This window comes from Streptomyces sp. NPDC004111 (assembly GCF_042874215.1).
In the GTDB taxonomy this organism is placed as follows: Bacteria; Actinomycetota; Actinomycetes; order Streptomycetales; family Streptomycetaceae; genus Streptomyces.
Genome location: NZ_JBIAMU010000002.1, coordinates 332583 through 390253, shown reverse-complemented (window position 1 = coordinate 390253; position 57671 = coordinate 332583). Strand labels below are relative to the sequence as shown.

43 protein-coding genes and 1 pseudogene (2 of these 44 cut by a window edge) are annotated in these 57671 nt (G+C 73.7%); 19 read left to right on the top strand and 25 right to left on the bottom strand.

What is annotated here, in order from left to right; all coding sequences use genetic code 11:
* The 3 genes in view from ACFYVL_RS06105 to ACFYVL_RS06095 are tightly spaced (at most 4 nt apart) and all read left to right on the top strand, a layout consistent with a single transcriptional unit that may run on beyond the window.
* On the top strand, positions 1-858 hold the 3' portion of the coding sequence (locus ACFYVL_RS06105) for a FecCD family ABC transporter permease (RefSeq protein WP_389241608.1). The gene continues 231 nt to the left of window position 1, outside the view; the window shows 858 of its 1089 coding nt (coding positions 232-1089); its start codon lies beyond the left edge, outside the window; the stop codon is at positions 856-858.
* Positions 855-2075 (top strand): FecCD family ABC transporter permease, encoded by a 1221-nt coding sequence (locus ACFYVL_RS06100; RefSeq protein WP_389241607.1) that lies wholly within the window; start codon positions 855-857, stop codon positions 2073-2075. Before ACFYVL_RS06105 ends, ACFYVL_RS06100 begins: the two co-directional genes overlap by 4 nt.
* Positions 2076-2079: 4 nt before the next feature.
* Positions 2080-2886, top strand: coding sequence for an ABC transporter ATP-binding protein (locus ACFYVL_RS06095; RefSeq protein WP_389241606.1), 807 nt, complete (start codon positions 2080-2082; stop codon positions 2884-2886).
* A gap of 75 nt (positions 2887-2961) precedes the next feature.
* Here ACFYVL_RS06095 and ACFYVL_RS06090 read toward each other — a convergent pair whose 3' ends face one another.
* The gene (locus ACFYVL_RS06090; protein ID WP_389241605.1) at positions 2962-4125 is read right to left on the bottom strand and encodes a M20 family metallopeptidase; all 1164 of its coding nucleotides are present in this window, start codon (positions 4123-4125) and stop codon (positions 2962-2964) included.
* A gap of 170 nt (positions 4126-4295) precedes the next feature.
* Between ACFYVL_RS06090 and ACFYVL_RS06085 the strand changes: the two genes are divergently transcribed.
* From ACFYVL_RS06085 to ACFYVL_RS06055, 7 genes and pseudogenes are all read left to right on the top strand, one after another.
* Positions 4296-5948 carry a cytochrome bc complex cytochrome b subunit gene (locus ACFYVL_RS06085; protein ID WP_389241604.1) on the top strand — a complete coding sequence of 551 codons (1653 nt, stop codon included), beginning with the start codon at positions 4296-4298 and terminating at the stop codon, positions 5946-5948.
* 122 nt (positions 5949-6070) lie between these two features.
* Complete coding sequence (locus tag ACFYVL_RS06080; protein WP_389241603.1) at positions 6071-9325, top strand: M36 family metallopeptidase; 3255 nt, start codon at positions 6071-6073, stop codon at positions 9323-9325.
* Entirely contained in the window at positions 9325-9861 is a 537-nt protein-coding gene (locus ACFYVL_RS06075; RefSeq protein ID WP_389241602.1) for a hypothetical protein, read from the top strand. Before ACFYVL_RS06080 ends, ACFYVL_RS06075 begins: the two co-directional genes overlap by 1 nt.
* A gap of 48 nt (positions 9862-9909) precedes the next feature.
* Positions 9910-10815, top strand: coding sequence for a LysR substrate-binding domain-containing protein (locus tag ACFYVL_RS06070; protein WP_389241601.1), 906 nt, complete (start codon positions 9910-9912; stop codon positions 10813-10815).
* A gap of 173 nt (positions 10816-10988) precedes the next feature.
* Positions 10989-11558, top strand: coding sequence for a cysteine dioxygenase (locus ACFYVL_RS06065; protein WP_389241600.1), 570 nt, complete (start codon positions 10989-10991; stop codon positions 11556-11558).
* The gene (locus tag ACFYVL_RS06060; protein WP_389241599.1) at positions 11558-12619 is read left to right on the top strand and encodes a YeiH family protein; all 1062 of its coding nucleotides are present in this window, start codon (positions 11558-11560) and stop codon (positions 12617-12619) included. The genes ACFYVL_RS06065 and ACFYVL_RS06060 overlap by 1 nt, the downstream gene beginning before the upstream one ends.
* Before the next feature lie 181 nt (positions 12620-12800).
* A pseudogene (locus ACFYVL_RS06055) lies at positions 12801-15446 on the top strand (AAA family ATPase).
* A gap of 57 nt (positions 15447-15503) precedes the next feature.
* Here the strand turns inward: ACFYVL_RS06055 and ACFYVL_RS06050 are convergent.
* From ACFYVL_RS06050 to ACFYVL_RS06005, 10 genes are read right to left on the bottom strand one after another with little or no spacing between them, the layout of a single operon-like run.
* Positions 15504-16811 (bottom strand): MFS transporter, encoded by a 1308-nt coding sequence (locus ACFYVL_RS06050; protein WP_389241598.1) that lies wholly within the window; start codon positions 16809-16811, stop codon positions 15504-15506.
* Positions 16812-16837: 26 nt separating this feature from the next.
* Complete coding sequence (locus ACFYVL_RS06045) at positions 16838-18427, bottom strand: dipeptide ABC transporter ATP-binding protein (protein WP_389241597.1); 1590 nt, start codon at positions 18425-18427, stop codon at positions 16838-16840.
* Positions 18424-19326: an ABC transporter permease gene (locus ACFYVL_RS06040; protein WP_389241596.1), complete on the bottom strand. Its 903-nt coding sequence runs from the start codon at positions 19324-19326 to the stop codon at positions 18424-18426. Before ACFYVL_RS06040 ends, ACFYVL_RS06045 begins: the two co-directional genes overlap by 4 nt.
* Positions 19323-20285: an ABC transporter permease gene (locus ACFYVL_RS06035; RefSeq protein WP_389241595.1), complete on the bottom strand. Its 963-nt coding sequence runs from the start codon at positions 20283-20285 to the stop codon at positions 19323-19325. The genes ACFYVL_RS06040 and ACFYVL_RS06035 overlap by 4 nt, the downstream gene beginning before the upstream one ends.
* Positions 20285-21928 carry an ABC transporter substrate-binding protein gene (locus tag ACFYVL_RS06030; RefSeq protein WP_389241594.1) on the bottom strand — a complete coding sequence of 548 codons (1644 nt, stop codon included), beginning with the start codon at positions 21926-21928 and terminating at the stop codon, positions 20285-20287. Before ACFYVL_RS06030 ends, ACFYVL_RS06035 begins: the two co-directional genes overlap by 1 nt.
* A 38-nt stretch (positions 21929-21966) precedes the next feature.
* Positions 21967-22872 (bottom strand): class I SAM-dependent methyltransferase, encoded by a 906-nt coding sequence (locus ACFYVL_RS06025; protein ID WP_389241593.1) that lies wholly within the window; start codon positions 22870-22872, stop codon positions 21967-21969.
* Positions 22869-24350, bottom strand: a complete 1482-nt coding sequence (locus tag ACFYVL_RS06020) for a 4-hydroxyphenylacetate 3-hydroxylase family protein (protein ID WP_389241592.1) — start codon at positions 24348-24350, stop codon at positions 22869-22871. Before ACFYVL_RS06020 ends, ACFYVL_RS06025 begins: the two co-directional genes overlap by 4 nt.
* Entirely contained in the window at positions 24347-24913 is a 567-nt protein-coding gene (locus tag ACFYVL_RS06015; RefSeq protein ID WP_389241591.1) for a flavin reductase family protein, read from the bottom strand. The genes ACFYVL_RS06020 and ACFYVL_RS06015 overlap by 4 nt, the downstream gene beginning before the upstream one ends.
* A complete protein-coding gene (asnB, locus tag ACFYVL_RS06010) occupies positions 24910-26739 on the bottom strand; it encodes an asparagine synthase (glutamine-hydrolyzing) (RefSeq protein WP_389241590.1) in 1830 nt (609 codons plus the stop codon). Before asnB ends, ACFYVL_RS06015 begins: the two co-directional genes overlap by 4 nt.
* Positions 26727-27365 carry a hypothetical protein gene (locus ACFYVL_RS06005; RefSeq protein ID WP_389241589.1) on the bottom strand — a complete coding sequence of 213 codons (639 nt, stop codon included), beginning with the start codon at positions 27363-27365 and terminating at the stop codon, positions 26727-26729. The genes asnB and ACFYVL_RS06005 overlap by 13 nt, the downstream gene beginning before the upstream one ends.
* A 246-nt stretch (positions 27366-27611) precedes the next feature.
* On the opposite strand from ACFYVL_RS06005, the gene ACFYVL_RS06000 reads away from it, so the two are divergent.
* The gene (locus ACFYVL_RS06000; protein WP_389241588.1) at positions 27612-28484 is read left to right on the top strand and encodes an alpha/beta fold hydrolase; all 873 of its coding nucleotides are present in this window, start codon (positions 27612-27614) and stop codon (positions 28482-28484) included.
* Here ACFYVL_RS06000 and ACFYVL_RS05995 read toward each other — a convergent pair.
* The 6 genes from ACFYVL_RS05995 to ACFYVL_RS05970 all read right to left on the bottom strand — a co-directional run bounded on the left by ACFYVL_RS05995 (position 28454) and on the right by ACFYVL_RS05970 (position 35487).
* Positions 28454-29494: a helix-turn-helix domain-containing protein gene (locus ACFYVL_RS05995; protein WP_389241587.1), complete on the bottom strand. Its 1041-nt coding sequence runs from the start codon at positions 29492-29494 to the stop codon at positions 28454-28456. The two genes, ACFYVL_RS06000 and ACFYVL_RS05995, sit on opposite strands and share 31 nt — an antisense overlap.
* A 92-nt stretch (positions 29495-29586) precedes the next feature.
* Positions 29587-30348, bottom strand: a complete 762-nt coding sequence (locus tag ACFYVL_RS05990) for an alpha/beta hydrolase (RefSeq protein ID WP_389241586.1) — start codon at positions 30346-30348, stop codon at positions 29587-29589.
* Complete coding sequence (locus tag ACFYVL_RS05985) at positions 30345-31382, bottom strand: LLM class F420-dependent oxidoreductase (RefSeq protein WP_389241585.1); 1038 nt, start codon at positions 31380-31382, stop codon at positions 30345-30347. Before ACFYVL_RS05985 ends, ACFYVL_RS05990 begins: the two co-directional genes overlap by 4 nt.
* A gap of 78 nt (positions 31383-31460) precedes the next feature.
* Positions 31461-32753, bottom strand: coding sequence for an acyltransferase family protein (locus ACFYVL_RS05980; protein WP_389241584.1), 1293 nt, complete (start codon positions 32751-32753; stop codon positions 31461-31463).
* Positions 32740-34179, bottom strand: a complete 1440-nt coding sequence (locus tag ACFYVL_RS05975; protein WP_389241583.1) for an MFS transporter — start codon at positions 34177-34179, stop codon at positions 32740-32742. Before ACFYVL_RS05975 ends, ACFYVL_RS05980 begins: the two co-directional genes overlap by 14 nt.
* 120 nt (positions 34180-34299) lie before the next feature.
* Positions 34300-35487 (bottom strand): GDSL-type esterase/lipase family protein, encoded by a 1188-nt coding sequence (locus ACFYVL_RS05970; protein WP_389241582.1) that lies wholly within the window; start codon positions 35485-35487, stop codon positions 34300-34302.
* A gap of 242 nt (positions 35488-35729) precedes the next feature.
* Here ACFYVL_RS05970 and ACFYVL_RS05965 point away from each other — a divergent pair, with 242 nt between their 5' ends.
* From ACFYVL_RS05965 to ACFYVL_RS05950, 4 genes are all read left to right on the top strand, one after another.
* Entirely contained in the window at positions 35730-36707 is a 978-nt protein-coding gene (locus ACFYVL_RS05965; RefSeq protein WP_389241581.1) for a TetR family transcriptional regulator C-terminal domain-containing protein, read from the top strand.
* Positions 36708-36803: 96 nt separating this feature from the next.
* Entirely contained in the window at positions 36804-37697 is an 894-nt protein-coding gene (locus tag ACFYVL_RS05960; RefSeq protein WP_389241580.1) for a 3-keto-5-aminohexanoate cleavage protein, read from the top strand.
* Between the two features lie 188 nt (positions 37698-37885).
* A complete protein-coding gene (locus tag ACFYVL_RS05955; protein ID WP_389241579.1) occupies positions 37886-38878 on the top strand; it encodes a 3-hydroxyacyl-CoA dehydrogenase NAD-binding domain-containing protein in 993 nt (330 codons plus the stop codon).
* Positions 38879-39009: 131 nt separating this feature from the next.
* Entirely contained in the window at positions 39010-39588 is a 579-nt protein-coding gene (locus tag ACFYVL_RS05950) for a thioesterase family protein (RefSeq protein WP_389241802.1), read from the top strand.
* Here the strand turns inward: ACFYVL_RS05950 and ACFYVL_RS05945 are convergent.
* From ACFYVL_RS05945 to ACFYVL_RS05915, 7 genes are all read right to left on the bottom strand, one after another.
* Positions 39564-42164 (bottom strand): hypothetical protein, encoded by a 2601-nt coding sequence (locus ACFYVL_RS05945; RefSeq protein ID WP_389241578.1) that lies wholly within the window; start codon positions 42162-42164, stop codon positions 39564-39566. The two genes, ACFYVL_RS05950 and ACFYVL_RS05945, sit on opposite strands and share 25 nt — an antisense overlap.
* A complete protein-coding gene (locus ACFYVL_RS05940; protein WP_389241577.1) occupies positions 42161-43342 on the bottom strand; it encodes a VWA domain-containing protein in 1182 nt (393 codons plus the stop codon). The genes ACFYVL_RS05945 and ACFYVL_RS05940 overlap by 4 nt, the downstream gene beginning before the upstream one ends.
* Positions 43343-43524: 182 nt before the next feature.
* Positions 43525-46005: a DUF5682 family protein gene (locus ACFYVL_RS05935; RefSeq protein WP_389241576.1), complete on the bottom strand. Its 2481-nt coding sequence runs from the start codon at positions 46003-46005 to the stop codon at positions 43525-43527.
* Positions 46002-47117 carry an AAA family ATPase gene (locus tag ACFYVL_RS05930; protein WP_389241575.1) on the bottom strand — a complete coding sequence of 372 codons (1116 nt, stop codon included), beginning with the start codon at positions 47115-47117 and terminating at the stop codon, positions 46002-46004. Before ACFYVL_RS05930 ends, ACFYVL_RS05935 begins: the two co-directional genes overlap by 4 nt.
* Positions 47114-50899 carry a WGR and DUF4132 domain-containing protein gene (locus ACFYVL_RS05925; RefSeq protein ID WP_389241574.1) on the bottom strand — a complete coding sequence of 1262 codons (3786 nt, stop codon included), beginning with the start codon at positions 50897-50899 and terminating at the stop codon, positions 47114-47116. The genes ACFYVL_RS05930 and ACFYVL_RS05925 overlap by 4 nt, the downstream gene beginning before the upstream one ends.
* A 115-nt stretch (positions 50900-51014) precedes the next feature.
* Entirely contained in the window at positions 51015-51434 is a 420-nt protein-coding gene (locus ACFYVL_RS05920; protein ID WP_389241573.1) for a hypothetical protein, read from the bottom strand.
* A complete protein-coding gene (locus ACFYVL_RS05915; protein ID WP_389241572.1) occupies positions 51431-51895 on the bottom strand; it encodes an ATP-binding protein in 465 nt (154 codons plus the stop codon). Before ACFYVL_RS05915 ends, ACFYVL_RS05920 begins: the two co-directional genes overlap by 4 nt.
* Before the next feature lie 238 nt (positions 51896-52133).
* Here ACFYVL_RS05915 and ACFYVL_RS05910 point away from each other — a divergent pair, with 238 nt between their 5' ends.
* The 3 genes from ACFYVL_RS05910 to ACFYVL_RS05900 all read left to right on the top strand — a co-directional run bounded on the left by ACFYVL_RS05910 (position 52134) and on the right by ACFYVL_RS05900 (position 54219).
* Positions 52134-52994 carry a helix-turn-helix domain-containing protein gene (locus ACFYVL_RS05910; RefSeq protein WP_389241571.1) on the top strand — a complete coding sequence of 287 codons (861 nt, stop codon included), beginning with the start codon at positions 52134-52136 and terminating at the stop codon, positions 52992-52994.
* Between the two features lie 108 nt (positions 52995-53102).
* Positions 53103-53318 (top strand): DUF397 domain-containing protein, encoded by a 216-nt coding sequence (locus tag ACFYVL_RS05905; RefSeq protein ID WP_389241801.1) that lies wholly within the window; start codon positions 53103-53105, stop codon positions 53316-53318.
* A 76-nt stretch (positions 53319-53394) separates the two neighbouring features.
* Positions 53395-54219, top strand: coding sequence for an SAM-dependent methyltransferase (locus ACFYVL_RS05900; protein WP_389241570.1), 825 nt, complete (start codon positions 53395-53397; stop codon positions 54217-54219).
* Between the two features lie 59 nt (positions 54220-54278).
* On the opposite strand, the gene ACFYVL_RS05895 is transcribed toward ACFYVL_RS05900, so the two are convergent.
* The gene (locus tag ACFYVL_RS05895; RefSeq protein ID WP_389241569.1) at positions 54279-55403 is read right to left on the bottom strand and encodes a hypothetical protein; all 1125 of its coding nucleotides are present in this window, start codon (positions 55401-55403) and stop codon (positions 54279-54281) included.
* Between the two features lie 251 nt (positions 55404-55654).
* On the opposite strand from ACFYVL_RS05895, the gene ACFYVL_RS05890 reads away from it, so the two are divergent.
* Positions 55655-57671, top strand: the 5' portion of a protein-coding gene (locus ACFYVL_RS05890; RefSeq protein WP_389241568.1) for a glycoside hydrolase family 3 N-terminal domain-containing protein. 320 nt of this gene lie beyond the right edge of the window; the window shows 2017 of its 2337 coding nt (coding positions 1-2017); its start codon is at positions 55655-55657; its stop codon lies off the right edge, out of view.

The window sequence follows — 57671 nt, the reverse complement described above, 5'->3', positions numbered from 1 at the left end:
GCCGTCATGGACGTACGGCTGCCGCGCACGCTCGCCGGACTCCTCGTCGGCATCGCGCTCGGCGCGGCCGGCTGCCTCCTCCAGGCCGTCACGCGCAACCCGCTCGCCGAGACCGGACTGCTCGGCGTCAACTCCGGTGCCGCGCTCGGCGTAGTGATAGGACTCACGTACTTCGGCGTGACCTCGGCGTACGGAGTGCTGGTCTGGGCCCTGGTGGGCGGCATGGCGGCGAGTTCGGTCGTGCTGCTGCTCGCCGCCTCCGGGCGGGCCGCCGGGTCGCCGCTGCGGCTGGTGCTCGCGGGCTCCGCGCTCGGCGCCACCTTCCACGGCGCCACCTCGTACGTACTGCTCGGCACCCAGTCCACCTTCGACACCTATCGCTACTGGACGATCGGTTCGCTCGCGAACATCGAGACCAAGGACACCTACCCGCTGATCCCGCTCGTCGTGATCGGCCTGGTGATCGCCTTCTGCTGCGTACGCCCGCTGTCCGCGCTGGCCCTCGGCGACGACAGCGCGCGCTCGCTCGGCCACCACCCCGGCCGGATCCGGCTGATCGTGGCGGTCGCCGTGACGCTGCTCGCCGGGGCCGCGGTGGCGCTCGCCGGGCCGATCGCGTTCCTCGGCCTGCTCGCCCCGTACGCGGCACGCGCCGTCACCGGGCCGCGGATGGCGGGGCAGTTGGTGCTGTCCGGGCTGTTCGGCGCGGTCGCGATGATCGCCGCGGACCTGCTGGCCCGGGTGGTCATCCGGCCCTGGGAGACCCCGGTGAGCGTGCTGCTGGCCTTCATCGGCGGCCCGCTGCTGATCTGGATCGCCCGTTCGCGGCGCATGTCCACGGCGGGAGCGAGCGCATGACGGCGGACCGGACCCACCCGACGCCCGACCCCCGCCGCCCGGCGAAGGACGGAACGGGCCCGAAGGCGGGGGACGCGGCCACGGCCGCCCGGCCGGGTGCCCTCCACGTCACCCCGCCCGACTCCACCCCCGTACGCCTGGGCACCCTCTCCTGGCTCTTCCCCTACCGCAGCGCGCTCGCCGCGGCCGGCCTGGCGGTGCTGATCGGCGTGATCGTGTCGCTCGCCGCGTTCGCCAGCTCCACCGGAATGAGCCTCTCCGACACCGTCGCCGGACTCATCGGAACCGGGGACTCCGCGACCGTGATGCTCGTTCAGGAATTCCGGCTGCCGCGCATCGCGGTGGGCGTGATGGTCGGCGCCGCCCTCGGCATCGCGGGCTGCCTGACCCAGACACTGGCCGGCAACCGGCTCGCCACCCCCGACATCATCGGCGTCAACGACGGTGCCACCGCCGCCGTCGTCGCCTCCGTCGTCGGTTCCTCGACCGGCATGATCGGCGACTGGTGGCTGGGCCCGCTGGGCGCCGCGCTCGCCGCCATGGTGGTCGTCCTGTGCGCGGGCGGCGCGGGGCGCGGCGGCTACCGGATCCTCGTCGTCGGCATCGGCGTCTCCACCGTCATCGGCGCGGTCACCGACCTCGTCATGTCCCGGGAGAACGACAACACCGCCGGCGGGGTCTTCCTGTGGACCGTCGGCTCGCTCAACGGCCGTGACTGGGGCGTCGGTACGCCGCTGTCCTTCCTGCTCCTGGTCCTCGTGCCGCTCGCGCTGATCGCGGGCAGCCGGCTGCAACTGCTGCGCTTCGACGACGACATGGCCGCCACCCTGGGCGTCAACGTGCCCCGCGTCCGGGCCTTCGCGCTCGCCATGGCGGTCGTGCTGGCCGGCATCGCGGTCGGCATCGGCGGCCCGATCGCGTTCGTCGCGCTCGCCGCACCCGTCCTGGCCGCCCGGCTCAGCGGCCCCACCCGGGTCCCGGTCATCGGCTCCGCGCTGGTCGGCGCGGCCCTGGTCGCCGGTGCGGACGCCCTCGGCCGGGTGATCGCCCCGGTCGAGATCCCGGTCGGTGTCGTCACCAGCGTCCTCGGCGGCCCCTTCCTCCTGTGGGTCCTGTTCGGCAAGAAGCCCTCGGCGCAGCCCGCGGCGTCCGCGAAGTCCGCCGCGCCCTCCAAGCCCGCCTCCCCCTCCAAGTCCTCCCGGACCGGAAAGGCCTGATCCCGTGGAACTGACCGTAGCGGCGCTCACCGCCGGCTATCCCGACCACCCCGTCGTCGACGGCGTCGACCTCACCGTCCCCAGCGGGCAGGTCGTCGCGATCGTCGGCCCGAACGGCTGCGGGAAGTCGACCCTGCTGCGCGCCGTCGCCCGGCTGCACAAGCCGGAGTCGGGCACCGTGCACGCCGGGGACGCGGACGTGTGGCAGCTCACCCAGCGCAAGGCCGCCCACCGCATCGCGCTGCTCGCGCAGTCCCCGCAGGCCCCCGAGGCCGTCACCGTCGCCGGTCTCGTACGGTACGGACGCCACCCGCACCAGGGCCTGTTCCGGCAGTGGTCGCGCGAGGACGAGGCGGCGGTGCGGGCCGCGCTGGAGGCCACCGGCACCACCGCACTCGCCGAGCGCCGTCTCGACCAGCTCTCCGGCGGCCAGCGGCAGCGCTGCTGGCTGGCCATGGTGCTCGCCCAGGAGACCCCGATCGTCCTCCTCGACGAGCCGACCAGCGCCCTCGACCTCGGGCACGCCGTCGAAGTCCTCTCGCTGGTGCGGGAGGTGGCGGCGGCCGGCCGTACCGTCGTGATGGTCCTGCACGACCTGGCGAGCGCCGCCCGCTACGCGGACACCGTCGTCGCCATGAACCAGGGCCGCGTGGTCGCCCACGGCCCCGCCCGCGAAGTGGTCACCGCCGCCCTGGTCAAGGAGCTGTACGGGGTGGACGCCGACATCCTCCCGGCCCCCGGCGACGGCTCGCCGGTCGTGGTGCCGACGGCCCCGGCGCCCGTGCGGGAACCGGCCGCCAGCGTCGGCTGACGGCCGGGCGGCCCCGCCGCCCCGGCGCGCGTGCGCGAAGTCCTCCCGATCCGCGCACGACGCCGACCCCGGCCGTTACGCCCGGCGCGCGTGCGCGAAGTCCGCCGCCGTCCAGGCCAGGCCCACCGCCCCGTCCAGCATCGCCCGCTCGGCCACCGGGGTGGTGCCCGCGGCGGTGAACTCCGGCTGGTGCGGGCCGGCCGTACCGCTGCCGATGTCCAGCACCGGGTGGATCGAGGGCACCGCGTGCGACACATTGCCCATGTCGGTCGACGCGAACGGCCCGCGCACCTGCGGCTCGGGCCGTCCCAGCTCACGCGCGTTCGCCGACCACAGGGCGACCAGCCCGGGGTCGGAGCGGAACTCCAGATAGTCCGGCGAGGGCCGCACCAGGGCGGCCTCGCACCCGGTGGCCAGCGCGCCCGCCCGGAAGCAGTTCTCCACCCGCTCGCGCAGTTCGCCCAGTTCCACCGCCGACGGGGTGCGCAGCGCGTACGCGGCCCGCGCCCGCTCCGGGATCGCGTTCAGCGCGGTGCCCGCCTCGGTGGCGATGCCGTGCACCTTCCACTCCCCGGGCAACTGCTGCCGCAGCAGCCCCAGCGCCACCTGCGCCACGGTGAGCGCGTCGGCCGCGTTCCGCCCGTCCTGCGGGTTCATCGCCGCGTGCGCGGACCGGCCCGTGTACGTGACCTCCAGCGAGCCCATCGCGTACGACCGGAAATCCGCCAGCTCGAACGGACACGGGTGGATCATCATCGCCGCGTCCACCCCCGCGAAGGCCCCCGCCTCCAGCAGCAGCGCCTTGCCGGCCCCGCTCTCCTCCGCCGGGGTGCCCAGCACGCGCACCGTGAGCCCGAGCCGGTCGGCGTACGGGGCGAGGGCGAGCGCCGCGCCCACCCCGGCGGCGGCGATCAGATGGTGCCCGCACGCGTGCCCCATCCCGGGCAGCGCGTCGTACTCGCAGGTCAGCGCGACGGTGGTGGGGCCGGAGCCGACCGTCGCCTCGAAGGCGGTCGCCAGGCCGTGGGCGGGGGCCGTGACGGCGAACCCGTGGCCGCGCAGCACCTCCGCGCACCAGGCGGCGGCGCGGTGCTCCTCGAAGGCGGTCTCCGGGTGGGCGTGGATGCGGCGGCCGAGCGCGACGAGCTCCTCGGCGACCTCGCCGACCCGGGCCCGTATCGCGGCCTTCACCTCACTGATCTCCGTACGCTCCGACACCTGTTCCGTCCTCCTGGCCATGGCTTTCGCGCGGTTCCCGCCACCCTACGGGGCCCCGGCCGCGGGCCCGGGGGCCCCGGCGGCGCCACCGGGGCCCGGCCGCGACGTCACATCCGAACGGGCTGTGTCGTCAGGTCTGTTGGATCGGTATGGCGACGCGCCTACCCTGAAGGTCCGTCTGAGGGGGTCGTATGGGCACTGGCAGCGGGAGCGGACTCACCCAAGGCAACGGCGCTCGGCCGGGACCGCCCGGCAAGGGCGAGAAACTGGCCGACTGGGCGGACGGGCGGCTGGGGCTCTACCCGCTGGCCAAGGCCAACATCCGGAAGATCTTCCCGGACCACTGGTCCTTCATGTTCGGCGAGATCTGCCTCTACAGCTTCCTGATCATCATCCTCACCGGCGTCTACCTCACCCTCTTCTTCGAGGCCAGCAGCGCCGAGGTGGTCTACGACGGGGTGTACACACCGCTCAACGGCATCCGGATGACCCGGGCGTTCGAGTCCACCCTCGACATCAGCTTCGAGGTGCGCGGCGGACTGCTGATCCGGCAGATCCACCACTGGGCGGCGCTCGTGTTCGTCGCGGCGATGCTCGTGCACATGATGCGGGTCTTCTTCACCGGGGCGTTCCGCAAGCCGCGCGAGGTCAACTGGCTGTTCGGCTGGACGCTGCTGTTCCTCGGGCTGATCACCGGACTGACCGGCTACTCGCTGCCCGACGACCTGCTCTCCGGGACCGGGCTGCGCTTCGCGCACGGGGCGATCCTGTCGATCCCGGTGGTGGGGACCTATCTGGCGTTCTTCCTCTTCGGCGGCGAGTTCCCGGGCGACGACATCATCGCCCGGCTCTATCCGATCCACATCCTGCTGCTGCCGGGGATCATGCTGGCGCTGGTGGTCGCCCATCTGATCCTGGTCTTCTACCACAAGCACACCCAGTTCGCCGGGCCGGGAAGGACCGAGAAGAACGTCGTCGGCGCCCCCTTCCTGCCCGTGTACGTCGCCAAGGCCGGCGGCTTCTTCTTCCTGGTCTTCGGCGTCATCGCGGTCATCGCCGGCACCTTCGCGATCAACCCGGTCTGGGCGATCGGCCCCTACCGGCCCGACATGGTGTCCACCGGCGCCCAGCCGGACTGGTACCTCGGGTTCTCCGAGGGGCTGATCCGGGTGATGCCCAGCTGGGAGATCAACGCCTGGGGCCACACGCTCCAACTGGGCGTCTTCATCCCGTTCATGCTCTTCCCGCTGATCATGGCGGCCATCGCGGTCTACCCGTTCATCGAGGCGTGGGTCACCGGGGACAAACGCGAACACCACATCGCGCAGCGCCCGCGCAACGCGCCCACCCGCACCGGACTGGGCGTCGCCTGGCTGACGCTGTACGGAGTGCTGCTGGTCGGCGGCGGCAACGACCTGTGGGCCACCCACTTCCACTTCTCCATCAACGTCATCACCTGGTTCGTGCGCATCGCGGCTTTCGCCGGCCCGGTGCTCGCCTTCGTCGTCACCCGGCGGATCTGCCAGGGCCTCCAGCTCAGGGACAGCGAGAAGACCCTGCACGGAAGGGAGAGCGGCACCCTCAAACGGCTGCCCCACGGTGAGTACGTCGAGGTGCACACCCCGCTCTCGCAGGCCGAACTGCACGTACTGACCTCGCACGAGCAGCCCGTGCCGTACGAGATCGGCCCCGAGGTCGACGCGAACGGGGTCCGGCGCCGGGTCAGGCGCGCCGACCGGCTGCGGGCCAGGCTCGCCAAGGCGATGTACGGGCCCGGCACCTACGTGCCCAAGCCGACCGCCGAGGAGTACCGGGCGCTGCACAGCGGCGAGCACCGGCACTGATTCCGCCGGGCGGGGTGTGCGCGTCCGGGCCACCCCGCCACGCACCCTTCCCCGTTCTTGTCATGCTCACGTAGCTTGGCTCGGGATGTGTTCCGAGTGAACCAGTGAGCAGGGGGAGACAGTTGCTTTCCGCACGCGCACGAAGAACCCGCACCTTACTCGTCGGAGCGATACTCGCCGCGCTGCCCGCGGCGACGCTGGTACCGGCGGCCGTCGCCGCACCGGCACCCGCGAAGGCGGCGCCCGCCGCACCGGCCGCTGACGCCGGCGGCACCGAGCAGAAGTCCGACGCGCCGTACCCGGACGTCGACGTCCGCGGCGAGGCCCGGCGCACCCCGACCGCCGCCCAGTTCGCCGCGGCGAAGGACCTGAAGGGGGCCGCCGTCCGCTGGGGCCGCACCGGCTCGCCCCGACTGGTCGCCCCGCTCACCAAGACCCCGCTCACCCGGGCCGTCGCCGCGTCGCCCCGTACCGTCGCGCTGAACCACGTGCGCGAGAACGCCGCGCTGTACGGGCTGAACGCCGCCGACCTGGCGGGACTTGAGGTCACCAAGTCCTACCGCACCGCCCACAACGGGGTGGAGCACGTCTTCGTCGGGCAGCGGGTGGGCGGCGCCCTCGTCCACGGCGGGCAGCTCTCCGTCGCCGTCGACAAGCAGGGCCGCATCGTCCTGGCCACCGGCAGCCTCGTCCCCGGGCTCAGGGCCGCCGGAAGCACCGAGGTGAACCGCGCCGGCGCACTCGGCCGGGCCGCCGCATCCGTCGGCACCCGCACCGTGCCCGCCGACGCCCGCGCCGAGAGCGTCCGCTTCGCACTCGCCGACGGCACCGCACGGGCCGCCTGGCGCACCTCGCTCACCGCCGCCGACGGACACATCTACGAGAGCGTCATCGACGCCGCCGACGGCCGCGTCCTGCTGCGTAGCGACCTCACCAGCAACGAGGGCCCCGAGGGCAAGGCCTTCACCGGGCAGAACGCCTCCGTCGGCAGCCAGGCCACCGTCCCCTTCAGCGGCCTCGGCCGGTCCTGGGTCGAGGGCCGCACCACCACCGGCAACAACGCGGAGGTCTCGCAGAACCTCGACGGCAAGGAGTCCCTCGGCTACCAGCCGCAGACCCCGCCCGCCGGAGACCCGGGGTACCAGCACTTCGATTACACCTTCACCGACGCCTTCCGCAACAGCGACGGCAAGGACCTCACCACCGACCGGGACGCCGTCGTCACCCAGGGCTTCTACTACGCCAACCGGATGCACGACTTCCTCTACTCCCTCGGCTTCGACGAGGCCTCCGGCAACTTCCAGGAGGACAACCTCGGCAAGGGCGGCAAGGGCGGCGACCGCGTCAAGGTGTACGTCGACTACGACGCCAGCGGTACCAGCGCCTGCAACGCCAACTTCGGCACCCCGCCGGACGGACAGAAGCCCACCATGCGGATGTTCGTCGGCCGCACCTCCTGCAACAACTTCAACACCCACCGCGCGATGAACGGCGACACCGTCGCCCACGAGTACAGCCACGGCCTCTCCCACCGGCTCGTCGGCGGCGGCAACCTCGGCAGCGGCGCCCAGACCGGCGGCCTCGGTGAGGGCTGGGGCGACGCCGTCGCCACCTCCCTGTGGAGCGACCCGGTCTACGGCGAGTACAGCAACGGCAAGCCCACCGGCATCCGCCGCTACGCCTACAACAACAGCCCCCTCACCTACGCCAACCTCTGCGAGGGCGGCTGCCAGGTGCACCGCGACGGCGAGATCTGGGCCGCCACCATGTGGGACGCCCGCTCGGCCCTGGTCGGCGCGCACGGCGAGGCCGGCGGCAAGCAGCGGCACGAGCAACTGCTGGTCGACGGGATGAAGATGACCCCGTCGAAGCCCGACTTCCTGGACGCCCGCGACGGCATCCTCGCCGCCGACCGGGCCACCTACGGCGGCGCCAACCAGTGCCTGCTGTGGGGCGCCTTCGCCAAGCGCGGCATGGGTGCAAGCGCCACCTCCTCCGCCCAGGACCAGGCCACCCCGGCCACCGACCTCCCGGCGACCTGCCGTCCCACCGCCGACGCGGGCGGCCCGTACACCACCAAGGAGGGCACCGACGTCCAGCTGAACGCGGGCGGCAGCACCTCGCCCGGCGGCGGCGCCGCCTACGCCTGGGACTTCGACGGCGACGGCGCCTACGACGACGCCACCGGCACCACCCCCGCCTTCGACCGGGTCGGCCAGGACGGCACCTACACCGTCGGCCTCCGGGTCACCAACGCCGCCGGCGCCAGCACCGACACCGCCACCGTCACGGTCACCAACGTGGCGCCCGCCCTCGACGTGAACGTCACGGGCCCGCGCGAGGAGGGCGGCAGGCTCACCGTCAGCGGCACCGTCACCGACCCCGGCTGGCTCGACGAACTCACCGCCACCGTCGACACCGGCGACGGCAAGCCCGTCCCGCTGGAGGGCACACGGGAGAACGGGCGGCCCGACGCCACCCTCACCTTCGCCAAGGAGACCGTCTACGGCGACAACGGCACCTTCACCGTGAAGATCTGCGGCAGCGACGACGACACCACGGTCTGCAAGAACACCGAGGTCACCGTCACCAACGTCGACCCGAGGGCCGCCATCGACAAGTCCGCGGCCGTCGACCTGGCGGGCGGACGGACCCTCGTCGTCAAGGCCGGTACGGAGTCCACCCTCGCCGCACGCGTCACCGACCCCGGCAGCGACGACGAGACACTGACCTGGACCTGGGGCGACAGGACCGCCGACACGGTCGGCACCTCCCTGGTCAACCCGCCCGGCCAGGACCCGGCGAACAGCCCCAGTGTGCAGCCGCGCGACGTCACCGACACCCGCAAGCACGAGTACCGCAAGCCCTGCCTCTACGACCTCGGTCTCGCGGTGCGCGACGACGACGGCGGCACCGGCAAGGACGGCGTCAAGGTCGTCGTGCAGGGCAACGCCCACCTCTCGCTGCTCGCCGACGTCTGGTACGTCAAGTACCTGACCGGAGACCTCACCGGACTCGGCAAGGAACGCCTCGACTGCTACCTGAAGATCGTCCAGCACTCCAGCGCCGTCTTCGGCGGCGCCGGTGACCCGGTGGACATCTCCACCCAGGGCAGGGCGGCAGCCGCCCTGTCGATCACCCTCTTCGACAACAGGCGCGCGCTGGACCGCCAACTCCTGGCCGCCTGGCTGAACTTCGCCCACGGCGCCTTCGACCCGGCCGAGAAGGTCGACACGGACGGCGATCTCAAGGCGGACACACCGTTCCTGACGGTACTTCAGGCAGCCGAGAAGGTCAGGCTCGACCCGAAGTCCACCGACGCCGACCTCGCCCGCCAGGCGAAGATCCTGCTTTGCGTCAACGTACCGTTGGTGTAATGAAGCCCAGGCTCCGGCACGCGGCCGCCGTCACTCTGCTGGTGGGAGTGGCGGCGGCCGGCTGTGCCGACTCGGGCGACAATGGCGGCAGTTCGGGGCCAGTGGTGACGGCGGGACCGTCGGGGACACGGGCCGCGACGGGGACGCCGGGACCTTCGGGCACACCGGGACCTTCGGGCAGCAGCGGTCCACCCTCCGCCCCCGCCCCCACGCGCCCCGCCCCCGGCACCCCGCGCCCGCTCACCGAGGCCGACACCGGGCGCACCGTGGTCCTGCGCCCCGGCGACACCGTCGTTCTGCGGCTCTCGAACACGTGGCGGTGGACCGACCCGGCCGCCGACGGAGTCACCGCCGGGGGGCCGAGCCTCGCCCTGGTCCCCGTCGAGTACGAGACCGACCCAGGACACCGCGAATGGCAGATCCGCGCGCTGCGGCCGGGCACGACGACGGTCCGCTCCACCGGGCGGCCGGGGCCGCGTACCCTGGAGCTCACCTTCGAGGTCCGCGCGGGTGCCGGCGGAGCCGCGGACCCGTGACGCGGGGGCCGGTCGGGAGGCCACCCAAATTCTGCTTATGATGCGCTGGTGTTCGATTCGAGGCACATCAAGACCTTCCACGAAGTCGTCCGCACCGGTTCCTACTCCGCCGCGGCGCGCGCCCTGGGCTACACCCAGCCCGCGATCACCCAGCAGATGAAGGCCCTCGAACGCGAGGTGGGCACCCCCCTGTTCACCAGGGCGGGCCGCGGCCTGCGCCTCACCGAGGCCGGCGAGACCCTCTCCCGGCACGCGGCGGCCATCCTCGACACCATGACCACCGCCCAGCAGCAGATGAACGCGCTCACCAGGCTGCACACCGGGCGGGTGCGGGTCTGTGCGTTCCCCAGCGCCAACGCCACCCTCATCCCCGAGGCCATGGCCCGGCTCGCGGCCGGGCACCCCGGGGTGCGGGTCGAGCTGAGCGAGGACGAGCCGCCCGAGTCGCTGCACCGGCTGGTGCGCGGCGAGTGCGACCTCACGCTCGCCTTCACCTACCCCGGACTGCACGAGGACGTGCCCGAGGAGGTGGAGGAGATCCCGCTCCTGGAGGACCAGCTGCTGGTGCTGCTGCCCACCCGGCACCCGCTGACCCGGCGGCGCGCCGTCAACCTCGCCGACCTGGCCGGCGAACGGTGGATCGCCGGATGCCTGCGGTGCCGGGTCAACTTCCTCCACGAGTGCGCGGAGCAGGGCTTCGCCCCGGACATCGCCTTCACCACGGACGACAACCTGGTGGTGCAGAGCCTGGTCGCCGAGGGGCTCGGGATCGCGATGATGCCCGGCCTCGTCCTGAACTTCCTGCGCCACGAGAAGGTGACGGGGCGGGCCCTGGCCCCCGCCTCCAAGCGGCAGGTCTCCGCCTACGTACTGCGGGAGCACCTGCGGATACCGGCCACCGCGCTCGTCCTGGACGAACTGCGGACGGTCGCCGCCAACAAGATCGGCTGCTGACCGCCCCCTCCGGTACCCGCCCCCTCCGGTACCCGCCCCCTGCGGCACCCGCCCGCCCGGCCCGCCGGCCGCCCCCGGAACCGCACCCTCCCCACGACCCATAAGCGGAATTTGGGGAACGGCGTACACATCGGCGTTGGACGTGATGGATCGTACGGCCGCACGCTGCCCGTATGACCACGACATCCACCGCCTACACGGCCGCGCGCACGACCGCCCGCCTGGACGCCCTCGTCGCCTCGGTGCGCGAGGCCGTGGGCCGCGGTCTTCCCCCCGACCTCACCGCCTACCTCGTCGGCGAGCGCCTCGCCCCGCACCTCGGCGCCGAAGACCTGCTCACCGAGGAGCAGCGGGAGAGCGACCCGAACTGCTACCGGCAGCACCTCCTGCACGCCGAGCACGACGGCAGCTTCTCGATCGTCGCCCTCGTCTGGCTGCCCGGCCAGGAGACCTCCGTCCACGACCACGTCTCCTGGTGCACCACCGGCGTCCACCAGGGCGAGGAGCGCGAGCGCCGCTACCGGCTGGTCCCGGCCGGACAGGGCGCCGAGGCCCACCTCGTCGCCACCGAGGACGTCGTCAACCCGCTCGGCGCGGTCTGCGGATTCGCCCCGCCCGGCGACATCCACAAGGTCTGGAACGCCTGCACCGACGTGGCGATATCCCTGCACGTCTACGGCGCCGACATATCCCGCATCGGCTCCAGCGTCCGCCGCGTCTACGCACTCCCGGCCGACCGCTGATGGCGCTCCTGCGGGAACGCCAGACCCGTCCCGCCACCGTCCCCGCACCGCCCCGCAAGCTGCCCGGCCTCGCCCTCGCGGCGGCCGGGGTCGCCGTCGCCTGGGCGGTCCACCTGCTGGTGCCCGCCGTGCCGATGCTCACGGCCGCCGTGGTGCTCGGCATCGTCGTCGCGCACCTGCCGCTCGCCCGTTCCCTGGTGCGCGGAACCGCACGGCCGGGGCTCACCCTCGCCGGGAAGCGGCTGATGCGGGTCGGCGTCGTCCTGCTCGGGCTCAAGCTCAGCCTGGACGACGTCCTGGGCATCGGCTGGGCGACCGTCCTCATGGTGCTCGCGGTCGTCGCCGCCACCTTCTTCGGCACCTGGTGGCTCGGCCGCAGGATGGGCCTGCCGGGCGACCAGCCGCTGCTGATCGCCACCGGCTACTCGATCTGCGGGGCGTCCGCGATCGGCGCGGTCAGCGAGGCCACCGACAGCGACGAGCGGGACACCGCGACCTCGGTGGCCCTGGTCACCCTGTGCGGCACCCTCGCCATCGCCGTGCTCCCGCTGCTGCACGGCCCGCTGGGACTCACCGACGCGGAGTTCGGCCGGTGGGTCGGGGCGAGCGTGCACGACGTGGGACAGGTCGTCGCCACCGCCCAGACGGCGGGCCCCGGCGCACTGGGCGAAGCCGTCCTGGTCAAGCTGATGCGGGTGGCGCTGCTCGCGCCGCTCGTCGCCGCGGTGGCCCTCTCGGTGCGCCGCCGGCGCAGGACGGCCCCGCAGACCGCCGCGGAGAACGGTCGCGGGAGCGCCCGCCCGCCGCTGGTGCCGCTGTTCGTCGTCGGGTTTCTCGCCATGGTCGCGCTGCGCAGCACCGGGCTGCTCCCGGCCACGGCCATCGACGTCGCCCAGCACGCCCAGGAACTCCTCCTCGCGGCAGCCCTGTTCGGTCTCGGCAGCGCCGTCCACCTGCCCACCCTCACCCGCACCGGCGGCCGGGTCGCCGCGCTCGGGCTGGCGTCGTGGGTGGTGGTGGCGGGAGTGTCGTACGGGGGAGTACTGCTCACGACGGGCTGACGGGACGGGAGCGGCGGCACCCTCCGCCGCTCCCGCACACACGGTCAACCACTGCCCACGGACCGAGGATTGGCGCGAAACCGGGTTCCCCGCGCCCGTCCCGGTGAATTCACGGGGATCCTGGTCACCGCTCCTTCCGGAGGGCTAGGCTCGGAGCTCCGACACCTGCGAGGGGGATGGGATGAGCGTGTCCCGGCCGGAAAACCCGGTCCCCGGCCCGTTGTTGCTGGAGCGCGAGGCGGAGCTGGCCGCGGCCGGGCAAGCGATAGACGCCCTGTGCGAGGAGCGCTCACGCGGTGGGGTGCTCGTCTTCCGGGGCGTGGCCGGAATCGGAAAGACCACGCTGCTGGCCGAGGTGCAGCGGGTGGCCGAGGAGCGCGGCTGCGCGGTGTGGTCCGCGCGCGGCGGCGAGACCGTCACCTCCGTCCCCTTCCACGTCGTACGCCACCTGCTCCAGCCCGCGCTGACCGTCACCGGGGACGCCGACGCCAGGGACCTGCTCGGGGACCGGTACGGCAGCGCCGGACCCGCCCTCGGCATCGCCCCGCCCGGCGAGGTGAAGGCAGACCCGCAGGGCGTCCGCGACGGGCTCGACGTCCTGGTGGGGCGGCTCGCGGTGGCGCACCAGCCGCTCGTCCTGATCGTCGACGACGCCCAGTGGTGCGACCTGGAGACCCTGACCTGGCTCGCGCACTACGCCGAACTCGGGCAGCGGCTGCCGGTGCTCGTCGTCGTCGCGTACCGCACCTCGGAGTCCGGCGGCGAAGCCGCTGCCCTGCTCCGTCGGCTCGGCGGCGCCGCCACCGACGGCGCCGTACTGCTCAGCGAACTCACCCCCGCCGCCACCGCCCGGCTCACCCGCGAGGAACTCGGCGAGCACGCCGACAACCCGTTCTGCCGCGAGGTGTGGGCCGTCACCGGCGGCAACCTGTACGAGACGACCGAGCTGCTTGCCCGCGCCAAGGACGCCGGACTCGACCCCGTCGAGGACAGCGCGGGCCAGCTGCGGCCCCTCATCGTCTCCGCCCGCGCCCCCGGCCTGGTCGAACGGCTCATGGGCATGGGCGCCACCACGGCCCGCTTCGCGTTCGCCGCCAGCATCCTGGAGAGCGACATCTCCCTGGAACTGGCCGCCCAGCTCGCCAACGTCACCGTCGACGACGCGGGGGACTGCGCCGAGCGGCTGCGCGCCGCCCGCATCCTCACCGGCGACGACCGGCTCGACTTCGTCCACCCGACCATCGCGGGCGCCGTCTACAACGCCATCCCCAAGAGTCTGCGCACCGCCATGCACGGGGTCGCCGCCCGCCGGCTGACCCTCGCGGGCCACGGCGCGGCAGCCGCCTCCCGGCACCTCCTCGAAGTGCTGCCCGAGGGCGACGAGGAACTTGTCGCGCAGATGCGCGAGGCCGCCGCCGAGTACGCGGCCGTCGGCGCCCCGGACGCCGCCCGGCGCTGCCTGGAACGCGCACTGCAGGAACCGCCGCCGCCCGAACTGCTCTCCCAGGTGGAGTACGAGCTGGGCAAGGTCATCCACCTCAGTGACCCCGGCATCACCACCAGGTACCTCCAGTCCGCCCTGGCACGCCCCGGACTCGACGACGAGCAGCAGGCCGCCGCCGTGTTCCTGCTCTCCCAGGCGCTCACCCACAACAACCGGATCAGCGAGGCGGGCCTGATGGTCGCCGCGGCGGCCGACGCGGCACCCGCCGGTCCCGCCCGGATGCGGCTACAGACCGTGCACTTCCTGTGGGAGGGCGTCCTGGCCGTCGAGCACGACGGCCCCGACCGCTCCCGGCGGCTCGCCCGCGCGGCCGAACGGGTCACCGGACGCGACACCACCGAGCAGGCACTGCTGATGCTCCGCGCCTTCGACGCGACGGCCGTCGGCGAGGACTCCCGCGTCGCCGTGCGCACCGGCGACCGCGCCCTGGTCAACGGCAGCCTGCCCGTCGGACTGAACTGGACCGACACCACCTGGGGCTTCGAACCGCCCGCCCTGCTGGGCCTCAGCTATCTGTTCGCCGACTAGCTCGACCGGGCGGACGCCCTGTTCAAGGAGGCCCGCGAGGCGTTCACCACGGCGGGCTGGACCGGCGCCCACCTCGCCTTCGCGTACGCCCTCACCGGCTACCTCCAGCGCAGGCGGGGCAATCTGCTGCGGGCCGAGCGCGACCTGCGCGAGAGCGTGCGGCTCGCCGAGCGGGTGGGCCACAAGATGCCCGTGCACTGGGACGCCGTCAGCATGCTCATCGACACCCTGCTGGCCCGCGGCCAGGTCGAACAGGCCAGGCAGCTCGCCGAGGACTTCCGCTTCCAGGGGCCCTACCCCGCCACCCGCGTCTTCCCGGACGCCGCCTCGGTGCGCGGCAAGCTGCTGCTCGCCCTCGGCCGGACCAAGGAGGCCGTCGCCGAACTGGAATACGCGGGCGACGCGTTGACGTCCCAGGGCAGGCACCACCCGGTGATCGCACCCTGGGCAGTCGACCTGGCCCGCGCGGTCGCCGCCGACGACCCGGACCGTGCCGAGGAGCTCGCCGACTACGCGAGCGACCGCGCCGAGCGCGTCGGTACGAACACGGCCATCGGCGAGGCACTGCGCTGCCGGGCCGCCCTGGCCACGGGCCCGCGCGCCGCCGCACTGCTGGAGCGCGCGGTGGTCCTCCTGGAGGAGTCGCCCTGCGCGTACGAACACGCCGCGGCCCGCGTCGAATGGGGCATCGCCGCCCGCTCCCGCACCGAACTCGAAGAGGGCTTCAAGCTGGCACTGGGCTGCCACGCCGACGGCCTGGTGGCGACGGCGGACCGGGAACTGGCCCGCCTCTGAACGGACCGCGCGGCACGGCGGGGGCGCCCGCGGGCGCCCCCGCCCCTCGCTCCCGCCCTACTTCTCCAGCTCCTTGTGCGCGTTCTCCGGCAGCCGGAAGAAGACCGCCGACGACACCAGGCACAGCGCCGCCACGTACCAGGCGAACAGCCCCGGGTTGCCGAGGTCCTTGAACAGCGTGCCCATGTACGGAGCGGTCCCGCCGAACAGCGCCACCGTCAGCGAGTACGGGAAGCCGATGCCCGAGGCCCGCACCTTCGCCGGGAAGATCTCCGCGTTCACCGCCGCCGAGATCGAGGTGAACCCGGTCAGCAGCACCATGCCGCCGCAGCTCACCAGCACCAGCGTGCCGAACGACACCCCGCCGTCGACGATCCCCAGCAGCGGCACGATCAGGGCCGCGAACCCGAGCCCGGAGAACAGCAGCAGCGGACGCCGCCCGATCCGGTCCGACAGCAGCCCGCCGAGCGGCTGGAGCACCGCGAAGAAGGCCAGCGAGATCGTCCCCGCCAGCAGCGCGTCCGACTTCTCGAACCCGCCGTTCAGCTCGGCGTACGTGGGCAGGTAGGACGTCCAGGTGTAGTACGAGATGGTGCCGCCCGCGGTGATCCCGCAGATCAGCAGCGACTGCCGCGGGTACTTCCGCAGCGCGTCGAACAGCCCCGGCCGCTGCGCCCGCTCCACCGGTACGTGCGTCTCGTGCGCCCCGCGCCGGATCCAGAACCCCACCAGGCTCAGCACAGCCCCCACCAGGAACGGCACCCGCCAGCCCCAGCCGTCCATCTGACCACTGCTCAGATTCGAGACCAGCAGCGCCGCGAGGCCCGAGGCGGCCAGCTGGCCCGCCGTCGTCGACACGTACTGGAAGCTGGAGAACAGACCGCGCCTGCCGGGCCCCGCCGACTCCACCAGGAACGTCGTCGACGCCGCGAACTCACCGCCCACGGAGAGCCCCTGGAGCAGCCGCGCCACCACCAGCACCACCGGTGCGAGGATGCCCGCCGAGGCGTACGTGGGGGTCAGCCCGACCAGCAGGCTGCTGCCGCCCATCAGCAGGATCGTCACGGTCAGCGCGGCCCGCCGCCCGTGCCGGTCGGCGACCGCGCCGAGCACCAGCCCGCCGACCGGCCGCATGAAGAACCCCACCGCGAACACCGCGAAGGTGGCGAGCAGTGGCACCAGCGAGTTGCCGGCGCTCTTGGGGAAGATCTGGGCGGCGATGAACGTCGCGAGGAACGTGTAGGCGTACCAGTCGAACCACTCCACGGCGTTGCCCACGGATGCCGCGAGCAACTGCCGTACGGGCCTGTGGCCGGTGGGTTCGGGGGGAGTGGCGGTGGTCGTGGGGGCGGGCGTCTTGGTCATGGACGGGACGATCGCCCAGATGCCGATCAACCACAAGGGGCCTCTGTGAAGGCTGCGTTAAGGAGTGCCCGGGTGTACGGGTGCCGGGGCGCGGCGAAGAGCGCGGTGGCCGGCCCCTCCTCGACCACCTCGGCGTCCTTCATCACCAGCACCCGGTCGCTGATGCGGCGCACCACCGACAGGTCGTGCGAGATGAACAGGAGGGCCAGCCCCAGCCGTTGCTGGAGGTCGTCCAGCAGGTCGAGGATCTGTCTGCGGATCGAGGCGTCCAGCGCGGACACCGCCTCGTCGCACACCAGCAGACGCGGCCGGGGTGCCAGCGCGCGGGCGATGGCGACGCGCTGGCGCTGCCCGCCGGAGAGCTGGTGCGGGCGGCGGTCCAGGTGTTCGGGGCCGAGCCCGACCAGGCCGAGGAGTTCGCGGGTGCGCTCGGCCCGCCCTTGCTTCGGCAGTGCCTCGCCGATGACGCGGGCGACCGTCCAGCGCGGGTCGAAGGATCCGAACGGGTCCTGGTGGATGAGCTGGACGCGGTGGCGCTGCGGGCGCCTGCGCCGCTCGGGCAGGACGGACCAGGGCTCGCCGCCCAGCCGCACCTCGCCCGCGTCCGGCCGGGCCAGGCCCAGCGCGAGCCGGGCCACCGTGCTCTTGCCCGACCCCGACTCGCCGACCAGGGCGACCGTCTCGCCCGCCCGCACCTCGAAGGTCACGTCCCGGCAGGCGGTGCGGGTGCCGTACGCCTTGGTCAGGCCCGTCACCGAGAGGACCGGTGCCGCGTTCTTCGGGGTGCGGGCGACCGGGGCGAGCCGCGAGGCCTCCAGCAGGGCCCTGGTGTACGGGTGGCGGGGTGCGCTCAGCAGTTCCGCGGTGGGCGCGCACTCCACCACCTCGCCGTCCCGCAGCACGGCCGTGCGGTCCGCGACCCGCGCCACCACCGTCAGGTCGTGGGTGATCAGCAGCAGCCCGGTGCCGGACCTCTTGGCCTCGGCGAGCAGGTCCAGGATCTGTGCCTGGACCGTCACGTCGAGTGCTGTCGTCGGCTCGTCCGCGACGAGCAGCGCGGGGGAGGCGGCCAGCGCGGCGGCGATGAGCGCGCGCTGCCGCAGCCCGCCGGACAGTTCGTGCGGGTACTGGGCGGCCCGCGCCTCCGGGTCGGGGATGCCCACTTGGCGCAGCAGTTCCACCACCCGCGCACCGGTCTCGGCGCGCGGGACCGTGCGGTGCAGCCGCATCGGCTCGGCGACCTCCGTGCCGACGCGCCGCAGCGGGTCCAGCGACCCCAGGGCGTCCTGCGCGACCAGGCCGACCGCCCGGCCCCGCACCGTACGCCAGTCACGGGCGGTGAACCCCGTCGCGTCGCGGCCGTCGAGCCGCAGGGTCCGGGCCCGGGTGTGCGCGCCGGGGCCCGCGAGGCCCAGCAGGGCGCGGGCCACGGTGCTCTTGCCGGACCCGGACTCGCCGACCAGGGCCAGGCATTCGCCGGGCGCCACGCTCAGCGACACCCCGCGCACCGCGTGCAGACCGCCGAAACGGACGTGCAGGTCCGCCACGTCGAGCAGGGCGTCGTCCGGGGCGCCGCCGGGCCCGGTGCCGGTTCCCTCGGCCAGTGCGTGTGTCACGGCCGTACCTCCTCGATCCGCTCGGTGGTGCCCGCCCCGGTGCGGGGCCCGTCCTCGTTCGCCGGTGCCGGGCGGTCGCGCAGCCGGTGCCCCAGCACCGTCACCGACAGCACCACCAGCGCGATGGCCAGCCCCGGGAAGGTGGCCGTCCACCAGGCCGTCGCCAGGAACTCCCGGCCGTCCGCGAGCATCGCCCCCCACTCGGCGGCCGGCGGCGGCGCCCCGAGTCCCAGGAAGCTGAGCGCGGACCCGGAGATCACGGCCGTACCGGTGCCGATGGAGGCCAGCACGAGCAGTGGGCCCAGCACGTTGGGCAGCACGTGCCGCAGCACGATCAGCGGGCGCGGCACCCCCAGCACCGCCGCCGCCTCCGCATACCCGGACCGGACGGCGAGCAGCGCCTGGCCGCGCACCAGCCGGGCGTAGGTGGGCACGGCCGCGACGGCGATGGCCACCAGCACGTTCGCGGTGCCGGAGCCGACCACCGCGACCACCAGCAGGGCCAGCAGCAGTTCGGGGAAGGCGAGCAGCACGTCCAGCGCCCGCATCAGCACCTGGTCCGCCCAGCGCGGACCCGTCGCGGCCAGCAGGCCGACGACGATGCCGGCCACGGCCGCGAGGAGCGTCGCGCCGAGCCCGATGGTCAGCGACAGCCGGGCCCCGTGCACCAGCCGGGCCAGTACGTCCCTGCCCAGCTCGTCCGTGCCCAGCGGGTGCTCCGCGGAGGGCGGCCGGAGGGCGGCCAGCACCTCCGTGTCGTCCGGGCCCTGCGACACCAGCAGCCGGGGGAAGAGCGCCGCCACCGCGAGGAGCGCCAGCACCAGTGCCGGAAGCACGGTGGCGAGCCGTCCGCCGCGGCGTGCGCGCCCCCCGCCGAAGACCTGCGCGACGGCGCTCACACTCCCGCCCCTTCCGCCCGCAGCCGCGGGTCGATCACCAGATACGCCAGATCCACCACCAGGTTGACCAGCACGAACGCCGCCGCCGACAGCAGCACCAGTGCCGTCACCACCGGAATGTCCTTCGACGTCACCGCCGTCACCAGGACCCGTCCGAGTCCGGGCCGGGCGAACACCGTCTCGGTCAGCACCGCCCCGCCGAGCAGACTGCCCACCACCCAGCCGGACAGCGTCGCCACCGGCAGCGCCGCGTGCCGCAGCGTGTGCCGCAGCAGGACGTCCTTCTCGGTGGCCCCGCGGGCCCGCGCGCTCAGTGTGAACGGGGTGCCCAGAGCCGTGTCCAGCTCCTGGCGCACCACCCGGGCCAGGACGCCGCCGATCGGCAGCGCGAGCGTCAGCGCGGGCAGCACCAGCGCCGCCGGACCCTCGCCGCCCGCCGCCGGCAGCAGCTGGAAGCGGTAGGCGAGGAAGGTCAGGCCCAGGATGCCCAGCCAGTACGACGGCAGCGACACCGCCAGCAGTTCGAAGCCGGACGCCAGGGTGCGGGCCACCCGGCCCCGGCCCGCCGTCGCCACCGCCGCGACGAACGCGATCAGCAGCGCCAGCACGGTCGCCGTGACGGCCAGTTCCACGGTCGGCCCGATCTGCCCGGCCAGCACCTCGCGCACCGGCAGACCCAGCTGGTACGAGGTGCCCAGATCGCCGCCGGCCAGCGCGGCCAGCTGCCGCAGGTACTGCACCGGCAGCGGGTCGTCCAGACCGTAGTCCGCGCCGATCCGCGCCCGCAGTTCGGGCGTCGCCGCCACCCCCGGCCCCAGCACCGTGTCCACCACGTCGCCCGGGACCAGGTGCAGCGCGGCGAAGGCGAGCGTCGCCGCACCCCACAGGACCAGCACCCCGGCACCCAGCCGGCGTGCCGACAGCCGCAGCAGTACGGGTCCGCGAGAGTCCTTGGCCATCAGCGTGCGCCGTCCACCCACGCGCCGTGGAACAGCGGCCACGCCGACGCGTCGAAGGTCACCCCGTGCGCCCGCGCCCGCACCCCGAGCTGGCGGGTCCCGACGAAGGCGGGCAGTGCGTACCCCTCCGCGACGATCCGCTCCTGCACCTTCGCATAGAGCAACTCGCGCTGCTTGCGGTCGAGTTCACCGGTCGCGGCGTCCAGCCAGCCGTCGATGCGCGGATCGTGTAGCCGGGAGCCGTTGGCACCGCCGTCGGCCAGCTGGCTGTCCGAGTGGAAGACGGTGCGCAGGAGGTCCGGGTCGGAGCCGCCCCAGGCGAAGGCGATGATGTCGTACTCGCCCCGGTTGCGGACCGGGGTGTAGCTGCCCGCGTCGAGCGGCTTGAGGACCAGCTCGATGCCGACCTTCTTGAGCGCGTCCTGCACGGCGGTGTCGTAGGTCTTGCGCTCCGCCTTGGTGAAGGCGGGCACGTACAGCAGGGTCAGGGAGAACCGCTTGCCGTCCTTGGTGCGGTAGCCGTCGCCGTCGCGGGTCCGCCAGCCGAGGCCGTCCAGGAGCGCGTTCGCCTTCGCCGGGTCGTACCCCCAGCCGTTCTCGACTCCCTTGCTGTAGCCGGGGGTCGAGGGGCTGAGCGGCCCCCAGGCCCGCCGGTACTGCCCGGAGAACACGGCCCTGGTGATGGCCTCGGTGTCCACCGCGTGCCGCACCGCGAGGCGTGCCTCGCGCCGGTCGAAGGGGGCGCGGGTGGTGTTGAGGAAGTACGAGTAGACGATGCCCGGCGAGTCGTGGCTCAGGACGGCCAGTCCGGGCTGGGACTTGAGGGAGGCGATGCGGTTGGCGGGCAGGGCGTCGGCGATGTCGGCCTGCCCGGAGGTGGCGGCGCCGACCCGGGTGGCGTTCTCCGGGAGGAAGCTGACGACCAGCCGCTCCACGTGTGCCGGGCCCTTGTTCTCGGCGGACGCCGGCGGCCAGGCGTACGCCTTGTTGCGGGTGAAGGTGAGCTGCTGGCCCTTCACCCGCGAGGTGAAGGTGAAGGGCCCGGTGCCCACGCTCGCCGCCCCGCCGGCCGCCAGTTCGTCCGCGTGTTCGCGCAGCGCCCTGGGGGAGTGGAAGCCCAGGTAGGTGGTCGAGACGGCGTGCAGGAAGGGGGCGTAGGGCCGCTTGAGGTGGACGACCGCGGTGTGCGGGCCCTTGACCTCGGTGCGGTCGTAGGGGCCGATCAGGGTGGCCGCGTACTGCGACTTGGTGGCGGGCGCGACGATGTGGTCGAAGTTCGCCCGCACCGCGTGCGCGTCGAAGGGGGTGCCGTCGCTGAACCGCACGTCCTCGCGCAGCGTGAAGGTGTACGCCCGGCCGTCCTTGGACACCTCCCACTTCTTCGCCAGCCACGGCTCGAAGCCGCCGTCCTCGCGCTGCGCCACCAGCGAGTCGAAGACGTTGCGCATCAGCACGCCCACGATGTCGGCGGGCGAGACGTGCGGGTCGAAGACGTCCGGTTCGACGTCCGTCGCGAAGGTCAGCGTGCCGCCCTCCCGGGTGCCCTGGCCGGCGGTGCCGGCGGCGCCGCCGGAGCAGGCGGTGAGCCCGACGGCGGCTGCCGCTCCTGCGGTGAGGTGGAGGAAGGATCTGCGGGTGGGCACGGGAGGGGCTCCGTTCGGGAAGGGGCGGAAGGGGGCGGTCACGTCGGGCGGGGTACGGCGCGCCAGGCGCGCACGGTGATCCCGTAGACCTCGCCGTCGGCGGCGGTCCTGCGGGCGGCGGCCTCCCCGGCCGCCTCGAAGAACTCCTGCTGCCGGTGCGCGGGCAGCAGCCGGCTGAAGTACGTGCCGAACGTCGACGCGTGGAAGTCGCGGTACTGCGCCGCGCCCAGCGCCCGCACGGGCACGTGCCGCTCGTCGAACGCGGCGATCTCGAAGTGGCGCTCCAGCAGCGTCCATACGTCGTCGGCGGGGCGGGCCCGCACCCCCATCGGCACGATTCCCGCCAGCCCGTCGTCGACGCCGAGCAGCCGCAGCGCGTCCCGGGCGACCACGTCCTCGCCGCCGAACCCGGCCGCGTCGGTCACCGGGTGGTGGGTGGTCAGCACGAACGCCCCGCCGGGCGCGAGGTGCGCCGCGATCCAGGCGAACGCCCGGTCCTCGTCCGGGTACAGCCAGTGCAGTACGGACGTCATGAACGTCACGTCGAACCGGTCGTCCAGCGGCGGCAGTTCCAGCAGATCGCCGACCAGCAGCTCCGCGCGTCCGGTCAGCCGGGACCCGGCCTCGCGCACCCGGTGGCCCGAGCCGTCGACGCCGACCGCCCGCCCCACCGTCGGCCACCTCTCCAGCGCCGCTTCGAGGAGCGCGCCGGTCCCGCAGCCCAGGTCGGCCACGGAGGACGGGAAGGGCGGCGCCAGGTTCAGGACCCAGTCGTGGTCCTGTGCCTGCCGGATGCGGCTCACGTCGTCGTAGCCGGACAGGGTGCGGGCACGGGCGAGGATGTCGTCGGCCGGCGCGTCACCGGCCGGGGCGCCGTCGGCGGGGACGGCCCCGGTCGGGGCGGAGACCGTCACGGGGGTCTCGGTCAGGGTGCGGTCGGTCATCGTCGGGGTCCCTCCGTCAGCGGTTCGGCGATCAGGGCGGCGATGCGCTCGCGGACCGCCGACTGGTCGTGGCCGCGCAGCAGATTGATCCGGTTGCGCGCCAGATCCCCCCGGTGCACGTACTCGTACAGGTCCTGCCGCTGCCCGAAGCTGTCGGCCATCAGGTCCCAGGCGAGCCGGAACAGCCGGGACTTGCGCTCCGCGTCGATGTCCTTGCCGTGCATGTACCGGTCGAGCAGCGGGCGCAGCTCGGGTGCGCGCAGGTCGTTCTCGGTGGGCTGCATGAGGATCCCCGACTGGCCGATGCCGCGGACGACGGACACCGCGCGGCCCGCCACCGAGGCCGCCCACACGGCCGCCGCCGGAGTCGGCCCCGGCGCCAGGAAGCCGCTGTCGGTGCGGCGCGCGGTGGCCTCGCCCGCGTCGAGGAAGTGCTCCAGCAACTGGGCGTACCCGGCGAGTTCGCCCAGGTCCTCCTGGATGTTGCGGAACTGGTCGACGCCGATCGACTCGGCGAGCAGCGTGCCCACGCCCAGCAGGGTGCGCAGCCGCTCGCGGTAGCGGACCTGCCCGATGTACTGGCTCCACGCGTTGATCCGGCCCAGTCCCTCGCGGGCCAGCGCGCCGTCGCCCAGCAGGAACACCCGGTCCCAGGGCACCTCGACGTCGTCGAAGAAGAGCATGGCGTCCTGCTCGTCGTACCGTCCGGCGAACGGGTGCGCGTGCCCGTGCCCCTGGGTGCCGAACGGCTCCCGGCACAGGATGCGCAGCCCCGGCGCGTTCAGCGGCAGCGAGAACCACACCACGAACTCCTCGGAGCCGCGCTGCGCGAACGACGCCGACAGGTACACCAGCACCTCGTGCGCGAACGGCGCCAGCGTCGTCAGCTGCTTCGCGCCCCGGACGACGATGCCCTCGCCGTCCTCGTGCAGCACCCGCAGCGCGTGGTCCGGGTTGTCCAGCGGGCTCGCGGACCGGTCGATCTGCGGGTCGCCGAGCGCGTGGGTGAGCAGCAGGTCCCGCTCGGCGGCGAAGCGGTGGTAGGCCGCCGCGTGGTCGCCGAAGCCGGGCCTGTTGGTCTCCAGCCGGTGCCGGAAGTCGAGCAGGCCCACCGCGATGGACGACATGAAGGCGGGGGAGCGGCCGTGCTGCCCCCACGACTCGGCCATCCACACCCCGGCGCTGTCGCGGGCCGCCCGCAGCTCCTCGGGGGTGCGCGGCGGGTGGTAGCCGCGCCCGATCCGCAGCCCGGACTCCGGGTCCTCGACGGTGAGCAGGTCGCGGTGGGCGGGGTCGTGCTGGAGGTCGAGCAGCCGGGCGATCTCCCGGGTGGGCGCGGTGAACGCCGGGTGCTCGGCGACGTTCTTGATCTCCTCGCCGTCGAGCCAGACGCTGCGGCCGTCGTCGAGGCTCTCCAGGTAGCGGGCGCCGTCGAGCACGCCGAGCGGTTCGACGGCGGAGTGGAGTGAACTGGTCATCGGGCGTGGACCCCCTGGTCGGGCAGTACGGGAATTTCCGGGTCGAGCGGCAGAGCGGGCAGCGGCACGAGGCTGCGGTAGCGGCCCGCGTGGTGGACGAGCGGCCGTCCCGGCGAGGTGTGCACGGCGACCACCCGGCCGATCAGCAGCGCGTGGTCGCCGCCGGGGACGATCGTGGCGATCCGGCAGTCGAACCAGCTCAGGCAGTCCGCCAGCACCGGTGCGCCGGTGGTGTCCCGGGACAGCGCCACGGGCGGCGGCAGCGGGCGCCGGTGGGCGGGGGCGGCGAAGTGGTCGGCGACGTGCTGCTGGTCGGCGCGCAGCACGTTCACCGACAGCACGCCCGAGGCGCGGGCCGCCCACACCATCGGGCTGTCCCTGCCGATCGCCACCCCCACCAGCAGCGGGTCCAGCGACAGCGAGGCGAAGGCGGACACCGTCTTGGCCGGGGTGTCGTCGCGGTAGCGGGTGGCGACGACGGTCACCCCCGTGGGGAAGGTGCGGGCGGCGGCGAGGTACTCCTCCGCCGTCACCGCCGGGCGTTCGGTCCTGGTCACGGTCATCGCACACGCACCCCGTATCCGGTCAGCCAGCTGTCCACGGCGAGAAGTTGGTCGAGTCCGCCGGTCGGGTGCGGGGCGGCGCGCGGCCCCGGCAGGACGGCGCCCGCGGCCAGCCGGCGCTTCACCTCGGCCCGGTCGACCAGGTCGAAGAGCGGACTGTCGCGGAGCAGCAGCTCCTCGACGCCGTCGCGCAGGGCCCGCCCGTAGCCCGGCGCGGAACTGGCCGGGTAGCCGCTCTTGGGCCGGTGCAGGACGCTGTCCGGCAGCAGGTCGCCGACCGCCCTGCGCAGCAGGCCCTTGGGGACGCCGCCGGTGTTCTTCAGCGACCACGGCACGTTCCACAGGTACTCGACCAGCCGGTGGTCCGCGAACGGCACCCGCACCTCCAGGCTCGCCGCCATGCTCATCCGGTCCTTGCGGTCCAGCAGCGCGGGCAGCCACCGGGTCAGCGCCAGGTAGGAGATGCGCCTGGCCCGCAGTTCGGACCCCGACTCGCCCTCCAGCAGCGGGACTTCGGCCAGCGCGTCGCGCAGCCGCTGGGCCGCGTACTCCTTGGGGCGTACGAGGGCGGCGACGTCGGGCCGCAGCAGATCCGCCGGGGACGGCCGGCCGTACAGCCAGGGGAAGGCGTCCAGCGGGTGGTCGTGGTGGAAGTACGGGTAGCCGCCGAACACCTCGTCGGCGACCTCGCCGGACAGCGCCACCGTGACGTGCCTGCGCACGCCCCGGAACAGCAGGTGCAGCGAGACGTCCGGCTCGCCCCAGCCCGGCCGGTCCCGGGCCGCGAGACCGATCCCGCGGTGCGCGAGCAGTTCGCCGCCCGCCACGGTCACCGAGGTGTGCGCGGTGCCCAGCAGCCCGCTCAGCTCCTCGATGTAGGGGGCGTCGCTGTCCCGGTTCCAGTCGCCCAGCCGCTCCGGCTGCTCGTCGGCGGGGAAGTCCACCGAGAACGTGGCGACCTTCTCGCCGCGCTCCCCGGCGGGCCCGGCCGCCAGCGCCGTCAGGGTGCTGGAGTCGAGCCCGCCGGAGAGCAGCAGCCCGAGCGGCACGTCGCTGACGAGCTGCCGCTCGACGGTGTCGGTGAGGATCTCGCGCACCCGGCGGGCCGTGCTGTCCAGGTCCTCGGTGTGCGGGCGGCTCTCCAGCGTCCAGTACGGGCGCTCGACGGGGCCGTTGCGGTTGAAGCGGACGGTGTGGCCGGGGCGTACGGTGCGCAGGTCCCGGAAGACGGTGCGGCCGGGGGTGGGGGCGGCGGGCACGGCGAAGAGCTCCGCCAGGCCCTCGGCGTCGGTCTCCGCCCGGAACAGCGGGTTGGCGAGCACCGCCTTGGGCTCGGAGCCGAACAGCAGGTGCCCCGCACGGGCCGTCCAGTACAGGGGCTTGACGCCCAGCCGGTCCCGTACCAGCAGGAGTTCCTCGCGCCGCACGTCCCAGACGGCGTACGCGAACATCCCGTTGAGCTTCGGCACCGCGGCCTCGCCCCACTGGAGGTGGGCGCGCAGCACCACCTCGGTGTCCGAACGGGTGATGAACTCGTGCCCGAGCGAGGCGAGTTCGGCGCGCAGCTCGCGGAAGTTGTAGACCTCCCCGCTGTAGCTGATCACCGCCAGCGGGCGGCCCTCGGGGTCGCGGACCGCCATCGGCTGGGCGCCGCCCGCCACGTCGATGACGGCGAGTCTGCGATGGCCGAGCGCGGCCCGTTCCGAGAGCCACACGTCGCCGGCGTCCGGGCCGCGCAGCACCATCGAGTCCGTCATGGCGCGCACCGTCTCCGACTCGGTCCGCAGGTCGCGCTCCCAGTCGATCCAGCCGGCTATTCCGCACATTGCGTGGCCTCCCAGGTGCAGCCGGGGCCCTCGGGCCCGTCGTCGAGTTCGTGGCGGGCGGTGAAGCCCTTGGCGGCGATGTTGGAACCGGTGGCGTGCACGCAGTACTCGCACGGCGAGGCGAGCGTCAGCGGTACGCCCCGGGCCTCCGCCTTCTTCCGGTAGTCCCAGATCGCACAGTGCGAGATCTCCAGCGCGGCCCGCTCGGGGCCGTCCGCGAGGATCCGGTAGCGGGAGCCGTACAGCTCGGCCTGCCGGGCGATCCGCAGCACCGGGTCCAGGGCGCCGTGCCCGTGCTCGGGCTCCACCCAGCGGTGCACCTCGGCGCCGGCCCGTGCCCAGGCGGCCAGCTCGCCGTGGCCGTACCGCGACACCAGGAAGCGCTCCATCAGGGCCTGCGCCCGGAAGAAGACCCGCTGCCAGGCTTCGGGGGACGCCGACTCCGCGTCCTGGGTGGGCAGTTCGTGGAAGATCTCGGAGCGCACCGAGATCCAGTCGTCGATGTCCCGGCCGCCCCGGGTCTCGGTGAGGTACCGGGTCAGGCCTGCTTCGGCCTCGAAGAGGCGCTGCCGCCACAGTGCGGCACGCTCCGACGGGCTCATGTCGGTGGAGTACTTCTGCTTCATGAGCAGCTCAGTTCTTTCGACCGTGAGGGGAGTGGGGAGAGGGAGGAGCGAGAAGAAGGGGCGGGGAACGGAATGCGGGTACCGATTCGAATATTCGTCCGCCCTGAATGAATCCGCAGACTACGAAGGCGAATTCCATTCCGTCAACGGAAATCCGGGAGGCCGTGCACGGAACATCCTGTGACTGCGAATAACAGCATCCTCAGGTCAATTCCTGTTCGCCGCCGCGGAATTTATCCTGGGGCGATGGTGCTGTTCGAAGGCTTCGAGACACTGACCGTGCCCGGTGCGGACGGCGTGCCCGTGCACGTGCGCACGGCGGGCCAGGGCCCGTCGCTGCTCCTGCTGCACGGCTTCCCGCAGACCCACGCGATGTGGCACGCCGTCGCCCCGCGCCTCGCCGAGGACTTCACGGTGGTCGTCACCGACCTGCGCGGCTACGGGGCGAGCGGCGGGCCGGCCGCCGGGGCCGACCGGCCCGGAGCCGGGCACAGCAAGCGCGCCATGGCCGCCGACCAGGTCCGCGTCATGGCGGCGCTCGGCCACGAGAGGTTCTCCCTGGCCGGCCACGACCGGGGCGCCCGCTGCGCCTACCGGCTGGCCCTCGACCACCCGGAGCGGGTGGAACGGCTCGCCGTCCTCGACGTGGTGCCCACGGCGAACGCCCTCGCGGACATCGACGCCGAGGGGGCCAGGCAGCTGTGGCGGTGGTTCGTGCTGGGGCAGCCGTACCCGGTGCCCGAGCGCCTGATCGCCGCGGACCCGGAGGGGTTCCTCTTCGCGGCGCACCGCGCGCTCTTCGCCCCCGAGGCGCTGGAGGCCTACCGGGCGGCGGTCGCGCGGCCCGGCGTCGTGCACGCGATGTGCGAGGACTACCGGGCGATGTTCGGCCCCGACCTCGCGCACGACCGGGCCGACCAGCGGGCCGGCCGGCGCATCGGCGCGCCCCTGCTCGCCCTGTGGGGCAAGCGGGCGCACGTCGAGGCCAGGCACGACGTGCTCGCCGTCTGGCGGGGGTGGGCCGACGACGTACGGGGCAGGGCGCTGGACTGCGGGCACTTCCTGCCGGAGGAGGCACCCGAGGAGACCTACGCGGAACTGCGGGCCTTCTTCGCGTAGGCCGCGGACCGGGGAGCGGCCGTCCTGGCCGCCGCCGCCGCGGGCCGGGCCACGGTGCCGCGGGCGGCGGCGGGCCGGGGCGTGCTCGGCATCCTGACCACCTCCGCGGAGCCCGCCGACCGGTACCCGCGCACCAGCTCGCCCACCAGCTCGCGGTCCGCCGCGCCCACCGGCGCCTGCACCAGGATCAGCGCCTGCGGGTCGTCCACCGGGCGGAACGCGGACAGCAGCAGGTCGAGCCCGCCGTGCCCGGGGAGCAGCACCGACAGCTGCCGGGCCGTCAGATCGCCCACGCCCTGGCACTCCCACCACGGCGCCAGCTCGGGGAAGTCCGCGCGCAGCGTCGCGTACACCTCCCGGGTGCGCGGGTCGGTGTCCGCGAGCCGGGCGGTCTGGCCCCGGAAGTGGGCCAGTACGGCGCGGGCCACCGGCTCCCAGTCGAGCAGCGTGGAGCGGAACGCGGGATGACCGGCCACGCACCACATCAGGTTGCGCCGGTGGGCCGGGATGCCGGCCGGGTCGGACCACACGGCGGCGTACGCGTCGTTCCACGCGGTGATGTCGAAGCGGGAGTCCACCAGCACGGCCGGGCTGCTCTCCCAGGTGTCCAGCAGGGGCCGCACCCGGGACGCCACCTCGTCGTGCCCCGCCCCGTCGGGCGCCGGCGGCAGCAGACCGGAGAGGGCGAGCACATGACGGTAGGAGACGGCGTTCAGGCCGAGCGTGCGGGCGACCGCTTCGAGAACCTTCCGGGACGGAATCACCCGCCCCTGTTCCAGCCACGTGTACCAGGCGAGACCCACCCCGGAAAGCGCGGCGACCTCCTCGCGGCGCAGTCCCGGAGTACGCCGCCGGCCGGTGTCCGGCAGCCCCACGTCACGTGGGGCGCGGCGTTCTCGATGGGCGCGCAGAAAGGCGCCGAGTTCTTTGGAATTCGCCGAATTGGCGGAGTTCTCGTACTCCGTTCCGTGACTGCTTTCGTACTCGCTCTCGGGGGTACGGGAATTCATCGACTGTTCCGCCTTCCGGATCGGGCCTGGCCGCGCCGGATCAGCCTAGCTCCGATCCGGCCAACCAGGCCCGAAATGACGGCAGTTGTCCGTCAGTCGAAATGCTGTGTTAGGAATTCCGCAACAGAGTCCGCCGCCCGCACCGCCTCCGCCGAGGTCGCCACGGACAGCTGCCAGCAGTGCGTCGTGCCCGGCCACAGCTCGACCCGGCACGCGCCGCCCGCCGCCTTCACGCGCTCCGCGAACCGTACGGCGTCGTCGCACAGCACCTCGTCCCTGCTGGCCTGGAGCAGTGCGGGCGGCAGTGCGGCCAGCGCCTTGTCCTCGGCGAACAGCGGGGACGCGGTCGGGGTGCGCGGGTCGGCACCGGCCAGGTACACGGCGGCCGAGTCGCCGAGCGAGTCCCGGCCCAGCAGTGGATCGGTGGCCGCGCACCGCTCGAACGACGCCGCCGTCAGGGTCAGATCCAGCCACGGCGAGAGTCCGATCGCGGCGGCCGGCGCGGGCAGCCCGGCCTCCTGGGCGGCCAGCAGCACCGCGAAGGCCAGCCCGCCGCCCGCCGAGTCCCCGCCGACCGTGATCCGCTCCGCGGGCGTACCGCCCGCCAGCAGTGCCCCGTAGGCGGCCAGCCCGTCCTCGACGGCGGCCGGGAAGGGGTGCGCCGGTGCCAACCGGTAGGCGGGCAGGGCAACTTGTACGCGCAGGCGGCGAGCGAGGTGGGAGGCCAGCGGCACGTCCAGCTCCGGTGTCCCGACGCGGTAGCCGCCGCCGTGGAAGTGGAGGTGGGTGCCCCGGAGTGCCCCGTCCGGCGGGCGTACCCACCGCACGGGGCGCCCGCCCAGCAGCCCGCTCATCCGCGCAGCTCCGCGAGCAGGGACCCCAACTTCTCCGGCCTGGCGTGGAGTTCGGGTGTGGGGGCGACATAGAGCAGGACCGTTGTCACCCCGGGATGCAGATATGCGGCGATCCGCTCGCGCAGGGCCGCGGGCTCGCCGTGCAGCCAGAGCGCGTCGACGAGCGAGTCGGGCAGCGCGGCCCCCGCACCGGCCCGGTCGCCGAGCAGGTAGCGGTCGTACGACTCCTTGAGCAGGTCCCCGCGCCCCAGCCACTCGTGAAAGGCGTGGTACGGCTTCTGGTTGAGGATCCAGCCGAGGAAGCCGCGACCCGCGGCGCGGGCGTACGCGACGTCGGCGGTCGGGCACAGGAACAGCTTGACCACCGTCTCCTTGGGCTCCCCGGCCCCCTCGCCCGGGGCGGACCCGCGGCCCGCCTCGATCACCCGGGGCACGTCCTCGGCGGTGAGCAGGTTCAGCACCGCGCCGTCGCCGTCCTGGTACGCCACCCGCAGCATCCGCGGACGCAAGGCCCCGACCAGCACCTTGGGCGGTCGCGGCAGGGTGTGGCCCAGGCTGAAGCCGGGGGCCGACAGGGTCTCGTACGCATCGCCCACGGGCAGCCCGTGCAGCGCGCGCTTCAGGAACCGCACGGTGTCGCGGACCCGGGCGAGCGGCCGGTCGTGGGTGACCCCGTTGAGGGCGGTGGTGTGCGCGGGCACGGACGCGCCGACGCCCAGCAGCAGCCGCCCCTCGGCGAGCTGGGAGAGCGTGGCGGCGGTCTGCGCGAGGATGCCGGGACCCCGGGTGAGCACGGGCACCACCCCGGTGCCCAGCCGCAGCTCGGGCTGCCACGCCGCGGCGGCGGTCAGCGGGGTGAAGGCGTCGATTCCGCCGCCCTCACCGGTCCAGACGTCGGTGTACCCGAGGTCGGGGAGCGACTCGACGAGGTGCCGGTGGCCGGGGAGGGAGAGGGTGGGCAGGGGGAGGTTGACGCCCCAGTGGAGAGGGGCGCCGGCGGGGTTGCCGGTGGATGCGGAGACGGGCGGGGGCATGGTGCGGGGGCTCCTCGGGTCGGTGGAGGGGGCGGGTGGCCGGGCACGGTTGTCCGCCCGGCGGACTCGTGCCGGTGGTTATGCGCCGGGGGCGGCCGACGGCCGGACGGCGGGGTCCGGCGCCGGGGCGGTCGCCGGGGGAGCGGCGTGCCGGCCCCGCAGCCTGCTCACCGGTCTCTCGATGGCGTAGTGGGCAAGGCCCGCGAGCGCGACCGTCAGCAGCACCGTCACCGGGAAGAGCACCCAGAACTCCGCGCTCCCGGCCCGCTGCCCGGTGATCCGCAGCCAGCCCTCGACCACGACCATGTGCCACAGGAACAGCCCGTACGACACCCGCCCGAGCCACGCGGGCACCCGCCCGGCAAGCAGTCTCGCGGGACCGCCGGTGCCGCTGCCGAGGGCGAGCGGGGCGATCAGGGCCACCGCGACCACCAGGTAGAGCAGGTGCTCCACGAGGGCCTCGGCCACCGTCGGGTACCTCAGGGTCGATCCGCTCACCGGCGTCGACACCACCACGTACGCCAGCAGCGCCACGCCCCAGCACCACCAGGGCCGCCGCACCAGGCGCCGTACCGCGGCGGGCGGGCCGTCCGGCCGGGCGGCGAGGACGGCGAGCGCCATCCCGGCCGCGAAGTAGCCCGCGTACTCCGGCAGCCACAGCGAAGGCAGCGGGTACGCCCCGGCGGACGGCACGTGCGTGGCCACCAGCGAGCCGAGGGTGAGCAGTTCGACCACGGCAAGCACCCCGAACACCGTGCCCGCCCGCCCGCGCCGCAGCAGCGGGTGGAGCGCCAGTGCCAGCACGGGGAGCACGACGTAGAACGCCACCTCGGTCGCCAGGCTCCAGGTCTGGGTGATGCCCAGCGGGATCGGCTCCGGCGCGTAGATGTGCAGCAGGAGGAAGGTCCGCAGCGCGGGCCACAGCTCACCGAGCGTGTCCCTTCCGAACCACACCAGGGAGACCAGCGCCACCACCCAGTACACGGGCAGGATGCGCAGCACGCGGTGCCACAAGTAGCGGCCGGTGGACGGTGGTTGGCGGCCGTCGCGGGCCGCGTTGGCGTACGGGCGGTAGAGCAGCAGGCCGGACAGTACGAAGAAGACCGGCACGCCCACCGTGAACCGGGAGATCACCGGGCCCAGCGGGCCGGCCTCCCCGATGCCGAGCCAGCTGGAGGCGACCTGACCGGTGTAGATGCCCACGTGCAGGGCGATCACCAGCAGAGCGGCCACCGCACGCAGGCCGTCGAGCGCGGGGGCCCGGTGCCGGGCGGTGTCGAGGGTGGCGGGCCGGGTGGCCGGTGCGGCGGGCGATGCGGCCGGGACGGTGGGTGTGGCGGGTACGGCGGGTGGCGCCTCAGACGCGCTCATCGGCTCCGGCCCCTTCCTGCCGCTCGGCGGACGGCGCGTCCTGTGCGGACTGCGTGCCGTGAGCGGACTGCGAGGCGGGAGCGTCCTGTCCGTCCTGCGCGTCCTGTCCGTCCTGCGCGGGCTCCGTGCCCGGTGCCGACCGCAGCCGGCCGACCAGCGGTACCGCGACCAGCCCGGCGAGCAGGGCGAGTCCGCCGCCCACCACGGCCGTACCGGTGTCGGCATGGGCGAAGGTGCCCGCGATGCCGACGCCGACGGCCGTTCCCGCGTACAGCGTCGCGCTGTTCCAGGAACTCGACGTCGCGCCCAGTTCGGGGCGCGCCGAGATCAGCAGGGTCTGGATGATCGTGCCGAACGCGCCGCTCGCGAAGAACCACACCAGCACCGCCGCGTACGCCACGATCGACGGCGCGCCCAGTGCGGCGAGTACCGCCGCGGTGCCCAGCACCAGCGCCCACACCGGGATCCACACCGCGTCGCCCGCACCCCGGGCCCTGGCCCGGTCGCCGATCCGGCCCGCGGTCAGCGAACCGAGCGCACTGCCCGCGCCGACCAGGATGCCCAGCAGCCCGAGCGCGTTGACGGAAAGCCCGAACCGGTCGTGCAGGGCGGTGCCGAGGAAGGTGTACGCGCCCAGGTTCGCGGCCTGGAGCAGGAACACCACGATCAGGGTGTGCCGCAGCGTGCGGTCGCCCCACACCGAGAACACCGCCGTGAACCGCAGCGGCTGCGGCCCGGCAGCCGCACCGGAAGCGCTCGCCGGGGCCTTCGTCTGCGCGAGCACCAGCGGCACCGCGGCCACCGTCAGCACGGTCAGCGCCCAGAACGAGGCCCGCCAGCCGCCCCAGCCCGCGAGGAAACTGCCCGCCGGGACACCGAGCACCTGACCGGCCGAGAACAGCGCCATCCCGTACCCGACGGCCCGCCCGCGCACCGCTTCGGGCGCGGTCTCCGCGAGGTGCGCCCAGATCGACGGACCGGCCAGCGCGGCACCCAGCGCACCGAGGACACGGGCGACGACCAGGACGGTCAGATCGCCCGCGACGGCGGCCAGCGCGTTGCCGAGCAGGAACAGGACCGTACCGGCCAGGATCGTGGGACGCCGGCCGAACCGGTCGGAGACGGCACCGAGGAAGGGCGCGGTCAGCGCGTACACCAGCGTGTAGGCGGTGACGGTGCTCGCGGCTGCCGCCACCGACACCCCGACCGAACCGGCGATGGTCGGCAGCAGCGGCGAGACGAGGAACGTCTCGGTGCCGATCAGGAAGAGCAGCAGATATACACCGGTGTAAGCGGCCCAGGGCACCTTGGGAGCGGCGGTGGGCGTGGCGGGCGCGGTGGACCCGGCCGTCTCGGCGGATCCGGCGGATGCGGTGACGGCGGTGCCCGCCCGCTCATCGACGGACGGGGGAGTTTCGGGGGGCACGGGAATCCTCTCGCCGGGCAGGGTGGGGTGCAGGAGGGCCGCGCCGCCGGTCACGGACCTGGCCGGGCGGCCCCACGTGCCGATCGTCGCGGGGCGCGCCGTGAGCAGCCAGATCCCGAATCATGCTGTTACTGGCACACACAGGCTGGGCAGCCGGTCGCCCAACTCCGCGCGCAGCGCCCCGAGGAACCGTTCCGCGAACACCGGGTGCCCGGCCGGTCCCGGATGCAGCCGGTCCAGGCCCACCGGTTCCAGCAGCAGTTCGGCGTCGCACGGTCCGAACACGTCCAGCCCGTCGACGTAGTGCAGCTCCGTGTCCCCGTGCGCGCGCAGCAGCCGGACGGCCTCCTCGGTGCGTCTGCGGCAGTCCTGGACGGTCAGCCCGGAGGGCCCGGGGACGGTCTCCCGGTCCGGGGCGACGATCGTCGACATCAGGACGAACGGTGTGTCCGGGTGCCCTTCGCGCACCGTACGGACGAACCCGACGAGCGCCGAGCTGAAGGCGTCCGGGCTGTGGCTGCCCAGTGCCTGGACGTTGATGCCCACGCACGCCGTTAGCAGTTCGGCCTCCTGGTCGCGCATCAGCCGGGCGGTCATCGGCTGGAGGCAGCAGGCCGCGCCCAGCGCCAGCGACGTCAGGTCGAGACCGGCCTCGCGGGCGACGAGCGCGGGCCAGGCCCGCACCGGCGACGCGGCTCCGCGCCCCTGCGAAATGGAACTGCCGTAGTGCACCCAGCGCGGACGCTCCGAGGTGTCCGGTGCGAGCGAGGCGCCCGCGTCGAGCACCAGCGAACGCAGCTTGAACTGGTGGTACGTCGGCAGCCACAGCTCCACGGTGACCGGCCGCCCCGGCAGGTGCGCCACCCGGAACTCCGCGTCGCCGCCGTCCGCCGTCAGCGCGACCGTCACCGGGGACCGCCCGTCGCAGACCACGTCGAGCCGGGGCAGCTCCTGCGGCCCGTTCAGCCGGGGTGCCGGTGCGGCCCGGTAGCGGCACACCAGGGTGCGGCTGTCGGTGCGGAAGGTCAGCCGCACCCCGGCGGGCATGGCCGCCCGGCCGATGCCGCCCTCCGGCAGATGCAGCCGGGCCTCCCCGTACGGCACCCGCCAGGGCGACACCCAGGCGCCGTCCGGCCCGCGCTGCACGGAGACGGCACCCCGGAAGCGCAGTGCCGGATCGTTGCAGGCCACGGTGCGGCCGGTGCTCCGCCCGACTTCTGGCGGCACGTCTTTTGCTGCCGCGCTTCCTGCTGCCACGTCTCCGACCGGCACGTCTTCTGCTTCTGCTGCCACGTCTCCTGCTGACACGTCGGTGCCTCCTCATGGCCTCGCCTGGCGGGTCGCGTCATCTTCCGTGGCGCGCGGCGGCGGCAACCAGTCGTTGCGGATGCTGTGACCGGCACTCATGGCCTGACCTGCCCGGTGACGCGGTCCGACCGGCCCGTGATGCCTGTTGCGTGTGTGACTGATGCATCAGTCAGTACCTCAACTCACATCTCATTACGCATGTGCGTTGAGATTTGCTCAACACATGAGTACGGTGGCCGACCATGCGGAACGAAGCAGTGAGACCCCGCGACGAGACGGGGACCGAGACCGGCAGCGGGCCCCCGGGGCGCGGACCCGAGCCCGGTCCCGCGAGCGGACCCGAACCGGCGTCGGCCGTCGCCGGCCGGGTGCGGGAGGTCATCGCCGCCGCCGGGGTCAGCCAGCGCGAGTTCGCGCGCCGGATCGTCATGGACCCCTCCAAGCTGTCCCGCTCGCTCGGCGGCACCCGCCGGTTCACCGCCGCCGAACTCGCCCGGATCGCCGACACGGCCGGAGTGGACGTGGGCAGGCTGCTCGGCTCGCGGACCCCGCGCCCGGAAGCCGCGGCACCCGTCCGGCGTGCCCGGTCGGGCGGTGCGGCCGGTGCGGCCCCGGACGGCGGCCGACCGTTGCAGATCGTGCGGGAGACCGTCCGGCTGATCGCCGAACGCGGTTTCCACGCGGTACGGGTCGCGGACATCGCGGAGGCCTGCGCCACCAGTACCGCCGCCATCCACTACCACTTCCCCGGCCGCGACGACCTGCTCGAAGCGGCGGTCCGCTGGTGCATGGACGAGGACACCGCGCGCCGTGCCACCCGTACCGCCGAGGCGCGCGACGCCGCCGACGAACTGCGCCAGCTCATCGAGCTCCAGATCCCGCACAGCGAGCAGCAGCGCCGCCAGTGGCACGTCTGGCTCGACCTGTGGGCGGAGGCGGCCCGCTCGACCGCCGTGGGCCGGCTGCACGTCGAGTACTACCGGCAGTGGCGCGACACCGTCGCCGATGTCGTACGGCGCGGAGTCGCCCAGGGTGCCTTCCGGCCCGGCACCGACCCCGACGCCGCCGCGCTGCGGCTCACCGCGCTCATCGACGGCCTCGCCAGCCAGGTGCTCGCCTCCACCCCTGCCGAGACCGGCCCGGCCGGCGGCACCAGCGCGCAGGACATGCGCGAAGCACTGCTCGCGTACGTGGACGCCACGCTCACCCGATCGCCCTGAGCGGTCCACCGGGTTCCGGAACCCGGTGGCCGTCCGCCGCACCGGCCCGCTTCTCGTGGTGCACCCTCAACTCTCCATCCCCGTAAGGAGATTCGCATGACCGTCAACCAGGACGTCATCATCACCTGCGCCCTGACCGGCGCCGGCGACACCGTGCGCAAGAGCCCGCACGTCCCCGTCACCCCCGAGCAGATAGCCAGGTCGGCCGTCGAGGCCGCCGAGGCGGGGGCCGCCGTGGTGCACATCCACGTCCGCGACCCCGAGACCGGTGACCCCTCCCGCGACACCCGCCTCTACCGCGAGGTCGTCGAGCGGATCAAGGAAACCGGTACCGATGTCGTCATCAACCTCACCGCCGGCATGGGCGGCGACCTGGTCGTCGACCCCGAACAGCCGCTCAAGGACTTCCCGCTGCCCGGCACCGACCTCGTCGGCGGCCTGGACAGGCTCCCGCACGTCGAGGAACTGCTGCCCGACATCTGCACTCTCGACTGCGGTTCGCTCAACTTCGGCGACAACCTCTACATCTCCACCCCCGACATGCTGCGCGCCGGCGCCAAGCGCATCCAGGAACTGGGCGTACGCCCCGAGCTGGAGATCTTCGACACCGGGCAGCTGTGGTTCGCGAAGCAGCTGATGGCGGAGGGTCTGCTCGACGACCCGACCGTGTTCCAGCTGTGCATGGGCATCCCGTGGGGTGCGCCGGCAGACCCGGGCGTGCTCCAGGCGATGGTCAACATGCTGCCCGAGGGAGCCCAGTTCGCCAGCTTCGCGCTCGGCCGGATGCAGATGCCGTGGGCAGCCCAGTCCATCCTGCTCGGCGGGCACGTGCGCGTCGGACTGGAGGACAACCTCTACCTCGGCAAGGGCAACAAGGTCACCAACGCGCAGCTCGTGGAACGCGCCGTCACCCTCACCGAGTCGCTCGGTTCGCGCGTCGCCACCCCGGACGAGGCCCGCCAGAAGCTGGGCCTCAAGCCGCGCGGCTGACGCATCCCCCCATTGCTGCGGCCCGTTTTTCCGCCGACCGGATTCCCTAGGTCCCGTTGATCTCCGGATCCCTGTGGCCCCCGTGGTCACCGTGAACCTGTGACCCCTTGGGTCCATGATCCCCGGATTTTCGGTTCCCGCCCCCCGAAGTCTCAACACCCCCTCATCCGCGAGGAGTTCCCCCCACCATGAGTCCTGCCCCCGTGCCCGCGGCCCCCTGCGCCCCCGAGGACGTACGCCGTGTCGCCTGTGTCGGCGCCGGTGTCATCGGCGGCGGCTGGGTCGCCCACTACCTGGCCCGCGGCTACGACGTCACCGCCTGGGACCCGGCCCCAGACGCCGAGCAGAAGCTGCGCCGCCTCGTCGACGCCGCCTGGCCCGCCCTCGTACAGCTCGGGCTCGCGGACGGTGCGTCGCCGGACCGACTCACCGTCACCGCCACCCTCGAAGAGGCCGTTACGGAGGCCCAGTTCGTCCAGGAGAGCGCGCCCGAGAAGCTGGAGCTGAAGCGCGACCTGCTCGCCCGGCTGGACGCCGCGACCCCCGCCGGAGTGGTGATCGCCTCCTCCACCTCCGGCTACCCGATGACCGACATGCAGACGGAAGCCGCCGATCCCGGCCGTCTCGTGGTCGGCCACCCGTTCAACCCGCCGTACCTGATCCCGCTCGTCGAGGTCGTCGGCGGCGAGCGGACCACCCCGGACGCCGTCGCCTGGGCGTCGCGCTTCTACGAGGTCGCTGGCAAGTCCGTCATCACCATGCAGCGCGAGGTCCCCGGCTTCATCGCCAACCGCCTCCAGGAAGCCCTGTGGCGCGAGGCGCTGCACATGGTCGCCAACGGCGAGGCCACCGTCCGCGAGATCGACGACTCCATCACCGAAGGACCCGGACTGCGCTGGGCGTTCATGGGCCCGATGCTCACCTTCGCGCTCGCCGGCGGAGAAGGCGGCATGGCCCACATGCTCGACCACTTCGGCCCCTCGCTGAAGTCCCCGTGGACCCGGCTCGAAGCACCGGAACTCGACAGGAAGCTGTACGACGACGTGGTCGCGGGCTGCGACGAGGCGGCGGACGGCCGCACCATCGCGGACCTCGTCGCCGAACGCGACCAGGGCGTCATCGACGTACTGCGCGCGACGGGCCGTCTGCCGCAGCAGCGCACCGAGAAGGAGGCCAAGTGAGCGAGACGCACACCGCCACCGGGTCCGCCGCGGAGCGCCCGGCCGCCCCGGTGGCCGACGGGTCCGCCGCCGAACGCCCGGCCGCCCAGGGCGCTGACGGGTCCCTACGCGGGTCCGCGGCCGAGGCCGACGTGACGGACACGACCGAACTCGACGGCGTCGTCGACTGCCTGCCGCTGGTCCACCACACCGTGCGGCCCGAATGGATCGACTACAACGGCCATATGAGCGAGGCCTTCTACGTCCTCGTCTTCGGCTATGCCACCGATGCCATGATGATCGAGACCGGCCTCCACGCGGGCTACCGCGAGCGCACCGGCTGCTCCCTCTACACGGTCGAGGCGCACCTCCGGTACCTCAAGGACGTCCCCGAGGGCGCCAGGCTCGCCGTCCGCACCCGGGTGCTGGGCGCCGACGCCAAGAAGGTCCGCTTCGCGCACGAGCTGTTCGTCGTGGCGGACCCGCACCCCACCGAGGGCGTCGAGGGCACGGAGAGCGTCAAGGGCATCGAGGACCCGTCGCCCGCGACCCTCCCGACCGAGGCCGAGCCGGTGGCCACCACCGAACTCCTCGCCGTCCACGTCGACCAGCAGGCGGGCCGGGCCGCCCCGTTCCCCGAGGCGGTCCGCGCCCGGCTGGTCTCCCTCACCGAGGACGCCCCCGCCTGGGCGGGCCGCTCCATCGTTCAGGTGCCCACCCCGCGCTCCTGATGGAGTTCGGCGCTCACCGCCAGCCGGATCTGCGCGTCCGCCCAGGCGGTACGGGCGGCGGAGCCGCCGAGCGGGAGCGCCGCCAGCAGGTCCCGGACGAGTCCGGCCGCCCGGTCGAGACCGCACCGGGCCAGCCGGGCCGCCGCGTCCTCCAGCCGGGAACGCACCGAGGTCGGCGGACGGCGCAGCCCGTGGTGCGCGGCCTCGGCCAAGGCCCCGAGCGCGTCGTCCAGCACCGCGGTCACCGGATCGGCGGTGGGGCCGCCCGCCCCACCGCCGTCGGTGAGGACGGTCGGGGCCGCCGCCGTCAGATCCGGTACGGTCACCACCCCGTCCGGGGTCAGCACCGCCAGCGGATCGATGCGGATCCGGCCGCCGGAGCGCGACAGCACCCCACTGACGTACCGCACCTCACCGCCCTCCGCCAGCACCCCGGCCAGCACGTCCAACGCACCGGGGCAGAGCGGGTCGTACGTCGCGGTGACCAGCGCGGAGGTGCCCACCGCGTCCCGCACCTCGACCTCCAGCCGCTGTTCGGCCGGGTCGTAGGACGCTGGGCCGATCCGTGACAGCTCCACCACCCGTACCGTCTCGGCCTCGACGCGCGGCCGGATCAGCCGCGGCGGCTGCCCGTCCAGGGCCGACGCGTACGCGGCGAGGTCCCGCACGAGGAGCGATGCGGGCAGGTCCTTCCAGGACGAACCGGCGGGCACGACGGTCGTGCTGGAGATCCTGCCGCGGGCCAGCGACAGCGAGCGGCTCGCCGTACGCCGTGCGGACTCGCTGATCAGACTGCCCGAGGCGAGCGCCCGCAACGTCGTCCCGGCCAGACGCCGGGCGGCCAGCTCGGGGCCGCCGAGGGGCCGGCCGTCGGTGTGCGGCCACTCCTTGCGGAGCACCAGCACCACCCCCGCGTCGGGGTGCGCGAAGTACACCTCGACTGTCGTCCCGGCATCCTCCCCGCCGCTGTTGCCCGACTCGCGCACCCGGCAGCCCAGCGAGGTGAGCCGCACCCGCCGCAGCGGTGTCTCCCCGGCCTCCCGGACGCCCAGCACATCGGCCCGCGCCCCGGGGTCGGCGAGGGCGGCGCGCTGTCTCGCGTACAACTCCCCGGCGAGCGCGGCGAAGTCCTCGGCCCGGTACCCGGCGCTCCGGGACTCGTACGCCGCCAGCTGTTCGGCGAGGTCGTCGACCACACCGGCCGGCCAGTGCAGGGATGCGGCGGCCAGCTTCTTCCCGGTCCGGCGCAGGGCACCGCCGAGCAGCGGCCCCGCGTGCGCGACCCCTTCGAGGAGGAGATCGCCCACCGCGTCGACGGCCCTGTCCAGCGCGGCGGCCGAAGCGACGGTGGGCCGAGGGCTGCCTGTGCCGCCGACGCGGACTCGGACGGTGACGGTCGCCCCGGCCTTGGTGTCCGGCGCCGGGGTGGTGGGTCGAGGGGTGGCGGGTCCGGGGGCAGCGGGTCCAGAGGCGGCCGGTCGAGGGGCGGTGGGTTCAGGGGTGGTGCCGTGCGTCGTGGTGCGGTCCGTCGTGGTGCGGTTCGTCATTGGGCCGTGCGCCGTGGTGCGGTCTGTAGCGGTGCCGTCCGTGGCGGCGCCCTCGGCGTCGGCGGCGCGGAACGCCCAGACCGCCAGCGCCAGCATCTCGCCCCGCAGGGTGGCCGTGGCGTCCGTCAGGGCGTACCCGATCTCGCCCGGCACCGGGAACCGCACGGTACAGGTGGGAAGTTCCACCCAGGGCGCGGTACCGTCCGCACCGCCCCGGTGCACCTGGGCCGCGTACCCCCGGGCAAGGGTCCGCCGGGCAGCGGCCAGCGAGCGGGCACCGACAGCGGTGAGCAACGCCTCGTCGTCGAAACCGCCGGGGGACCAGCCGGGTGACCAGTTGGACGCGTGCTCGGACCCGGTAGAACGGGACGCGGCGGGACTCGCTCCTGGGGCCTTGGGGCCGGTGCCTCGGGACGGGGTGGGCTTGGCGTCGGCGGTCCCGGTGGTCTCGGTGGTCCGGTCGTCGTCGGTGGCCGTGGACTTCGTGGTTCCGGAGGTGGTGGTCCCCTGCCTCGCGTTCCTCGGCCTGTTGGCGGACTCCGCGTCGGCCGTCGCGTGTCCGGCCGTGCCCGCCTCAGCCACCTCGGCCGCGGGCGCGCCCACCTCACTCGCTCCCGGGCCAGCCACGTCCTGCTCGCCCGCGCCCCGCGATTCCGTATCCCGCTGGTAGGCCAGCACCAGACCCACGAGGTGGCGGCACACCCCCGGTGCCGCGCAGCTGCAACGGCCCGGGTCCAGGCCCACGCCGGGCGGGAGTTCGGTCTCGGTACCGTCCCCGAACACCGCCCTTACCAGCCCGTCCGCCGATACGGAGAGTTCGGGGCCGGACCCCGCGTCCAGCTCCTTCGTGGCGCGCTTCACCAGACCCCGGTTGGCGAGCGCGGCCAGGGTGTCGGGGGTGAGCGCGAGCAGATCCGCCCGGACGGCCACCGCCCCGGTGCCCGCCGCGCCCGCCGTACCGCTCCCGGCAGCAGTCGTGATGCCCAACCGCCCAGTCGTGCGCCCCGTCATCGTCGTGCGCCCCGTCATCCGCCCAGCCTCTCCGCGACGAACGCGGCCAGCTGCCCCGGTGTCATCGCCCCCATGTGCGCCCCCGCGTCGGCGAGGCGCTGCCCCAGTTCACGGTCGTACGCCGGATCCGCCGCCTCGTCGAGGGCCGCGAGACCCAGCACGGTCGTGCCCTGCTCGACCAGGCCGCGAACCGTCCGCACCAGCCGGTACGGGTCGCCGCCCTCGTAGAAGTCGCTGATCACCGCGAAGACGCACCGGCGCGGGTTCTCGATCAGCCCCGCGCCGTAGTCGACGGCGCGGGCGATGTCGGTACCGCCGCCCAACTGCACCCGCATCAACAGCTCGACCGGGTCCGTCACCTCGCTCGTCAGGTCGACCACCGAGGTGTCGAAGGCGACCAGATGGGTCTTGAGCCCCGGCAGCCCCCACAGGCAGGCCGCGGTCACCGCCGAGTGGATCACCGAACTCGCCATCGACCCCGACTGGTCGACCAGCAGCACCAGTTGCCACTGCTCCAGGTGCCGCCGCGTACGAGAGTGGAAGTACGGCTTCTCGATGAGTAGCCGCTTCTCCTCCGGGCGGTAGTGCGCGAGATTGGCCCGCAGGGTCTTACGGAAGTCGAAGTTCCGGGCAATGCGGTGGCTGCTGGGGCGGCGCGACCTGGTCCCGGAGAACGCCTGCCGCACCTCCGGCTTCAGCTTTTCCATCAGCTCCCGTACGACGTGCGCCACGATCCGCCGGGCCAGGCGCAGTACCTCCGGGTTCATCAGGTGCTTGGTGCGCAGCACCGCCTGAAGCAGCGTCGCACTGGGCTCGATGCGCTCCAGGACGGCCGGGTCGGTGACGATCTCCTGGATGCCGTACCGCTCGACGGCATCGCGTTCCAGCCGTTCCACGGTCTCCTTCGGGAACAGCCGGTGCACCTCGTCGATCCAGTCGACGGCCGTCACCGCTGACGGGCCGTTCCCGCCCTGCCGGGAGTCGCCCCGGGCCGCTTCGCCGCCGCCGGAACCCCGTACACCGCGCCGGGCCAGCTCCGGATCCCGCCCGTACAGCCACTCCAACGCGGCGTCCCGCGCGGCTCCCCGGCCACTCAGCCCGCCGGTGCACCGCTCGGCGGGCTCGCCCAGAATCAACCGCCACCGCTCAAGTCCGGCGTCCACGTCGAGGTCGACGCCACCGGGCACCCTCGTCACACCCGCACCAGCACGAGTACCAGCACCCGTACCTGCACTGGTACTAGAGCCCGCACCTGCACTGGCACCTGAGCCAGCGCCCGCGCCCGCCCCGGCACCAGTACCCGCACTGGCACCCGCACCAGTACCCGCTCCCGCCGCCCGCTCGGCGGACCCCGTCCCCCACTCGCTGCCCCGCTCACTCATGCGGTCGCCCCCTTCCGTTCCCGCTCCCCGTCGGCGGGGGTCACGGCGTCCAGCCCGAATCTTCCGAGCACCGCGTCCACCGATTCCTCCAGCGCCCGGCCGCGCGCCGTCACCAGCGGATCGGCTCCCGTCCGCAACAGCCCTCTGGCGGAACCCCGGACGCCCCGCCGTTCCATCAGCCGGCGGGCGATGCGCTCGCGCTCGCGCGGCGGGAAGAAGGCGAACGCCTGCCGCAGCGAGGGCAGCGCCACCAGGAACTCCTCGTCCGACATCGCCCCGACGATCGAGTCCAGTACGCCGACCAGCGAACGGCCCGTGCCGCCCGCCCGACCGGCACCACCGCCCCGGCCCTCGCCGCCACCGCCGTCCACGCCGACCCCGCCTTCACCGCCCGCCTCGTCGGAGTCCTCGCCGTCACCGTCCCGTGTCACCTCCGCCCGCGCCACGGCGAACAGGCCCGCCAGCCAGTCCCCGAGCAGCCCGCCCGCGCCCGCGAAGCCACGCACCGCCTCCGCCGGACCGGCGCTCCCGGTCGCCGCACCCAACTCCCGGTGCAGCGCGAAGGCGGCGCCCCGCAGGTCCGCCGGAGCGGCGGAGTCCAGCGAGATCCGCCGGGCCGCCGCGGCCACCGCTTCCCGTTCCACCCCGAGCAGTCGTGCCGCGTGGACGCAGCTGTCGCGCAGCGCCACCACCGCGCGCAACCGGCCGAGATCCACCCCCGGCGCACCGCGCAGCCCTTCGAGCAGCCACAGCAGCCGGACCGCCGCGGCATCCACCACCGACCCCAGCAGCGGCCCGCGCGCCACGTCGAACAGCCGGTCGTGCCGCCACAGCCCCAGCGCCGTCGCCAGCACCTCGCCGAGCGGCCCCGGGTCCTTCATCTCCCTTACGGAGGAAGCCAGTTCGGACAGCAGCCGGTCGGACACCCCGCCCACTCCGCACAGCACCGCGTCGAACAGCGCGCTCGCCAGCCCGTCGGGACCGGCCGCCCGCGCCCGCTCCGTGAGAACGGTGGCGGCGGCCTCGTCGAGCCGTGCGCCGTACGCCCCCGCCTCGACCAGCGCCGCGTCCCGGCCCGTCCGGTCACCCGGCTCCCAGCGCTCGGTGAACACCGGGTCCGCCCCGTGCGCGGGCCCCGACACCCGCTCGTGCCCGGGTACGCCGAGCACCCGCAACCGGTGCAGCAACCGGCTCCGCGCCAGGTCACGCTCCGCGCCCAGGTCCAGCCGCACCTGCTCGTCCGGCCGGATCCGCAGCCCGGCCAGCTCCGCCGCCACCTCGTGCACCAGCGGCGGCACGGGGGTCAGCGGGTGCAGCCTGCCCGTGCGGTCGCCGCCGCACGCGGCCACCATCTCGACGACCACCGGATGCGAGCCGACGGCGAGCGTGCCGCGCCCGGTCCACGGCAGCGGCTGGTCCAGGTCGTCCGCGACGAGCGCACCGGCCAGCCCGTCCAGTACGTCGGTCCTGGCGGGGCGGGGATGCCCGCGCAGGGCTGTGAGGCCCTCGGTGAGTGCGCGGGCGGCGATCAGGTCCGCGGTGGACACCGGGTGCCGGCGCTCCCGCAGCCGTGCGACGACCGTGCGGGTCAGCCCCTCGGCGGCGGCTTCGACCCCGTCCTCCCACACCCGCTGGTAGTAGCCGGGCGAGGGCATACCCGACTGGTAGCCGGCGAAGGCGTCCAACTGCCGGAAGGAGTAGGGCACCAGGAAACTCCCGGACAGCGCCCCGTCCGCGGGCACCGGAACCTCCGGCCAGCACACGCCCCCACCCGCCCCGGCCGTCCGGTCCGTGACCGCGTCCGCCGCCCCCGTCCCCTCCGCCCCGGCGAGCCTCCTGAGCGCGGGCGTGTGGAAGCCGCCGGTCACCACCAGCACCGGCCGGTCACCGGCCGCCCGAGCCGCGGCCCGCACCCAGGACGCCATGTACTCCTCGCGGGCCCGGTCCCCGGAGTCCGCCGCCGCCTCGCCGCGCACCAGGTCGAAGTACGCGTCCAGGCGTTCCGCCAGCCCTTCTTCCGGCTCCACCTCGAACAGGCGGTCCCACAGGGCGTCCACGGAGTCCACCGTGAACCGCTCGCGCAGCCGGTCCGTGGCCTCGGCGTACCTGGCCTCCGCGTCGGCGTACCGGTTGGTGCGCTCGGCGAACGCCGGGTGCCAGGCGGGCAGATCGACGAACCGCACCTCGGCCCCGGCCGCCCGCCCCGCCGTGAGCGCCACCCACTCCGGGGAGTAGTCGCACAGCGGCGTCCACGAGGTGGCCGCGCGCTCCTCGTCGCGGTAGTGGCTGAACACCGCGACCGGCAGATCGTGGCCGAGCAGCAGCTCCTCCAGCCTGCCGTTCATATCGGCCGGGCCCTCCACCAGGACGTACGCCGGACGCAGCTCGGCCACCGTGCGCGCGACCAGCCGCGCGCAGGCGGGGGAGTGGTGCCGCACCCCCAGGAACCGCACCGCGCCCTTGCCCACCGTGCTCACCCGTCCAGCAGATGACGCGCGTCGTGCAGGGCCTGCCACTGCGGTCCGCGCCGCCGGGACGCCTGCTGCTCCAGGAAGCGGCGCAGCCGGGCCAGGTCCTCGGGGCTGTCCTTCGCCGCGGTGCCCGCCAGACAGGCCACCACGTCGGCGGCGGTGCCCGCCTCACCGCGCAGGAACCACCCCCGCACCCCGACCGCGTGCGCGACGGACACCGCCTCGGCGGTGCTCATCACGGCCGACAGCCGCTCCGAGGACGCGCCGCTGCGGCCGTCGCCGCCCGTGCGCAGCTCCCGGAACGTACCGACCAGCACCTCCAGCACGTCGCGGTCCGGTGCCACCGTCACCCCCGACCGCTCCAGGAGCGCCGCGGCCTCCGCCTCCACCAGCGCAAGTTCCGTGTCGAGGTCGGGGATCGGGAAGACGGTCTCGAAGTTGAAGCGGCGCTTGAGGGCGGCGCTCATCTCGTTGACTCCCCGGTCGCGGGTGTTCGCCGTCGCGATCACGTTGAACCCCTGGCGGGCGAACACCATCCCCGCGGGCCCCTCCAGCTCCGGAACCGCCACCACCCGCTCCGACAGCAGCGAGAGCAGTGAGTCCTGCACCTCCAGCGGGCACCGGGTGATCTCCTCGAACCGGACGATCCGGCCCTCCGCCATGCCGCGCAGCATCGGCGCGGGCACCAGCGACCGCTGGGAGGGGCCCTCCGACACCAGCAGGGCGTAGTTCCAGCCGTACTTGATCTGGTCCTCGGTGGTGGCGGCGCCGCCCTGCACGGTCAGTGTCGAGGTGCCGCTGACGGCCGCCGCGATCAGCTCGGAAAGCAGCGACTTGGCGGTGCCCGGCTCGCCGACCAGCATCAGCCCGCGGCTGGTCGCGAGGGTCACCAGTGCCCGGTCCACCAGGGAGGGGTTGCCGACGAACTTCCGGCTGACGCCCGCCTCGGCGTCCCCGACGACGAACCGGCGAGCCGCCCGCAGGCTCAACTCCCAGCCGGGCGGACGGTGGTCGGTGTCCGAGGCGCGCAGCGCGGCCAGCTCCTCGGCGTACCGCACCTCGGCGGGCGGTCGCTGCAGCGGCGCCGCCGCCCGGTCCGTGTCCGCCGCGGCCTTCATCGCACGGCCCCTTCCGTGAGGTCCGTCAGGTCGGCGAGCAGCTCGGACGCGGCCACCGGGTCCAGGTCGCCGAACCGCAGGCCGCTGTCCTGCTGCGACCAGGACTTGCTGGGCACGGTCTCCAGGGAGACGTGGGCCAGCTTCTGGTCCGGGATCACCTCGATCGCGCCGACGGCGATGCCGCCGTCCAGGTCGATCACCAGGTGCACGTTGTCGCCGAGCGTCTTGGTGATCTCGTTCTCCACGCCGGCGTCCTGCGGCACACCCCGCCGCCATCCCCGCTTGGTCAGCCCGAGCATTTTGGTGGTCGGCACGGTGAAGCCCTCGAAGCGGGCGAGCCGGCTGCCCGCGGCCTCCTCCGGGGTGAGCCGGTGCACGGCGCGCCCCAGCTGGGCGAACGGCTGGAGGATCTCGTAGTCGGCGAACACCTCGGACCAGGCGGCCACCGCCTCCTCGCCCAGCGTCAGCGGGTGGGCGAGCCGCACCGAGGCGTCCTCGGGCAGGACGAACACGTCCTCCTCGACATCCGCGAACGTACGGTCCTCCGCCACCCGGAACGCCGTCCCCGCACGGGCCGAACCGGCGGCGGGCGTACCGGCGGTTGTGCCGGCCGCTGCCCCGGCGTCCGCCGGAGTCCCGTCCGGGCCCTCCGCGGGCAGGCACTCCCACACCATCCGGCGCACCAGGTGCCACATCAGGGGATGCTCCACGAACAGTTCCCGGAACTCCTGGGCCGACCACGACCTGCTCGCGACCATGGCCGCCTCCAGCCGCCGCACCTGGTCCGAGGAGACCGTGCGGACGTCCTTCTTCAACGCCATGAACCGCTTGCGCTCCTCGGGGGCCAGCTCCGCGTCGTCCTTGGCACCCGGCTTCGGCAGGTCCTTGAGCCGCTTGCCGTCGGCGTCCAGGACGTAGGGGCGCAGTTGCTCGTCGAAGCCGACGGTGAACCGCCGCGTCCCGTAGTCGACGACCGTCGAGCCGTCCGCCTCCAGCCCGAAGTCCGGCACCAGCCGGTCGGCGAGCTGCTCGGCGGTCAGCCCCAGCCCCTCGGCGACCTCCGCGATCTTCTCCTGTGCCTTCGCCTTCAGCGCCTTGAACTTCACCCGCTGGGCGATGCCGTGCAAGTGCAGCAGCGCCACGTCGGAACCGATCGAGGCCAGCACCTCCAGGCCCTCCACGGCCCGGTGGTGCGCGCCCGCGCCCGGCCAGACCCGCAGGACGGGCGTCAGCCGCCGTACCGTCTCGTCGTCACCGACCGCGCCCAGCGCGTGCAGCGCCCAGCTCTCCTTGGCCGGCAGCCCCGCCAGCCGCCACGCCTCGAACAGGGCCCAGCCGAACTCGGCCAGTGCCGCCGGGTCGCAGACCTCCTCGACGGCGGCCAGCCCCGGGTAGGGCTCCTGCGGCTTGGACATCGCCAGCATCAGCACCACGTGCCGCGCCGACGCGAGAGGCAGCGCCGCCTTCCCGTCGCGCAGCGGTAGCTGCGGCAGCAGGCCCGGTTCCGCCCACGCCCCGACCACCGGCAGCTTCGCGGGCAGCGCGGTGCGCAGCGGGTCCGCGTGCAGCAGCGCGTCCACGGCGGCGGCGGCCTTCGGCCCGTACCCGGTGGCCGCCGTCAGCACCACGTCCGCGCCCCGCTGGGAGGCGATCAGCCGCAGGGCCCGCTCGGCCGCCTTCCGCGCGGCACCCGCCCCGCCGACCGCGTCCGGCACCAGCAGCCCGGCAGCCGCCTCGGCGTGCCGCGCGAACCACGACCTGGCCAGCGGCGCCACCGACTTGAGCCGGACCAGCCAGTCCGCCATCAGCCGGGCCACCCGCACGTCGACGAACGGCATCAGCAGCGCTCCGTGCATCGCGGGCCGGCGCGGCACCACCCGCACCAGCATGTCCAGCGCGGCCAGCCCGAACCGTCCGGCGACCGGCTTCAGCAGCTCCTCGCCGTCCCACAGGTCGTCGGGGTCCCAGGAGTCCAGGAACGGCCGCACCTCTTCCTCGGGCCGCATCGCGAACAGCACCGCGGACTGCGGCGACGCCTTCGTCTTCGTCAGCTCCGAGCGCACCTCGGCCGTGTCGTACTTGCGCGCCTGTTCCCCGTGCCAGCCCTGGGCGTACCAGGTCTGGGTGTCGCGCCACTGCTCCCGCTCGCCGGGCGCCCACACCGCGGCCGGCTCCGCGTCCGCCGTCAGCCCGGTCACGGCACGCTGCTTCGCCCCGGCACCCGCCGGACGCAGCCAGGGCGGCGAGACCAGCACCTCGGGCAGCGCGTCGGCCGGGGCATCCGGCAGCGCGGCGGTCGCTTCGACCAGCGGGCGCACCACCGCCGCGACGTCCTCGGGCAGCGACGGCAGCACCGCCTCGACCAGAGCGCGGTGGGCCAGCACCTGCCCGCGCAGCAGCCGCTGGGCGATCGGTGCGCGCGCGGAGCCCGTGCGCAGCGACTCCGCCGCCATCAGCCGCAGGGCCCGCACCGGCCACCGTGCCGCCGCCTCCTGGAGCGCCGGGCCCACGTACTTGTCGTCCGCCCGCCGGAGCAGCGCCGAGAACGCCTCGTCGGTGGGGAACTCGGCGAGCGCCTTCGCGATCAGCCGCAGCTCGTCGGTGTACGCGTGGGACTGGTCGAGCTGCGAAGCCAGCGGAGCCACCGCCGCGGTGCCGATGCCCTCGGCCAGGGTGGCGATCATGGCCACCGACCAGCCCTGCCAGCCGAGCGAGTGGTTCCCGCCGAGCTCCCGCAGCTGGTCGGCCGAACCCAGTGCGCACATCAGCAGGGCGCGCACGGCGCCCGCCTGTTCGCCGTCGGCGCCGGGCTCGGCGCAGCAGGCGTCCACCCAGGCGCTCTCCGTCGGCAGCAGGAACGCCGCCACGATCCGGCGCCGCCCCGTGCCCAGCTGCCGGCCGACCGCTTCGACGGCCTGCCGGTACGTGGCGTCGTCGGCGGCGGCGAGCAGGGCGCGCACCCGTTCGGCGGTGGGGCGGCGGCAGTGCACCGCGTAGTAGCCCTGGCCCTCGGGGATCCTGCGCAGTTCCGGCTCGGTGAGGCGGCCCCGCCGGTGGTCGTGGTGCACCACGTCGATGTCCAGGTACTCGACGACCGTCCGGGCCGCGAAGGGCAGTCCGTGCTGCTCGACCAGGGCGTCGGCCCACAGCCGCTCCGCCTCGCGGGGGAGCAGCGCCAGCACCGCACCCGCTCCGACCGGGTCGGGGGAGCCGGCCAGATGCCGCCGGGCCGCCTCGACGAGCCGGGCGTCGCCGACCTCAGAACCCAGGCAGGCGTCGATCTCGGCGGAGTGCTGCGCGAGGAGCGAGGCGAACTGTGCGACGGCGGAGGCCGACGGCGCCGCCGGTTTGCGCGGGACGCCCCCGCGCCGGGGGTGCAGCACCCGCCGCCACGACGACGGGAGCACGAAGGTCCGCTCGTCCGGAATCACCACCTCCGGCTCGGCGGGAGCGGCGGAGGAGACATCGGCCGGGGCGGCCTGGGCGGACGGGCCGGACGGGACAGCGGGACCGGCCGAGGCGGAGCGTCCGGCGGCAACCGGGGCGGCGGCAGCGGCCGGAGCCGCCGCACCCACCGCCACGTACCCCTTGCGCTCCTTCTCGGCCACCAGCTTCGCCAGTGCCGCCGAGGCGGCCTCGGCGGTCGGGTGTTCCTTCACCTGGGTCCGGCCGTCCGAGCCGATCCGTCCGTACCGCACCGTCAGGGCGGGCCCTTCGGCGGCGGCCTCCCAGAACTTGGCCGAGCCGGCCTCGACGTACTCCCAGCGCCCCACAGTGCCCACCCCATCGTGCCCGTACCGGACGGCAGCCGGCCGCCCGCTGATCAAGTACGAACACAGTAACGAGCAGCACTGACAACGCCCCGTGCGGTCGAGTTCCCGCAGGTCGGCGGCAGGTTCAGCGGGAGGCGGGCAGTCCGCCGGCCCACACCGGGGTGGTCCCGGTCAGCCGGCACACCATCAGGTACAGCGGGATGGGCGGGGTGTACGGGGCGGAGCCCTCGGGGGAGTGGATCAGGCGCGGGCGCGCGGTCCCGACGTAGGCCCCCGCTGCGTACTCCGCGGGCTCGGGCCACGGCAGGCCGAGGTCGGAGCCGGACGGCACGATCCACCACCAGCGGTCCGCGTCGGCGAACACGCAGCCGGGCCGGGACAACTGCTTGAGCAGCCGCTGGCCGTGCCGCGCGGGCAGCCCCACGGCGTCGCAGCCGAGCGGGGTGTGGTCCTTGCCGGGCGGCAGCAGCAGCCGGGAGGAGCCGCCCGCCCCGGCGCCGGAGCGGCGCATCCGGGTCAGCCGGTCCGCCAGCCGGTGGCTCATCGGGTACCACTGTGGGTCAGTTCGGCCCACACCGTTCTGCCGGACTCCGCGTCGTACTCGTGCGAACCCCAGGTGTCGCACATCGCGTCGACGAGGAACAGGCCGCGCCCGTGCTCGCCGGAGGTCTCCGTGTCGGCCTTGCGGCGCAGCGTCGGACCGTCGGCGCCGACCCCTTCGTCCTGCACGGATATTCGCAGTCTGCCGTCCCGGTCGGACAGCTCGCACCGGACCCGCTCGCTCCCCGTGTGGATCACCGCGTTGGTGACCAGTTCGGAGACCACCAGCGCGGCCGTGTCGCCGACGTCCGCGAAGAGTCCCCAGTACGCGAGCCGGTCCGTCGTCAGATGCCGTGCGCGGGCAACGGACTCCGGACACGCGGGCAGCGCAAAACCGAACCGCCGGACACGGGCCCCCTGAATCGGGCCCATGACCTGGGGAAAGAGCGTGGAGCCAGGTACCACGACCGCATCCTCACCATGGGGGAGCGACTGCCGCGCACCGCCTCCCCCGGTGTGGTGCGCGGCAGCCGCGTGAACCAGTTCACGCCACAACTCTCCCTCTGCCCTCTTCACTTGGCAAGAGGCACTCTGAAAATTCCAGAGTGTCGTTTCGGAGATCAGGAACGCGTGGCACACTGCATCGCAACAGCACGTGAGAACAACGGGCAATCAGTGACGGTGAGTTACGGGGAGGTCATTCATGAGTGAACCGCGGTCCGCCCCGACCGTCGGCCAGGTCGTGCTCGGCAAACGGCTCCAGGACCTGCGCGAACGCGCGGGGCTCAGCCGCGACGAGGCCGCCAAGGTGCTGCACGTCGCCCCGGCCACCGTCCGCCGCATGGAGACCGCCGAGGTCACCCTCAAGATTCCCTATGTACAGCTGCTGCTGAAGGCCTACGGAAGCAGCGACGAGGACTGCGACGCCTTCGTCGAGCTGACCCAGGAGGCCAACCGGCCCGGCTGGTGGCAGCGCTTCCACTCCATCCTGCCCGACTGGTTCAGCATGTACGTGAGCCTGGAGGGCGCCGCGTCCCTGGTCAGGTCGTACGACCCGCACTTCGTGCCGGGCCTGCTGCAGACCGAGGACTACGCCCGCGCCGTCATGCGCACCGGAGCCATCGGCCAGACCCGTCCCGAGGACGTGGAGCGGCACGTGGCCCTGCGCATGCAGCGCCAGTCGCTGCTCACCGGCCCCGACGCACCGACCCTGTGGGCGCTCATGGACGAGACCGCGCTGCGCCGCCCGGCCGGCGGGCCCGATGTGATGCGCGCCCAGCTCGACCGCCTCCTCGAAGCCGCCGAGATGCCCAACGTCACGCTCCAGCTGTCCGAATTCGCCGCCGGGCCGCACCCCGGCACGTACGGGCCGTTCGTCCTCTTCCGTTTCGCGGTGCCCGAACTGCCCGACATGGTCTACAGCGAGTACCTGACCGGTGCCGTCTACCTCGACGCGCGCCTCGAAGTGGCCACCCACCTCGAAGTCATGGACCGCATGGCAGCGCAGGCCGCCACCGCACCACGCACCAAGGAGATCCTCGCGGATTTCCGCAAGGAGCTCTGAAGCCGAATGTCCCGCACACCCCGCGACGGCCACCGCGTCGACCGAGCCGGTGACCGCCGCAGCGACCGGCGCACCGACCGCCGCCAGGGCAGGCGCATCTACAACGGCATGCCCGCCGGCGACCTGCCCACCGACGGCTGGTCCAAGCCGTGGAGCGGCGGCAACGGCGGCAACTGCGTCGAGACCATGAAGCTCGCCGACGGGCGCATCGCCGTCCGCCAGTCCGCCGACCCCGACGGTCCCGCCCTCATCTACACCCCCGGGGAGATCGCCGCTTTCATCCAGGGAGCGAAGGCCGGCAAGGCAGACTTCCTGTTGACCTGACGGCACACCCCGTGGCTCACCCGACGAAGCGTCATATTTCGCATTTCTTACCCCATATGACCCCCTGGAGACTCCCATGACCGGGCAGGACCGCACCACCGGCAGCTCCGCATCCCTCGAGATCGACACCAGCAAGCCGCACCCGGCCCGGATGTACGACTGGTTCCTCGGCGGGAAGGACAACTACCCGGTCGACGAGGAGATGGCCAAGCAGCTCCTCCTCATCGACTCCAGGGGCCGCGACATGGCCCGCGTCAACCGTGCCGTCATGCACCGCGCCACCCGCTGGCTCGCCGAGAACGGCATCCGCCAGTTCCTCGACATCGGCACCGGCATCCCCACCGAGCCCAACCTGCACCAGATCGCCCAGGCCGCCGCCCCGGACGCGCGCATCGTCTACTGCGACAACGACCCCATCGTGCTCGCCCACGCCGAGGCACTCCTGCGCAGCACCCCCGAGGGCGCCACCGAGTACATCCAGGCCGACGCCCGCCGCCCCGAGGAGATCCTCGAACGCGCCGGGAAGATACTGGACTTCGACCGGCCCATCGCCCTCTCCCTCGTCGCGCTGCTGCACTTCGTCGGCGACGAGGACGGCGCGTACGAGATCGTCCGCAGCCTGATGGACCGGCTGGCGAGCGGCAGCTACCTGGTGCTCTCGCACGTCGCCCGCGACTTCGATCCCGAGGGCGCGGCCAAGGCCGCCGCCATGTACAAGGCACGCGGCCTCACCCTCCAGCCCCGCTCGCGCGAAGAGGTCGCCCGCTTCTTCGACGAGTACGAGCTGATCGAGCCCGGCGTCTCGCTGGCCGCCGAATGGCGCCCCGAGCTGGGCGAGCCCGTCCCGGTCAGCGGCGACGCCCCGATCCCCGGCTGGGTGGGCGTGGCCCGCAAGGCCTGACCGCCCCCGCGCCCGTGCGACGGTGGCCGCCACCCACGCGGCGGCCACCGCGGCGTGCCCTACCGGACCACCAGCAGCAGCACGGCCAGCACCAGCAGAACCGCCACCACCGCGGCGCCCGTGATCAGCTGGGCCCGCTGCGTGGTCATCGCCACCGCGACCCGGACCCCGTCGCGGGACGGAAAGACGTAGAACTCCTGGTTCGGCGCCTCGGCCACCCGGACGTGGTAGAGCGGCAGTTGCTCGACCCGCACCGTGCGCAGCAGCTCGGTCCTTCCCGCGCCGGGCCGCTGGGCCGTGCGGAACCGGTCCAGCTCCGGGCGGTGACCGGGCTCCAGCAGGTGCGGCAGCGGATCACCGGCTTCCACCAGCACGGTGCGCGACCACAGCGCGTGCCGGTTGATCGTCCAGCGGGCGCGGCCCGGAGCGTGCCGCTCGGGCAGCTCCGCCACCTTCTCCACCCGCTCGCGCTCCACCCGACCCTCGGTCCAGGTGCTCCTGCTGCCCTTGCCCTTGCAGCGGGCGCAGGTGATGCTGCCCTTTCCCTCGCACTCGGGGCAGGGCGCCCGCCCGGTGGCGTCGCAGCGCGTGCACGGGATGTCGCCGAGCCCCCGGCAGCCGGGGCAGGCGGCACCGGGCTGCCGGCACTTGGCGCACTTCACCCGCGCCAGGGACGCGGGCCCCTCCGGCGGGGCGTCCTCCGGTACGAACCGCCCCTTGCGAACGCGCCCCTTGCCGTCGCACGCGTCGCAGGCGTCCGCGGTGCCCCCGCACTCCTTGCAGCCGAGCCTCGGCGGGCAGTCCACCGTGGTGGCCCCCTCGCACGTGGTGCACTGCGCGCGGCCCGAGCCCCCGCACACGCAAGGGGTCTCCCGCAGGCTCTCGCGCAGCAGCAGCCGGGTGGTGGAGGTGTCGTCCACGCTGCGGGGCGCGGGCACCTGCGCGGTGTCCAGGTCGTCGTACACCTTGAGCCCGAGGACGACCTTGGGCGGCGGACCGTCCACGGCCCGCTCCTCCTCGCGGCGGTGCTCGCTGAGATGGACGACGGTGCACCTGCTCCGGTGCAGGGCCGCGATCTTCGCCGTCGCGGCGGACAGGCCGGGCTTCAGCCTCCGCCGGACCGCCTCGCGTATCTCCTCGTCGGAGAGCGCCCCGACCCCGTCCCCGGACCACGCCTCGGCCATGTCGGTGCCTCTCTGCCGTCACGGTTGCCGCGCAGCGAAGGCTAGAGGCGGGTGTCGTCGCTCCTCAAGTGGTCGTTCGGGTGGTGAAGTTGAAATCCCGCGCGCCGCCCCGTGCGCGGCAGACGTGTGGAGACACCCCCGTGCCGTCACTGCCGACACTCTTGACCCACTGGTACCCACCACCTAGCTTCCACTCAACACTTGATGATCCGCAGTTACTTCATGGCTGAAATTCTTCAGAGGGTGAACGCATGAGTGGTGTGAGACGACGCAGTGTCCTGGCCGCGTTCGGCGGCACGGTGGCGGCGGGCGCGGTGACCGGGACGGCACAGGCGGCCCCGGCGGAAGCGTCCGCCGCCGGGAGTGCGGCAGGCGCCGCACCCGCGGCCCCCGTCCCCGGGCCCGGCGACGCCAAGGGCCGCCACGAGCGGGAGATCTCCGCCCTGCTGCGCAGGATGACCGTGGAGGAGAAGTTCGGCCAGCTCCAGCAGCTGCCCTGGTCCTGGGACACCGGACCCGGCGGTGGCGGCACCGAGGAGGCCACCAGGGCGGTGCGCGCCGGACGGCTCGGCTCCGTCCTCTCCATCTACGGCGGCAAGGCCAACAACGCCCTGCAGAAGATCGCCGTCGAGGAGACCCGCCTCGGCATCCCGCTGCTCTACGGCTTCGACATCATTCACGGCATGTGGACGACGTTCCCCGTCCCGCTGGCCCAGGCCGCCTCCTTCGACCCCCGGGTCGCCGCCACCGACGCCGAGGTCTCCGCACGGGAGGCCCGCTCCCACGGCATCCACTGGACGTTCGCCCCGATGATGGACGTCACCCACGAGCCCCGCTGGGGCCGCATCGCCGAGGGCAACGGCGAGGACCCCTACCTCACCTCCGTGTTCGCCGCCGCCAAGGTCACCGCCTACCAGGGCACCGACAAGGGCCGCGACCTCGCCGCCAAGGACCGCCTCGCCGCCTGCGCCAAGCACTTCGTCGCCTACGGCGGCGCCGAGGGCGGACGCGACTACAACACGGTCACCGTCTCCGAATCGCAGTTGCGCAACCACTACCTGCCGCCGTTCAAGGCCGCACTCGACGCGGGCTGCGCCACCGTGATGGCCTCCTTCAACACCATCAACGGCGTCCCCGCGCACGGCAACGCGCACACCCTCACCGGCATCCTCAAGGACGAGTGGGGCTTCGACGGCTTCGTCGTCAGCGACTGGACCGGCGTCCAGGAACTCATCCCGCACGGCTTCGCCGCCGACGGAGCCGAGGCCGCCCGCCTCGGGCTCAACGCCGGCGTCGACATGGAGATGACCAGCACCCACCTGGCCGTCAACGGCAAGAAGCTGCTGCGCGAGGGCAGGATCTCCGAGCGGCGCCTCGACGACGCGGTCCGCCGCGTGCTGCGCCTCAAGTACGAACTCGGCCTGTTCGACAACCCGTACGTCGACGAGAAGGCGGTCGTCCAGGAGCCCACGCCCGCCGCCCGCAGGGCCGCCCGCGACACCGCAGCCCGGTCCATGGTGCTGCTGAAGAACGAGAAGAAGGCGCTTCCGCTCGCGCCCGGCACCGGGTCGGTGGCCGTCGTCGGCCCGTTCGCGGACTCCCCGGACCTGCTGGGCGCGTGGGCGTTCCCGTTCGCCGCGAAGACGGCACCCGCGGTCACGGTGCTCGCCGGGGTCAGGGCCGCGCTGCCGGGCGCCAAGGTGACGTACGCCCAGGGCGTCGATGCCGACGGCAAGGACACCGGCGGGATTCCGGCGGCCGTCGCCGCGGCGAAGGCCGCCGACGTCACCGTGGTCGTCGTCGGCGAGGCCTCCGCGCTCAGCGGCGAGGCTGCCGCCCGGTCCGACATCGGCCTGCCCGGCGACCAGGAGCGGCTGATCGCCGCCGTCGCCGCGACCGGCAGGCCCTTCGTGGTCGTCCTCGTCAACGGCCGGCCGCTCACCCTCGGCGACTGGCTGGGCTCCGCGCCCGCCGTACTGGAGGCCTGGCACGGCGGCACCGAGGCGGGCAACGCGGTCGCCGACGTCCTGTTCGGCAAGGTCAACCCGGGCGGCAAGCTCCCGGTGACCTTCCCCCGTACGGTCGGCCAGATCCCCCTCTACTACAACCACGAGTCCACGGGGCGGCCCTACGACCCGGACAACAAGTACACCTCCAAGTACCTGGACCTCCCCGAAGGCCCCCAGTTCGCCTTCGGCCACGGGCTCAGCTACACCACCTTCGAGACCGGCGCACCCAAGCTGAGCCGCGGCTCGGTCCCGGCCCGCG

Coding starts and splice junctions, on each gene's coding strand:
- ACFYVL_RS06100 (WP_389241607.1), top strand. CDS start 855: ATGACGGCGGACCGGACCCACCCGACGCCCGACCCCCGCCGCCCGGCG.
- ACFYVL_RS06090 (WP_389241605.1), bottom strand. CDS start 4,125: ATGGCCAGGAGGACGGAACAGGTGTCGGAGCGTACGGAGATCAGTGAG.
- ACFYVL_RS06085 (WP_389241604.1), top strand. CDS start 4,296: ATGGGCACTGGCAGCGGGAGCGGACTCACCCAAGGCAACGGCGCTCGG.
- ACFYVL_RS06075 (WP_389241602.1), top strand. CDS start 9,325: ATGAAGCCCAGGCTCCGGCACGCGGCCGCCGTCACTCTGCTGGTGGGA.
- ACFYVL_RS06065 (WP_389241600.1), top strand. CDS start 10,989: ATGACCACGACATCCACCGCCTACACGGCCGCGCGCACGACCGCCCGC.
- ACFYVL_RS06060 (WP_389241599.1), top strand. CDS start 11,558: ATGGCGCTCCTGCGGGAACGCCAGACCCGTCCCGCCACCGTCCCCGCA.
- ACFYVL_RS06050 (WP_389241598.1), bottom strand. CDS start 16,811: ATGACCAAGACGCCCGCCCCCACGACCACCGCCACTCCCCCCGAACCC.
- ACFYVL_RS06035 (WP_389241595.1), bottom strand. CDS start 20,285: ATGGCCAAGGACTCTCGCGGACCCGTACTGCTGCGGCTGTCGGCACGC.
- ACFYVL_RS06025 (WP_389241593.1), bottom strand. CDS start 22,872: ATGACCGACCGCACCCTGACCGAGACCCCCGTGACGGTCTCCGCCCCG.
- ACFYVL_RS06020 (WP_389241592.1), bottom strand. CDS start 24,350: ATGACCAGTTCACTCCACTCCGCCGTCGAACCGCTCGGCGTGCTCGAC.
- ACFYVL_RS06015 (WP_389241591.1), bottom strand. CDS start 24,913: ATGACCGTGACCAGGACCGAACGCCCGGCGGTGACGGCGGAGGAGTAC.
- asnB (WP_389241590.1), bottom strand. CDS start 26,739: ATGTGCGGAATAGCCGGCTGGATCGACTGGGAGCGCGACCTGCGGACC.
- ACFYVL_RS06005 (WP_389241589.1), bottom strand. CDS start 27,365: ATGAAGCAGAAGTACTCCACCGACATGAGCCCGTCGGAGCGTGCCGCA.
- ACFYVL_RS06000 (WP_389241588.1), top strand. CDS start 27,612: ATGGTGCTGTTCGAAGGCTTCGAGACACTGACCGTGCCCGGTGCGGAC.
- ACFYVL_RS05995 (WP_389241587.1), bottom strand. CDS start 29,494: ATGAATTCCCGTACCCCCGAGAGCGAGTACGAAAGCAGTCACGGAACG.
- ACFYVL_RS05990 (WP_389241586.1), bottom strand. CDS start 30,348: ATGAGCGGGCTGCTGGGCGGGCGCCCCGTGCGGTGGGTACGCCCGCCG.
- ACFYVL_RS05985 (WP_389241585.1), bottom strand. CDS start 31,382: ATGCCCCCGCCCGTCTCCGCATCCACCGGCAACCCCGCCGGCGCCCCT.
- ACFYVL_RS05980 (WP_389241584.1), bottom strand. CDS start 32,753: ATGAGCGCGTCTGAGGCGCCACCCGCCGTACCCGCCACACCCACCGTC.
- ACFYVL_RS05965 (WP_389241581.1), top strand. CDS start 35,730: ATGCGGAACGAAGCAGTGAGACCCCGCGACGAGACGGGGACCGAGACC.
- ACFYVL_RS05960 (WP_389241580.1), top strand. CDS start 36,804: ATGACCGTCAACCAGGACGTCATCATCACCTGCGCCCTGACCGGCGCC.
- ACFYVL_RS05955 (WP_389241579.1), top strand. CDS start 37,886: ATGAGTCCTGCCCCCGTGCCCGCGGCCCCCTGCGCCCCCGAGGACGTA.
- ACFYVL_RS05945 (WP_389241578.1), bottom strand. CDS start 42,164: ATGACGGGGCGCACGACGATGACGGGGCGCACGACTGGGCGGTTGGGC.
- ACFYVL_RS05930 (WP_389241575.1), bottom strand. CDS start 47,117: ATGAAGGCCGCGGCGGACACGGACCGGGCGGCGGCGCCGCTGCAGCGA.
- ACFYVL_RS05920 (WP_389241573.1), bottom strand. CDS start 51,434: ATGAGCCACCGGCTGGCGGACCGGCTGACCCGGATGCGCCGCTCCGGC.
- ACFYVL_RS05910 (WP_389241571.1), top strand. CDS start 52,134: ATGAGTGAACCGCGGTCCGCCCCGACCGTCGGCCAGGTCGTGCTCGGC.
- ACFYVL_RS05905 (WP_389241801.1), top strand. CDS start 53,103: ATGCCCGCCGGCGACCTGCCCACCGACGGCTGGTCCAAGCCGTGGAGC.
- ACFYVL_RS05900 (WP_389241570.1), top strand. CDS start 53,395: ATGACCGGGCAGGACCGCACCACCGGCAGCTCCGCATCCCTCGAGATC.
- ACFYVL_RS05895 (WP_389241569.1), bottom strand. CDS start 55,403: ATGGCCGAGGCGTGGTCCGGGGACGGGGTCGGGGCGCTCTCCGACGAG.